The following is a 55,892-nucleotide window of genomic DNA, read 5'->3' as shown; positions in this document are numbered from 1 at the left end:
CGGCCATCTCTATTATACGATTGGAGATTCTTTTGTTACATCCCTTAAAGGTTTATTTTCACACAGGCATAGCCTGTGGTTTTAAAAGCATTAATAAAAATGTAAAGAAGGAGGTATGATCTCCTCCTTTAATGAAGTATCAGATTGTTACAGTGATTGAGTTGCTTCTAAATAGAAAGGTATTAATTGGTCAAATGTTTGTTTTACTTCTTTCACTAACGCATTCCCATCTAATTGAATTGCATCTTCTTTAGCTATATGTTTTCCAATCAAGAATTCTGCTTTTTTTACGTCACGGACTCCTTCTAGATGATCTTCTGATAATTCCATAATAGGAAAAGCATCTTTTTTCATATGATCCATTGATACAACAAAAGAATCCGGCAATTCTTGCAGGGACTCAATTTTGTTTAAAAATCTCCCTGCAATCTTATCTTTACCTGGTAATTCGTAAATAAACGCTAACCAAATGAAAAGATGGTCATCAAAAAGTCCTAATTGAAAATGGGGATGTTTTTTATATCCTCGCTTATTATTTGCGATGGCCAGCCATGTATCATTTGGCGGATTTACTGATCTTCTAGCATGTTTAGCAATGTGTAGAAACATTTCATGACCAGTTGCGACAGCAAGATGTTCAGTTAATTCATTACCAATTTCTTTGAATTTTGGCTGGATTCTTTGCTGGATAGCATTCATCCGATCTTCAAGACCTTCGATGTAAAATGTCTCAAAGTCTTTCTTTTCAAAACCTTTTATTGTCATATAAAAGCTCCTTTCAAATTATCACTACATCCGTTAATGATTTAAATAATAAGTGCATCTTAACTATATCATACGAATCTTTTATTTCGTATTCAAGTGCAAGACATAATGCATAATTTATTTAAGTTTGCTAATATGTATAAAAGGAATGTGTCGAATAGGAGGGATAAAGATGGAGAAAAAACATAGAAATGAGCTATATACTATAGCAAAACAATGGGTTTTAGATGCTGGTAGGATGATTCGTGAAAGTTTAGATAAACCGTTAACCATAGAAACAAAATCAAATCCAAACGACTTAGTGACAGAAATGGATCAAAAAACGGAACAATTTTTTGCTAAAAAAATTAAATCATACTTTCCAGATCACAAGATACTGTCTGAAGAAGGCTTTGGTGATGAGCTTGCGTCATTAGATGGAACGGTCTGGATCATTGATCCAATTGATGGAACGATGAATTTTGTTCATCAAAAACGTAACTTTGCTATATCATTAGCGATTTACCACGACGGTATTGGTCAAATCGGGCTTATTTATAATGTAATGGAAGACGTGCTGTATCATGTGAAAACAGGTGAGGGAGCATATCGTAATGATACAAAACTTCAGTTATTGAAAGAGGACATTACACTTGAGCGAACGATTCTACTGATTAATAGTATCTGGAGTGGTGAAAATCGACGAATTAATCATCTAAAAATTCAACAACTGGTACGTAAGGTCAGAGGCACACGCTCATATGGTTCAGCAGCATTGGAATTTGCGGGGATTGCAGAAGGTAGTCTAGATGCTTACATATCAATGAAGTTACATCCTTGGGATTTTGCTGCGGGTGTACTACTTGTTAATGAAGTAGGGGGAACAACATCTCAAATTGATGGAAAACCATTAAATTTCCTAACAGAAAATACGATTTTTTCAGGAAATAAACAGGTAGCTAACCCTATAATTGATGAATATATTGAATTGAAATAACTGTTAGTACACGGATTTATGGTCATAGAATTCCAAAGAGCACGTCAACTGTTTTTGTTAGGTTAAATGGTCGACGTGCTTTTTTGTGTCCTCTATATATTTTATTTATAGTAAACATGTAATGTCCTAAATCAGGAAATAAATGGGTCATCTTGCTTTTTCTCTTTGTATAAGCGAAAATTTCCTGTAGCATGCCTTTTTTTAGTGTTTTCCCCAATACGTTCAGAGCAGGTTGGGCATAAATATAAGTGTTTTCTTCTGTTTCTAAGTTTTTTAGCTAATGGAGAATCTGAACGAATATCATCAATTGTGTCGCAAATCGGACATTTCACTTTCATTTTGTCACCTCAATTTTTTTGTTGATAACCTTCCTGCTATTCATAGTGTATCACAGTAATGTAAATAGCAAAAAGGTATCTTAAATAAAACATTGGTTTGAATTGTAACCTTGAGGGAAATAGTATAAAAGAAATTGAATTGCATGATGTAGAAAAACAATTGGAAAGGAAGATCGCTAGTGCGTAAACGCTATTTATTTTCACTTGTCGTCGGTATAGGCGCATTAACTTACTTTTTTCAAAATGAACGTGCAAAAACGACTATGAAAAATTGGATACAAATGTTTCAAATGGAGGAGTCATTTCCAATTGAAGAAGCGGGTCTACCTGAAACGGATGCTATCGAAAATGCCAAAATGGTTGATGAAGGATCTCAATTTGGTGTAAACTATTATAACCATCTAAAAGAAAGAGAATAGGCTTTTACCTATTCTCCATTTTTATTCAGATGATGATTCGATTGCTTCTCTTGCACATCCTCTAATTCTTTTTCTTCTTGCTCTGACACGCCTTCTTCAGCAGTGTTTGGTTCATTTTTATGCTTATTTAATGGTGGTGTCTCGGGCATGTATCTACCTACAACCGCAGAAAGTTCTTCAATAATTTGTTGAACCGGATCTCCGTCTTGAAATCCTTGTGCCATGTTTCTGATGCGTTGTGTACCATCCGCATCTGCCACAACAACAGCTGTCTTACCGTATGGGTCATCATGCAATGCTTCAGTTACCGCATATTTAATTGTTCCTACTCTTGATCGATCCAAATCTTTATCAACATCTATCCCAACAACTGCGTATGGTCCTGCAATGATAGCAGTTGCTTCGTTAACATTAGGAACGCTATTTGCTACATGTGCTAAATGCTTGGCAATCTCTTGATTGGTTGCCGTTTCTTTTTCTTCAGTAGGATCGGAATTCTCAACTTGCAAAACATGATCGTTTGATCCTTGTTCTGCTAATGGTTTTTCTTCGTTTGATTGACAGCCTGTTAATAATAGAAGAGAAAACATAAAAGCCAGTGTTTTTTTCAAAATCTGTCCCTCCATCCGTTTTGTTTTGTCGTTAGCTTTTGTCATATATAAAAACTTATACAGTGTTTAGCTATTAGGTAAAAAATCCAAATAAAACTTGAATAATCTTCATGTATCATCTTGCATTTTTACGCTATTAACGCTAAGATAGATGAAAGAAGTTGTTTAACGGAGGGGATTAACTTGATACCTGAAGTGGCTGTGAATAATACAGAAAAAGCCTATGCCCTTCTTAAGGCTGATGCAGATAAAATTTTGAGATTAATCAAAGTGCAAATGGACAATCTAACCATGCCGCAATGTCCTTTATATGAAGAAGTGTTAGATACACAGATGTTTGGCTTATCAAGAGAAATTGATTTTGCAGTTCGGTTGCATCTAGTGACCGAAGAAGAAGGAAAACAACTCTTGGAAAGTTTGGAAAGACAACTGAATTTACTACATGAAGCTTCACAACGGACGTAATGTGTCGATCATAAATAAAGCCTTTGCCTAAACTCGATATGGCAAGGTTTTTTTATTTCAAACTAATATTTTAAGGGGAAAAAAGATGAAACAAAAATGGAAAACGTTTGATTTTACCCTCATGTTTACACCAATTATACTCTCGTTGTTTGGTATAATGATGATTTATAGTGCTAGTATGGTTATTGCAGTAAAGCAAGGATATCCTGCCAATTATTATATGATGAAACAAATCGTATCCTTTTCTATAGGATTTGTTCTTTTCACATTCTGCTGCTTTTTTAATTATCGACATTATCAATCGTTAATGAAAATAGTTATTGGAATATTATTCATTATGTTGATTGCTGTATTATTTGAAGATCCTGTTAAAGGGGCTAGATCCTGGCTTAATATTGGTGGATTCTCTGTTCAACCTGCCGAGTTTGTAAAGCTAGGTCTGATTATGTACTTGGCTTCTGTCTATGCTAAAAAGCAGAATTACATATCCAATTTTGGTACGGCAGTATTACCTCCACTTGTGATGACAGGGCTATTATTAGGTCTGATTATGTTTCAGCCAGACTATGGAACAGCAGCGATTATTTTTCTTATTGTTTGTAGTGTTATCTTTAGTTCAGGGATTCGTTGGCGTCACCTATCTATTCTAATCACTGCGGGGATTATTTTTCTGGTTGTTGCTTCCCTTACGCTAATGAATAGTCGTTTGACTCGTGTTACTGGAGCATACGAACCGTTTTCAGATGCAGAAGATAGCGGATATCAATTAATTCAATCTTATCTTGCCATTGGCACAGGTGGATTAGACGGTGTCGGTTTAGGACAAAGTATTCAAAAATTGGGCTATTTAACAGAGGCACATAATGATTTCATCATGGCTGTCATTGCTGAAGAACTAGGCTTTATTGGTGTTGCTGTTGTTCTCTCTCTAATAGCTCTAATCGTCTTGCGAGGCTTATATATCGCAAGAAAATGCCAGGATACATTTGGTTCTTTGTTGGCTATTGGCATTTCTTCTATGGTGGGTATACAAACCTTTATTAATTTGGGTTCTATTAGTGGCTTATTGCCAATTACGGGTGTAACGCTTCCTTTTATTAGTTATGGAGGTTCCTCTTTATTAGTTTTAATGGCAGCAATGGGGATTTTAAATAATGTTGCAAGACATGTGAAAAAAGCTAATTTAGAACCAAGAGATCAACATGAACAAACCACGAATAAACCTTTAAATAAAACTGCAAATAGTTCGGGTATACAACAAAAGAGGTGGCAAGGACAAGCTTAGTTTAGTATTAAATTACTGTTTGTTTAATTGTTTATTTTAACATAAGCGATCGCATCACATTGTGTTTATAAATACAATGTGATGCGATTTAAGACGAAGCTTTCATGTTTTTATTAACATGGAAGCTTCCTTTTTGTATGCATCCTATTTGTATGAGAAATGATAAAAAGATTAGCGTCGTCTTAAATACGTTGGGATTACGAAATTAGATACTATTCTTTTGATATTTTTTGAATTAATTTTTTCCGAGTAAACCCTTAGAAATATTTTAAACAATACTATATAATAAGTAATTGAATGTTTGTTTGAAACTACAAGAATGGATGTGACATACATGGATAAGTTGGAGTCAACTAGAACGAAGATGTTATCTTCAACTGCTGACAAAGATAAAAACAGTTTAGCAAAAGATTTAAAATATCTATTAAAAACAGGTATTATTCAATCAAACGTAATGACAGCTTTTGCTGGATTTTGGATAGCCCTTTATGAGAATCAATGGCAGCTAGGTAATTATTGGCCATCATTACTTTTTATGTTAGCTGGGACTGCTTTGGTTATTGCAGGTGGCTGTGTAATAAACAATTATTATGATCGTGATATTGACCCTATCATGACCCGAACAAAATTACGTCCTACAGTGACAGGTAGTATTTCGTTGCCTGTAATTTTATGGATGGGTATTATATTAACTATTGTTGGCGTAGGCTTATTATTACTAACTTCTTTGCAAGCTGCTTTATTAGGTTTGTTTGGATGGTTTGCCTATGTTGTACTTTACACGATGTGGTCTAAGCGTCGATATACATTAAATACAGCGATTGGAAGTTTGTCAGGTGCTGTCCCACCGTTAATTGGTTGGGCCGCTGTGGATCCTAATTTATCATTAACCGCTTTTGCACTGTTTGCAATTATGTTTATATGGCAAACACCGCATTTCCTAGCACTAGCGATAAAAAAAACAGATGAATATAAAGCAGCTAACATACCAATGTTACCTGTTGTTCGTGGTTTTGACGTGACAAAACGCCAAATAGTCTTTTATATAATTTGTTTGCTACCACTACCTTTATTTTTGCTGAAGTTAGGTTGGGCAGTTATTATTCTAGCTACTATTTTAAATATTGGTTGGCTTGTCATGGCGATTAAAGGATATAAAAAACAAGACATTTACAAATGGTCTAATAAATTGTTTCTTTATTCCTTATTTTATTTAATGATATTATTTATAGGAATGATTTTAATTACCCTACCATCAGTCATTTTTTAGTTGTTTTGTAAAGAGAGAGGAAGAGTTTATGCCATTTTTACCGACTTTAAGTACTGGATTAATTGTACTAAGCGCCATTTTAGTAGCCATTGGATGGATATTTGCTGTTAAGAGAAAATATAAAACACATAAAAAAGTTATGCTATCAGCAGCGGTTAGTGCACTAGCATTTTTTGTCATATATGCTTCTCGAACAGTTTTTGTTGGAAATACTAGTTTTGGTGGACCAGAAAATTTAGAGATTTATTATACGCTATTTTTAATCTTTCATATTATCTTGGCAACAACGGGTGCTGTATTTGGTATCGTAACACTGGTATTAGCCTTTAAACGTCGTATTAAAAAACATCGAAAAATTGGACCAATCACAAGTATCATTTGGTTTTTTACAGCAATTACTGGGGTTTTGGTTTATTTGTTACTCTATATTTTCTTTGACGGTGGAGAAACGACAAGTATGATAAAGGCAATATTAGGTCTGTAAGAAAAAAGAGTTATCTAATTAATTATAGATAACTCTTTTTCTACATAAAAATATGTTTAATAGAGGAGTGAGTTCTTATGAAACTAACAGGGGATCAATTAAAAGTAACGCAGCTTACTGAAAAGCACGTTCGTTTATTATTGCGCCACCGTTTGGATTTTTTTCGAGAATTTAATATTCCTTATGAAAAAAGTTGGCCTTCAAATGCCATCTCGATTGCACTTCCTCTTTACTATGATCAATTATTAAAAAAAGAGCAAAGTAATCTCTTCGGCCCTTGTATGATTCAATTATTGCTAACGAATCAAATTATAGGGGAATTCAACCTAAAACAAATAGATCATTGCATCGAGATTGGATATCATATTTTTCCGCGCCACCGGAACAATGGTTATGCTACTGAAGCATTAAAACTGGTATGTAAATATATTGATCAGATAAAGGAAATAGATCTAATTAGAGCATATTGTTATAAAAATAATAAAATTTCTTTACATATCTTGAAAAAAATTGGTTTTCAAATCAAAATAATAGAGGATGTCATTACACTGGAGAGGGGAAAGGAAGCATGAGTGATTATGTAATTAAAGCACTGCAAGAAAATGATTTTGACGACGCATTAAAATTAAATGAATATGCTTTTGGATACACCTTATCGGAAGAGGATAAAGAAAAAAGAAAGCAAATCATGGCACAACATCAAACGGTATTCGGTTCTTTTGCCGAACAGCAATTAGCTGCTAAAGTTCATATCTGGCCACTTCAACTCTTTTTAGGAGACAAAGTCATTGAGTTTGGTGGTATAGCTGGTGTAGCAACATGGCCCGAATTTAGAAGAAAAGGTCATGTAAATAAATTATTGCAGGAATCCTTTAAAGAAATGAAAGATACCGGATTAACTTTGTCGATGTTACATCCTTTTTTGATCAGGTTTTACCGACAATTTGGGTACGAACTCACACATTATACCTACAATTATCAGCTCACTTCAGAGGATATTCCAAATTATAAGCCTAGTGGGTATTGTAGAAGGGTGAATTTTACTGCAGCTAGTAATATTTTAGCTGACCTTTATCAAAAAGAAGCAACTAAATACGGGTTGATGATGAATCGAAGCAATTGGTGGTGGAAGGAACGCAGGATAAACAAGCAAGATACTATTTGCATTTCCTATGACCAAGCAGGCAATCCAAATGGTTACTTAATAAGCACGGTAAAGAATAAAGAATTACAGATAAAAGAGTTTATTCATCATTCACTGGATGCTTTTCAAACGTTGTTACGTTGGATTAAAAATCATGACTCCATGATTGATACGATAAAGATTGACAGTCAGCCAAACGAGTTATTCGCTTTTTTTCTAGATAATCCACGAATTCCTTTAAAAAAACAAGCGTATTTTATGACTCGAATCGTTGATTTTGAAAACTTCATAAAACAATATCCATATATAGTAACCCCCGAGAGAATAGTGATACAATTTGCTATTACAGATAAATTTGCGCCATGGAATACCGGTACGTGGAATGTAATCTTTGAAGAAAAAAACTGTATTAATGTAGCTAAGAACGAACAAGAAGAACAGATAGACATCCGTTTAAAAGCAAATATTCAAACCGTAACAGCTTTGTTACTCGGTAGCGAATCTCTAGACGTGTTAAGAAATTTTTCAGCTATTGATATAGAAGAATATACAAAGAACTGGAACGAAATTAGTGAAGTAAAGAAACCACACTTACTGGACTTTTTCTAAATAGTTAAAAATACCCCGTATCATAAACAGAATGACGTGTCATCTGTTTATGATACGGGGTATTTGCATTGTTAAATTTGCTAAATTTTGAAGTTCCACTTAATAATCCCAGCTTCTTTTGCAGAATTAAAGCCAATAACAAGTAATGGTCCGATGATAAATCCAAGTAGTCCAATTAATTGCAACCCGATATACATAGCGATTAACGTCGCTAGCGGTGATAAACCAATATGGTGTCCCATCACTTTTGGTTCTACTGTTCTTCGAATAGCAAGTAATATAATCGCTAGTATCGCTAGTTGCGTCCCCATAACGACGTCTCCAGTAATGAACATGTAAATAGACCAGGGCGCCAATATGGCAATAGATCCAATAATAGGAATGAAATCAATTAACCATATAATGAGTGACATAATGAATGCATATTGGGGTACAATTAGCAATAACCCAATTAAAGTGACAATAAAGATAATAATACTAACTAGAAATTGTGCTTTTAAAAAACCTAATACAACATAAGATAATCGTGCATTCATAAATTGAACTTTTTCAGCCGTTTTTTCTGTTAAATATTGATAGAACTTTGCTTTTAAAATTGGTAATTCGATCATAAACAAAAATAAAGCAATGAGATACACTAATAAGCTTACAAGATATTGAGGCACAGCTGCCACAATACCAGCAATGTCTTCTACTTGAAATTGGTCGTTGATTAGTGTAGAAACATTTTGTATGTTGTCCTTCATGCGCTCTTTTATTTGCTCTGTGAAGTCTTCTGGTAAATTCTCACTTACATTCTCAAAACTTGTTTGCCATTCACCAATTTTTGCATTAATTTGATTAATATATTGTGGAATATTCTCTACAAAATTCACAATATGCGTAATGGCACTTATTACTACATACGTACCTAGTAACCCCGCGACAATGATAAACAGCAAAAAAACAATTGTGACTGACAATTTTCGGTTTAACTTAAATCGATATTGTAACCATCGTATCAACGGATTTAAAAATAAAGCAGTAAAAAAAGCTAAAATTAACGGTACAGAAACGGGTAAAATAAAATATCCAATTAAAATTAAACTAATTGCTAACAGAATTAACAACCAATGACGTTTAGTAAGGTATCGAAACAATTATGTATAGTTCTCCTTTCAAGTAGAAAAGATGGTTTTGGATTTCATCATCTTATGTATATACAAAATATAGCATGTCGGTAAACATTTGAATAGTATAAACCTTTACTATTATACCATGAATCGTTATTTTCCATTAATTCTCATCAAGAACTAAGTATTTGATGTAAAATTTTTAATTGAATGGACATAATAGTTTATAATGAATGGTTTTCATTCATTGTATATTATTATGTTTTATTGAGGTGAAAAATTAATGAGAGCTGTTAATCAAATTATGTCGAAAGACCTTACTTTTTGTCAACCAAATGATACCTTAATTGATTGTGCAAAAAAGATGGCAGAAAAAAATGTCGGGGCTATTCCAATTTGTCAAGATAGTTACGATTTAATAGGTATGGTAACCGATCGAGATTTAGTACTAAGAGGGTATGCAAAAGATAAACCAGGTACGACACAAATCAGTGAAGTGATGAGTGGACACTTAGTCTCTGTAGCCCCCGATGCAAGTGTTCAACAAGCATCCAAAATTATGGCTGAACATCAAATACGTCGTTTACCTGTTGTAAAAGGAAATAAGCTAGTAGGAATTGTGGCATTAGGCGACTTAGCTTTAGAACAACGATCAAATGTAGCTGCAGGGCACGCATTAGAAGACATTTCTGAACAAAGTGAATTGCATTAATCACAAAAAAACAACAAGTAATCACCACTCCTATAATAAAAGACACTAATTTCTTTACGCGTTAATCTAGCTATACCCAATCAATTAGATCAAATAAAAGTATGGACTTCATTGCAATGGAGTCTGTACTTTTGTTGTTTTAAAGTTATTATTTGTAGGTAAGAAGCACATCATTTTTTTCTTGTTCATATAGTGTAATAAGGATGATGTTTTATATTTGGGGTGAATTTTATGACAAATAAACAAGGTCGACAAGAAATAGAGACATTTAAAAAGTTTGTGCAACAAAACCCTGGTATGATAAAAGAGGTTCGAAATGGCGGTAAAAAGTGGCAGGATTTTTACGAACAATGGGTATTGTTAGGTGAAGATGATCCTAGTTGGGATAAATATAAGCAAGTGGATGGAGGAACGATTAGCGAGACAAACCCTTCGAGTGGTAAAAAGCAAGGACAGGGGTGGATGAAGCAGATGACCGAATTGATGGAAAAGGTAGATATGGAGAAAGTAGAGGGGCACATCGGACAGTTAAATGGAGCCATTACCAATATTCAATCATTAATTAGTCAATTTCAAGATATGAAAAAACAGGCTCCTTCAACCAACAAGCCTGTAAACAATAACAGACCACCGTTTCATTTTTATGGTGACTAGGAGGGATGGGGATGGAACCAACCATCTATCAAAAAATAAAAGCAGAGCCAGCATTACTTCGCTTTCTTAGAAACCAACCGAATTGGTATCGAACATTAGCACGAAATCCAGAAGCATTTGAAGATTTACAAAAACAAGCGAAACAGTATCAGGGAAGAACTATTCCACAACGCGTCGAAAAAATTTCTGAACAAATGCAGTTACTAGGTATGTTTCTTCACATGGCAAGTACAATGAAAGATTAAGTGCTTGCACTTTTTTTTTATCACTTTTACTGATATGATAAACATAATGGAGGTGGGAGTAATGTTGGCAACACAGGAAATTGTCGATATCATTGATGATTCAGAACGAATTGGTCAGATGATTATTCATTCTGATGTTATGCAAGCATACTTAGTTGCGAAAAGTGAGTTAGCAAATGATCAAGAAGCACAACGACTCATAAAGCAGTTTAATCATACAAAAGAACAATATGAAGAGGTGCAGCGGTTTGGTCGTTATCACCCCGATTATAGTAAAATAATGAAAGAAATTAGGCAAACGAAGCGTGAAATGGATATGAATGAAAAAGTAGCTACTTTTAAAGTTGCCGAGCGTAATATACAAACGTTACTTGATGAGATAAGCACCTCGATTGCACATAGTGTTAGTGAACAAGTTAAAGTTCCTAAAGAGGGCGCGTTATTTACAGACAGTGGTTGTGGCTGCGGTTCCGGTGGAAGTTGTGGATGCCAAGCATCTTAGTCTTCCTTCCTTGGGTTGTGCAAACTAATTGGTAAGCGAGGACATGATATGCGTACAAACAGACAAGGTTTAATTATTTGGTTTCAACATATGAAAAACATAAAACAGATTAAGCGTTACGGTCATTTAATTTATGTATCGAAAAATATGAAATATGCTGTTGTTTATGTTAATCAAGATGAGATAGAAGATAAATTAATGAAATTAGAGAAACTTCCATTTGTTTCAAGAGTAGATAAATCATTCAAACCTTCTATCAAAACAGAATTTGAAAATGCAAAGAAAGATAAAGCAAAAGAATATGATTATAAGATGGGGATTTAAGTTTCTTGAAAAACTTTGTTGTTACAAAAATTATACGTAAAAAAAGCCTGCAGATGTAAACACTGCAGGCCCTTTTTAGTTTCTACTACAAAAGAAACTAAAAAGGCAAAGGGAGAGGAGAAACCGGAGGAAGAACTTATGGGGAAACGTAAGCCTTCTCCGTCTTCAAGAAATAACCAAAGCAAACTTTAGCTACTTCAGTAAATTAGTATGGACGCTGAATGTTAATTCTATACCTGCGAATAAATATTTCTCAATGGTGAAATTTATGGTAGCATTGTAATCGAATATAACAAAAAAGGGGTGGTACTTGTGCGAATAATAGCAGGTACATATAAAGGGCATCGTATTCAAGCTGTACCAAGCAATGCAACACGCCCGACGACAGATAAAGTTAAGGAAGCTTTATTTCAAATGATTGGCCCTTTTTTTGAGGGAGGACAATTTCTTGACTTATTTGCTGGGAGTGGTGGTTTGGGATTAGAAGCGCTTAGTCGAGGAATGCACCGTGGTATATTTGTAGATCAACAATCAAAAGCTATTCAAACCATTCATGCAAATATTAAATCTTTACATCTTAAAGATCGCACAGAGGTATATCGAACAGATGCATTTCGAGCATTAAAGGCTGCTGGTAAGCGACAATTAGAGTTTGATTATATCTTTCTTGACCCGCCATACACTAAAATTGCTTACAAAAAAATATTGGAGCATATCGAAAGTAATGGTCTATGCCATCGAGACACATTAATTGTTTGTGAGCATGATGCAAAGGAACATTTAGCCGATACATATAGTCGATTTAGACGAATTCGTTCCGAAGTTTATAGTAACAGTATTGCGGTTTCCATTTATAAAATAGGAGATGATGACAGTGAATAGATTAGCAATATGCCCTGGAAGTTTTGATCCGATAACATTTGGTCACTTGGATATTATTCAGCGAGCTGCGAATGTTTTTGATCATGTGATTGTAGCTGTTTTTAATAATCAATCAAAGTCACCGTTGTTTTCTGTAGATGAGAGAATAGAATTGCTAAAAGCAACTACAGCTTCAATTCCAAATGTTTCGGTTGATTCACACAGCGGTCTATTAATGGATTATGCTAGAGAGAAACAAGCCCAAGCTATTGTGCGCGGTCTCAGAGCAGTAAGTGACTTTGAGTATGAATTGCAGATCACATCAATGAATCGTAAATTAAATGAAGATGTGGAAACATTTTTCATCATGACAAATAACCAATATTCATTCTTGAGCTCTAGCATGGTGAAAGAAGTAGCAAAATATAAAGGAAACGTATCAGATCTAGTACCTAGTGTTGTGGAAGATGCTTTAAAAGAAAAATTTAAACTAAGCGACAATTAAACGATTCGTTTCACTTTAGGAGTGTTTTCGACTAGATAGTAATAATAGAGCGAAAGCAACTCCTAAAGATACAATAGTAATCATTGGCCCAAAATGTATCAATGTTTGATAAATATTTAGATTATTTTGCGTAGTTAATGGAGAAAACACCGAAGTAAATTGTGTTCCTGTTGTCGTTTTTTCTGGATGATATAGGTATGGAAATAACAAAATCGTCAGTCCACTAGCAAATAACCCATGCAATAAGCGAGCAAAAAAATATGGGAAAAAGCGGATGTCTGTTTCTGCTAATATACTTGCAACTTGTGCTTGAACGGAAAGACCGTTAAAAGCAAAAACGAAACTAACAATAATTGCTTGAGCTAAAAGCCCGGTATTCGTTGTATCTGCAATTAATTGTGCGCCAAGCGTAATCTCGAATAATCCAGAAAACATAGGTAAAGCCAATTCAGTAGGCAAATGAAACAACTGTAAAATTACTCCTAGTCCGTTGGATAAAAAAGCAGCGATACCTACTTGCGCGAATAACATGGAAATAACCGAAAATAGAATAATAAACCCACCGATCATTAATAACGTTTGTACGGAATTGATAATAGCATCGCCAAGTATTTTTCCAAACGGTCGTCTATCATTTAAACGTGTTTCGTGTAACTCTTCAAAAGCTTTTGCAAAAGAAAGGTAATTGCGCGGTTCATGACCGGCATCTTTGTTTTTTCCATAAAATCGCATGCAAATCCCAACAAGTGCGTTACTGACATAATGGACAACAGCTAATAAAAAACCAAGGGAAGCATCATGAAAGAAACCTACTGAAACAGCAGCGACAATAAATAAAGGATTTGATGCATTTGTGAATGACACTAAACGCTCAGCTTCGATTTTAGTTAATTGCTTTTCTTGACGTAATCGAGCGGTAAGTTTAGCTCCTGAAGGGTAACCACTTGCCATACCCATCGCCCAAACAAAGCTCCCTGCTCCTGGTACATTGAATAATGGCCGCATGATTGGTTCAAATAATACACCAATAAATCGTACTACTCCAAAGCTGATAAGTAATTCAGCTGTTATAAAAAATGGTAATAATGACGGAAAAACCGTCCCCCACCACATATCCACCCCTCTTAGACTTGCTTGCAAGGTGTGATTAGGAAAAGTAATTAATCCAATTGCTACAGTTAATGAGCCAATTGCTAAAAGTGCTGATTTTAGTTTTGATTTCAAAGATATCCTCCTAGCTACATCACTATTCTGTACTTATATTTTGAAAAATAGTAAACTAAATATAGTTTTCGTTTTTGGACTTTCTATATTTAATATACGTGGACAGGTCTTTTTTTTATGCTAACCAAATTAGAAAAAGCTTATATAAATATAGAGTGTAAAGAGGGAAGAGGGGAATTTAATTATGAAATGGAATAAGAAAAGAATTTCATTGTATGTATTATTATTACTAGTTATGATGTTCGTTACATTGTATCCACTACCTTACTACATATATCAGCCTGGAACGGCAGATGCTTTAAATCCTGTCGTCCAGGTTGCTGATGGCTACGAGAGTCAAGGAGATATGCATTTAGTAACTGTTCGAGGAGGACAAGCAACAACCGCACGCTATCTATGGGCGATGGTGCGTCCTTATCAAGAAATCGAACCACTATCAAAAGTTTTTCCTGAAGGAATATCACAAGAAGAATACTTTCAAGCACAATTACAAATGATGGAGTCTTCGCAAGAAGCGGCAACAGTAGTAGCCTATCAAGCAGCAGGTAAAGATATCAATATTTCGTATGAAGGTGTTTATGTTGTTTCAGTGGTAGATGGCATGCCGGCAGAAGAGAAACTGCAGATAGGGGATAGAATTACTGCGGTCAATGGACAAGAAGTGGAAGATGCGGAAGCATTAATTGATACGGTCGATCAAAATAATAATAAAGACGAAATTACACTAACGATTGTGAGAGAGGAAGAGGAATTAAAGGTGGATATTGCCTTAGCTCCTTTCCCTGATAATCCAGATCAAGTTGGTATCGGTATTCAATTAGTCACTGATCGTGAAGTTACTGTTAACCCAGATTTGAAGTTCTCAAGCGGGGATATTGGTGGTCCAAGTGCTGGACTAATGTTTTCTTTAGAGATCTATGATCAATTAACAGAAAAAGATTTAACAAATGGCCATCAAATAGCTGGTACAGGTGAGATAAGTTATGATGGAGACGTATTAAAAATTGGCGGGATTGATAAAAAAGTCGTAGCAGCAGATAAAGAAGGATGTGAAGTCTTTTTTGCACCAAATGAAGATGGCGCAGCCGATTCTAATTATCAAGTTGCGCTAAAGACCGCGAAAGAGATTGGTACATCGATGGAAATCGTTCCAGTAGATACGTTCGAAGATGCACTAAATTACTTGGAAAATTTGGATTAAGAAGGTAGGAGCAAAGCAATATGCATAGCTAAAGATTATAAACGTACTAAGATTAGTGGGTAAGATCATTGAGGGATGATTTTACCCACTATTTCTCTTCTTAGGGGTATAGTTGTCTCTCTGTATCAAATATAAACTCATCCACGATAAGGTGGTTCAAATTCTTGCTTTCGCATGTTTTTTCTTATGTGTGGTGCAAGGATAGCATAATAAGCGTTTGATACGCGTTCCTCTACTTCCATCATAAGTGAATCAGGTTTGCTGAACTGGGTGAAAATAGGAACCGTTCGCTCTTTTTTTGTATGATTTAAATAAGCTCTACCTTGTTCTGATAGTCCAAGTAGCCTGATATAAGGAAAGGGTTGTTGCTGTAATTGGTTCATCGTTTTTTTAGATGTATTTGTTAATAGATGGGTAAACATACGTTGTAATCTGGTTTGTGTGTAGCGTTTTGATTTTAGGTTATCCATCCAATTTTGAAAAGAAGTTGCATTTTTGGCTGTTTTTATTAATCGATTTTCCAATCCTTCATCAACCCCATGAATTTCAGCCAGACCCTGTGTATCCATCGTTAATACACGATATTGCAACAAGGAAAAATAATCTTCCCAATGATGCCAAGTTCCTGCTGTTTCATGATAATTTTTTAATCGATCGGCCGTACGCTCTGGCATTGTCTCCTGTATTTGTTGCGAAATGATGGCTTCGTTCAACAACTGATGCCGAATACTAGTTGCACTAGCGTAAGGAGTCGTTAAATGCTTATCATGATAATCACTTTGTTTTCTTTTGATCGTGAAAGGTTGTATGATTGGATTAATTGATTTGATTGCCTTTATGTAACTAAATCCTAATATGTTATTTGGTTTTGTTAAATCGAGTGTCTCGTTAAAATCAATATTTATGGATTGATAAGCATATTCACTAGCCTTTGGGTAGGAGACCCCCAACGATAGTTGCTCCTTTAGTGTTTGATAAAACAATGTTTCATTGTTCTTATACGAATGATAAGTATGAAGAAAAGGTGCAATAGTGCCCAGTTCACTGCCAAAACAAACACTTGATACTTGTAGTTCATTTAGTAGAGTGATTGCTCCTTCTGCGAATAAATCACTGTGTTGTACCGTACTACTATAGGGAAGCTCGATTACGATATCAGTTCCTTGATCAATTGCCATTTTCGCTCGTGAAAACTTATCGACAATAGCAGGCTCTCCTCTTTGCAGGAAATTGCCACTCATAACTGCAATTATGCAATCAGCACCTGCAGTTTGTTTGGCTTTATGTAAATGATAGTCATGCCCATTATGAAAAGGATTATATTCGACAATAACGCCACAAGCTTGCATAGTTCTCACTCCTTCTGGGTAGTATTGTATCATAGTTGAAATAATACGCGCTGTAAAGAAAATATATTGACAAAACTTAAAATTCCTTTTACAATAAACGTTGTGCCTTGAGGTGATAGAAATGAAAATTTCCATTCAAAAAATAATTCGTTTCGATGATTATCCATTTGATGAATCAGTGGATATATCTGAAATTGAAAATTGGAATAATGATATTCGGCGAATTGGATCTGTTCATGTAACAGGTCATGCAAATGCACAAGGAAATCAAATTACTTGTTATCTAACCATTACCGGTACAATGATTTTACCATGTGCTCGAACGTTAATTGATGTAACGTATCCATTTGAAGTAGATGCAGTAGAAGTATTTTCGACTGATCCATATTATCAGGAAGAAGATGAATCAGAAATTCATCCAATTGATGGAGAAGTGCTTGACTTAGATCCATATATCAAGGAAAATGTACTATTGGAGATTCCTTTTCGTGTCTATGCGAGTCAAGAAGAAATTGATCAATTTGCATTAACTTCTGGAGAAGGTTGGGAAATTGTTTCTGAGCAGGAAACAGAAGAACCGACAATGGATCCACGTATGCAAAAATTACAAGATTTGTTGAATGAAAAGGAAGATAAAGAAAATCAATAAGGCTAGATTGCTATATAAACATTTTTGCCTTATGTGCTGATAAAGTGAGTATAAGATTTTCGTTTTTGCTATAAAGGAGGTGTAAGACATGGCAGTACCTAAGAGAAGAACATCTAAAAAAGTTAAAAATCAACGTCGTACGCATAAAAAACTATTTGTACCAGGTATGGTAGAATGTTCAAATTGTGGTGAACTTACAAGACCTCACCATGTTTGCAAAGCTTGTGGACATTATGATGGAAAAGAAGTTATTGCAAAATAATATGTAAAAAAAGATGGCAGATGTTTCTGGCATCTTTTTTAATGACTTTTAATTCTAGTACTCCTATTGTTTGCATATAGTAATAGCAAATGTAGTAGGAGGGGGAATGAAATGAATGTAACTAGACAAGACGCGTGGTCTGCGGAAGAGGATACACTGCTTGCTGAAACAGTTTTACGTTATATTCGTGATGGAAAAACACAGCTAGAAGCATTTAAAGAAGTGGGTAAGCGTGTTTCTAGAACACCGGCAGCATGTGGATTTAGATGGAATGCATCGGTGAGAAAGCAATACCAGGAGGCAATTGACTTAGCGAAAAAAGAGAGAAAAAAAATACCTCAACAATTGATGGCAGACTTCACCCGTCCCAATAATTCTTATTCATTAGAAACTGCCATCTCTATTTTAGAAAATATGAAAGGGAATTATCATTTTCTAAATAGTCAAGAATTAAATCGAACTGATCAATTAGAGCGAGCATTAGAGGAAAACGAGCGTTTAAAACAAAAGCTAGCAAAGTATCAAACCGTTCTGAAAGAAGTAGAACAAGTAAATCAGTTGATTAAGCAATTAAAAGAATAAGATGGTACAAAGGATGCCCAACGATGAACGCTTGATTGGGATATCCTTTTTATTTTTGTCTAGACGAAGTGAAGATCGATAGTATATCCTAAAGTATGTGATCAATTGTAAGGGATGGATTTATAAAATGAAAATTGGCATTATAGGTGGTGGAGCAATTGGCTTATTGCTCACTTCTATGTTAGAACAATCCAATCATCAAATAACGTTATATGTGAGAAGAGAAAAACAAAAGCAACAAATTAATCGAGAGGGCATTACCGTTATGCCTCGACAAACAAAACATTTGGTGCAGGCAGAAACCATAGATAATATTACGCAAATGGAATTATATATCGTTTGTGTTAAACAATATCATCTAGCAGATATCATGGACAAGTTACGGTCGTATAATGGTGCAACTCTCTATTTGCAAAATGGAATGAGCCATGTTGATAGCTTATTAAAAGGTAATGATAAACAAACGATTCTTTTAGGAACTTGTGAACATGGAGCGAGACGTGAATCGGATCATATGGTGACGCATACAGGTGATGGAACATTAAATATAGCTTTGCTAAAAGGCAAAAAGAATACGTTTCTCCATGTGATAGATACTTTGCAGCAAACCTCTAGTCCAATTGTAATCAATGAAAATTGGAATGAGGTACTAATCAATAAATTAATTATTAATGCTGTAATTAACCCAATCACAGCATTATTCCAAGTGAAAAATGGGGCGCTTTTAAGTAATTCATACTTGTATTCATTGACTAAAGCAGTATGTAAAGAAGTATGTACGGTCCTTGAGGAAAAAGAAGAAAACCACTGGCCACGTATTTTGGATATTATTGATCGTACAAAAGCAAACGATTCTTCGATGAAAGTAGACATAAGTAAATACCAACGCACAGAAATAGATGGTATTTTAGGATATATATTAGATCATGCAACACAAGAGGTCTCATATGTGAGATTTTTGTACCTTTCCATTAAAGCATTAGAAGAGAAAGGGAGTAACTAGAATGACAAAGGTGATCGGGACACTGTTAGCATTAATGGTTACTTTCCCTATCTTTGCAACGATTAGTATATACTATATGATCAAATGGACGACGGGTAATAAAAAACGTGCATTGCATCGCAGTATAACGTATACAACCATATTTTATATTCTTTCTGTTATGATGATGTTACAGACTTTGTTTGGATCTGGCTATTTAGGACTAATTATTATTTTATTATTATTTGGTTTAATGACAACTGTTATTGTTCAATGGAAATTAACAGAAACAATTATATTTAAACGAGCTTGGAAAATTTTTTGGCGAGCCACTTTTTTGATTTTTTTCTTAGGTCATTTTATTTTAGGTACAGTAGGTATTATTATTACAATGATTAATGGATAGAACTATACAAATTAGCATAGAAGGAGCAGGTAGTTGTGCATATCTTTCCAGTAACGACATCGCAGCAGACTTTATTGCGAGATTATTATCAACAAAATCAATTAATTATGAACAAATTTGAATATAACCCTTTTGATAAGGAGGCAATGATCCAGCGTCTAGAGAACATAAAAGAACGAACGTACAACCGGGAACAATTGGTGGATGTGCTAATCCAATTAAATAAGCGGTGGGGTGCGGAGCAACAAACGTTTCACAATATTGAATTATTACATAATTCAAATAGTGTTGTCGTTATTGGCGGACAGCAAGCGGGCTTGTTATCTGGTCCACTTTATACCATCCATAAAATCATTTCTATTTTGACCTTTGCCAAACAACAATCACAACGACTTGGTGTTCCAGTTATTCCAGTGTTTTGGATAGCGGGTGAAGATCATGATTTTGATGAAATCAATCATATTATGATACCAAATAACGGGAAACTGAAGAAACACCGATTTGATCCTCATGCGAATCATAAAAATTCTGTCTCTTCTATGAAGTTTGACCATGACGAAATGGTCAATTGGGTCAACAAGTTATTTCAATCAATGGAGGAAACGACTTATTCTAAATCATTATATAGCCTCATTATTAAACGATTAAAGCAATCATCTACATATGTTGATTTTTTTGCACAATTAATACAATCCTTATTTAAGGAAGAAGGAGTAGTGTTAATTGATTCTGGTGATCCAGCTGTTAGACAATTGGAATCTTCAGCGTTTCAGGAAATGATCACGAAACAACCTTCTATTAGTCGTGGTGTATTTCAACAGTTGCAAAAAGTGAAACAAACTGGTTATTCTGTTTCAGTTGATGTAGAAGAAAATGATGGCCATCTATTCTATCACGTAAATGGGGATCGAATTTTACTGATGAAACAAGATGATGGAACTTGGGAAGGAAAAAATCAAGAATGTAAATTGACTACAGATGAGTTATTAACAATTGCGGAACAAACACCAGAAAGATTAAGCAACAATGTTGTAACAAGACCTGTGATGCAAGAATGGTTGTTTCCAACGCTAGCGTTTATAGCTGGTCCTGGTGAATTAGGGTATTGGTCTATCTTAAGACCAGCCTTTCAAGCATTAGATTTAACAATGCCGCCAGTTTGTCCTCGTATTTCCATTACACTACTTGACCGTAAAAGTGAGAAGTTTAGTGACCAATATGGTATCTCAATAGAAGAAGTGATCAATCATGGGGTAGAATATCAAAAAATAAACTGGCTAAGAAATCAACAAACCCCCCCATTAGATCAGTTGGTGGAGCAGATTACTGAAGCGATGACACGAATTCATCAGCCGTTACGGGATGTTGCAGCTGCTCACAGTCCAGACTTAAAACAGATCTCTGAGAAAAACTTAGCCTATATTCATCAACATGTTACGTATTTGCAAAAAGCGATCGAGAAGGAGAGTATGGCGAAACATCAACGTATAATACGAAATTTTGATGCCATGCAACTTCTCTTACGACCAGACAATGGTCTTCAAGAACGATGTTGGAATATTGTCTCTTTTCTTAATCAATATGGTTTTGAATGGTTAAATCAATTAATTCAATATGAATACTCGTTTTCCGGGGAACATTATGTAGCTAAATTATAATCCACCACTTTTCTCCACGAAACACGCTATGTCTTAGACGTAGCGTGTTTTTTACTTTTAAGTAGTATATTAAATCCTTAATTTATGGGACTGAGCGCAATTTAAGTTTTATTATTTGATGTGGGTAAGTGGATAGCTAATCGTTTATAATGCTGAATTCGTTTATTTAAACACATAGGTAAAGAAGTAATTATAAAATTTTAAAAATAAGTGGTGGAAAGTGGGGTGATGTGGTAATATGGAAAAAAAGGTGGTCGATCATTATGTTCATGGGTGAATACAAACATAATATTGATGCCAAAGGTCGAATCATTGTACCTGCGAAATTTCGCGAAGGGCTAGGTGATACCTTTGTCGTCACACGTGGATTGGACCAATGTTTATTTGCATATCCCATGGATGAATGGCACTTGATCGAAGATAAATTAAAAAAACTCCCTTTAACTAAAAAAGATGCACGCGCATTTACTCGGTTTTTCTTTTCTGGAGCTGTTGAATGCGAAGTGGACAAACAGGGGAGAATAAATATACCTGCTGCGCTCCGTAGTTATGCTGATTTGGATAAAGCATGTGCAGTTATTGGTGTCTCTAATAGAGTGGAGTTTTGGTCTGAAACAATTTGGAATAGTTATGTGGATGATTCATCAGACTCTTTTGCTGAGATTGCAGAAAATATGATGGATATTGATTTTTAACTCCCAACAGAATTGAATATTAATGAAGTCTGAATTGAAAGAAGGTGTAACCAATGTTTGAGCATAAAAGTGTACTATATCAAGAAACAGTTGACGGATTACAAATTAAAGAAGATGGCATCTATGTCGATGGTACACTTGGTGCAGGCGGGCATTCGGAAGCTATTTTACAAAAACTTAGTGAAAATGGCAGGCTAATTGCTTTTGATCAAGATGAGCATGCATTAGAAGCGGCTCAACAAAGATTAAAACCTTTTCAAGACCGTATTACATATGTGCATTCCAATTTTCGATTTTTAAAAGATAGATTAGAAGAGCTAGAGATTGATCAAGTCGATGGTTTACTATTTGATCTAGGGGTATCTTCTCCACAATTAGATCATGTAGAGCGAGGATTCAGTTATCAGTATGATGCACGTCTAGATATGCGAATGGATCAATCACAAACTACTTCGGCTTATGAGATCGTAAATAAATGGTCCTATGAGGCTTTGGTCAGAATATTTTTCCAATATGGAGAGGAGAAATTTTCCAAACAAATTGCGCGGAAAATTGAACAAATAAGGGAAGAGCGGCCAATAGCTACTACCTTTGAATTAGTAGATATCATTAAACAAGGAATCCCTGCAGCTGCAAGGCGAAAAGGCGGTCATCCAGCTAAAAGGGTTTTTCAAGCTATTCGTATCGCTGTTAATGATGAACTACGAGCCTTCTTTGATGTTCTAGAACAAGCAGCCAAGCTAGTAAAGGTCGGAGGAAGAGTAGCTGTTATTACTTTTCATTCATTAGAAGATCGTATGTGTAAATTGGCCTTCAAAAAATGGAGTACAGCATTGCCTGTTCCAAAGAATATTCCAATTATCCCGGAAACTAGCCAACCACCATTTAAATTAATTACGAGAAAACCTATTATAGCGAATGAAGATGAAATTGAAGAAAATCGTCGAGCAAGATCAGCTAAACTTCGAATTGTAGAGAAAGTAAAGCCATGGGATGAAGCATTTACATACAAAGAAGGGCGGGAAGAGAAATGAGTGCAAGTGAAGCAAGGAGATGGCAAACCTCAGTTTCTGAGCAACCAAGCAGAAATCAGCGTTCTGCACCACAAAAACAAGTTAAAGTACAGGAAAAGCAATGGGTTACCCCTGGCGAAAAATTCTTATATATAATGTTTGGAGTTGCTCTCATTGGTACTTTAATTTACGTTGTACACTTTAGCGCCAATTTAGATGCATTAAACCGTAATGTGGAAAGCGTCGAAAGTAAGATATCGGAGCAACAAACCAAAAATGAAAACCTCTCTTATCAAGTGAAAGAATTAAGTAACCCTGATCGAATTCTTCGAATTGCTAAAGAAAATGGTTTAAAAATTCAAAATACACAAGTGAAACAGACAGCCAAAATTACAGAATAATGTTCGCTAGAGGATGGGATCTACATTGAAAAAGAATAGAACGGCACAAATGATGACTAACATTTTAACCGTTATATTTGTTGTGATATTTTTGGTCTTAGCTGGACGTTTCTTATACATACAAGCAACCGGCGAAGTAGAAGGTGTTAATTTAGATAAGTTGGCAGATAGTCGGCGTACGAGCAGTTACACCATAAAAGCCAATAGAGGCTCTATCTTTGATCGCAATAATATGGCTTTGGCGCAAAACAGAGCGACATATAGTTTGTATGCTATTGTAGATCCAACATTTTCACCAAACCCAGAAAAAGTGTTGAGACACGTGCCAAAAGAAGATGTACAAAAAACAGCAAAGGCATTGGCCACCGTTTTAGATGTAGATGCTGCCAAATTAGCGGAAGCCATGCAAAAGGGTATTGATGAAGGCAAATTTCAAGTGGAATTTGGAACGGTAGGTAGTCAATTAAGTCAACAAGTAAAGAATGATATTGATGCATTAGAATTACCTGGTATTCAATTTAATGAAGAGGCGAAACGCTATTATCCGAATGGAACATTTGCATCCCAGGTAATAGGTTTGGCTCAAAGAGATGAGGAAGGCATGATTTCTGGTTTAACAGGGATTGAAGCACAACTTGATGATCAGTTACAAGGTGAAGACGGATCTATTTCTTATCAACGCGATAAGTATGGTACAAAGTTACTTCATCCTGAAGAGATCATTCAACAAGCAAAAGACGGTAATAATGTTTATCTAACGATTGATCAAAAAATCCAAACGTTTTTAGAAGATGCTATGTCACAAGTAGTGAAAGATTACAATCCGGAACGAATTACAGCTACGGTAGTGAATCCGAAGACTGGTGAGATCCTCGCAATGAGTAATCGCCCGAGTTATAACCCAAATGATCTTGGGGATGTAGAAAACTGGTACAATGATGTGGTGTCTACACCGATAGAACCAGGTTCAACCATGAAATCTTTCACGGTAGCAACTGCGATTGAAGAGGGCGTGTTTAACCCAGATGAAATGTATCAATCTGGTAGATACAAAATTGATCAAATTGAACGTCCAGTTACAGATTATAACCAATCATGGGGAACGATTTCCTATTTGGAAGGAGTACAGCGTTCTTCCAATGTAGCTATGTCAAAATTAGTTTGGGAAAAAATCGGTCCTGATACCTTTTTGAAATACTTAAAAGCTTTCCACTTTGGTCAAAAAACAGGCATTGATTTACCACGGGAAGAAGCAGGAAAAATATTGTTTGACTACCCGATTGAACAATTAACAGCAAGTTATGGACAAGGAACGACGGTTACTCCGATTCAGTTAATTCAAGCTGCCACAGCGATTGCAAATGACGGGAAAATGATGAAACCATATACCATTGCGAAAATTGAAGATGCAGCATCTGGAGAAGTGATTAAAGAAACAAAACCAGAAGTTGTTGGTAAACCAATTTCCAAAGAAACTGCTGACCAAGTATTGGATATATTAGAAACTGTAGTAACGTCTGAACACGGAACTGCTCACAATATTTATAACTTGCCAGATTACTCGATTGCTGGTAAGACAGGAACGGCGCAAATTCCTGGTGAAAATGGTAAATATATGATTGGTCATGAAAATTATATTTTTTCCTTTTTAGGGATGGCACCAAAAGAAGATCCAGAGTTATTAATGTATGTTACAGTTAAACAACCTGAATTAGAACCAACTGAATCCGGTTCTGCTCCAGTATCTTATATTTTTAAAAACGTTATGGAAAACAGTTTGCATTACTTGGATATTCAACCTGATAAAGAGAAAGAAGCAAAAGCAGCCCCGACTGTGTTTCCAGCAGTAACGAATCAATCTCCTACAAAAGTTAAAGAGAAATTAGAGAATAATGGTTTGCAAGTAACAGTCATAGGTGACGGTGATACGGTACAAAAAAGTAATTTTGCTCAGGGGGATCAGGTCGTTGCTAGTGACCATGTATTGCTCATAACCGATCATCCGACAATGCCTTCTATCCATGAATGGTCCCAGCGTGATGTCCTTGAATTGGCCGAACTACTCGATTTAGATTTAGAAACGATGGGAAATGGATACGTTACAAAACAAAGTGTGAAAAAAGGTACTGAGATAAAAGAAGGAACGTATATTATGGTAGACTTTTCATTGCCGAATCAAGATACAGAGAATGAAAAGGAAAAAGAAGCTACGGATGAATCAAGTGAAGATAGTGATGGATAAGAATGCAGTGTTCTATTCAATTATCGCAAACATATACTAGATACAAGTTTACTAGCGTGTAAGGAGCTGAAAAATGAAACGAGTATCTAATGTTACAATGCGAAAAAGAATAGTCACTGTGTTTCTTTTTGCGATACTTTTATTTGTAGCCATTCTCCTCCGATTAGGTTATGTTCAATTTGTTATTGGAAATGAACTATCTAACAAAGCAGAAGCTTCATGGAGTAGGGATATTGTTTTTGAAGCTGAACGTGGAAAAATAGTGGACAAGAATGGGCTTGTGTTAGCAGAAAATGTCTCAGCACCAACGGTTATGGTTGTGCCAAGACAGATTACTGATGTGGACAGAACAGCTACATTGCTAAGTAAGATCTTAGATATTAGTAAAAAAGACATGACCGAGGAGCTTACGAAAAATTCAAGTATTGTTCGGTTTTCTAAAGGTAGAAAAATTTCTGAAGAGCAAGCGGATGCTGTTCAAGCGTTAGGGCTAGATGGGGTTTATATAGCGCAAGATTCAAAGCGTTATTACCCAAACGGAAATTATCTCTCTCATGTCTTAGGTTTCAGTGGAATAGATAATCAAGGATTAATGGGATTAGAACTGTATTATGATGATAAATTAAGTGGCTCAAATGGTAGTCTTTCATTTTACTCAGATGCAAAAGGCAAACGACTTCCTAACTTAGCTGATACTTATCAACCACCTAAAGATGGAAATGATTTGGAATTAACAATCGATGAACGACTTCAAACTATTGTTGAACGTGAATTGGATTTGGCTGAAGCGACCTATAACCCAGATGGAGCTTTAGCATTAGCGGTTGATCCAGATACAGGTGGGATTCTGGCAATGGCTTCAAGACCGAATTTTGATCCTGACAATTATCAAGCCGTAGATGCTAGTGTTTATAACAGGAATTTGCCTATTTGGAGTACCTATGAACCTGGATCTACGTTTAAAATTATTACATTAGCTGCAGCTTTGGAAGAAGAAGTAGTTGATCTAGAGGAAGATGAATTTTATGATGATGGTTCCATGGAAGTAGACGGAACAACATTACATTGTTGGAAAAGAGGTGGCCATGGTCAGCAAACCTATTTAGAAGTTGTCCAAAATTCATGTAACCCAGGTTTCATTTCACTTGGGCAAAAATTAGGAAAAGAAAAACTATACAGCTATATTGACGATTTTGGTTTTGGAGAAAAAACAGGAATAGACTTATATGGAGAAGAAAATGGGATTTTATTCAATCTAGACAAAGTTGGTCCTGTAGAATTAGCAACTACCTCTTTCGGACAAGGGGTTTCTGTTACGCCTATTCAGCAAGTAATGGCAGTTTCTGCGGCTGTAAATGGTGGATATCTATATAAACCATATCTAGCATCAAAATGGCTGGATCCAGTTAATGGAGATGTAGTGGAACAATATGAGCCTAAATTACAGCGGCAAGTGATATCAAATGAAACGTCGAAGCAAATTCGTGAAGCCCTAGAGAGCGTTGTGGCAAAAGGAACAGGAAGAAACGCATATGTAGAAGGATATCGTGTGGGCGGAAAAACGGGAACTGCTCAAAAAGTAGGTGAAGATGGCGGATATATGGAGAATAATCATATTGTTTCTTTTATTGGATTTGCCCCAGCTAATGATCCAGAAGTGGTTGTCTATGTTGCAATTGATAATCCGAAAAATACAGTCCAATTTGGTGGGGTTGTTGCTGCTCCAATTGTAGGTAGTATTATCAAAGATGGTTTGCGAGCAATGGGTGTAAAACCTGTGAAAGATGGTTTAGGGAAAGACTATCAGTGGCCGGAAGAACCTCCAGTAGAAGTCCCTAATCTAATTGGTATGACAAAGAATGATTTACAAGAAAATATGTTTAATTTAAGCATTGAAGCATCAGGAGATGGAGATGTCATTGTTGATCAGTCCCCTGAGCCTGGTACAAAGGTTGAGCCAGGTGATACAATTCGTTTATATTTCGCAGAAGAAAATTAACGAATAATACCCATGCTGAACCCTCTTTTTTTTGATACAATAGTAAAGTATGTTCAAATAATCTCGTTTCAGTTATGATACGTGAAGAGGTTCTAGATGTCTTTTTTTGAACAAGATTGAATATGATAAAGAACAGGATGAGTACGTGTGAAACAATTAGAAGAACTAGTAAAACTTATTCCGCAAATAGCAGAAGATAACACAATTCCATCTGTAGAAATAACAGGTATAACCGTTGATTCTAGACAAGTAAAGCCCGGATATTTGTTCTTTTGCATTGTGGGATACACCGTAGATGGACATGATTTTGTAGAACAAGCGATAGCGAACGGAGCTTCTGCAATTGTAGCAGAAAAGCCATTACCAGATTGTGCTGTTCCAGTCATTTATGCGCGAGATGTTGTTAAAACATTGGCGATTGTAGCAAATGCCTTCTATGATTCCCCCACACAACAGTTAAGTCTGATTGGGGTGACAGGAACAAACGGTAAAACAACCGTCACTAATCTAATAAATGAAATGTTACAAGCAAACAACCATATTACGGGTACAATAGGAACGATTCAAATGACGATAGCCAATCAATCTTACCGTGTGGCCAATACAACACCCGAAGCTTCATTCTTGCAACATAGTTTTGATCAGATGGTAAAAGAAAAAGTAGATACCGCTGTAATGGAAGTTTCTTCACATGCGCTTGAACTTGGTCGTGTAAATGGCTGTGACTTTGATATTGCAGTGTTTACGAATTTGTCTCAAGATCATTTGAATTATCATGGAACAATGGAAAATTATTTCTTAGCAAAGAGTCGGTTATTTCAACAATTAGGTAATAGCTATGCGAAAGAAAAACCTAAATATGCGGTAATAAATGCGGATGATGATTATAGTACTCGATTAATACACCAAACCGTTCAACCAACTCTTACATATGGCATTATTGAGGAAGCTGATGTGCGCGCCGAAAATATTGTGTTGAACGAAAATGGTTGCGACTTTTGTTTGCAAACATATAAAGGTTCCATTGATATACACAGCAAATTAATGGGTAAATTTAGTATTTATAATATGTTAGCTGCTGCAACTGCTGCATTGCTAAGAGATATACCGTTAGCTATTATAAAAAAAGTGTTAGAAACAACAAATGGTGTAAGTGGACGGTTTGAACCGGTGAATCGTGGACAGTCTTACGGTGTCATTGTTGATTATGCACACACGCCGGATTCATTGCAAAATGTATTACAAACAATAAAGGAATTTGCCAAAGGAAAGGTTTATGTCATCGTTGGATGTGGTGGTGACCGTGATAAAACGAAACGTCCTTTTATGGCAGAGATTGCATGCAAGTATGCAGATCAAGCTATTTTCACTTCTGATAATCCGCGTACGGAAAATCCAGGTTCTATTCTAGAAGATATGATAGTTGGTTTAAACCATACCAACTATCAGTTAGAAGTAGACCGCAGAAAAGCCATTGAAAAAACCATTGCATTAGCAGATGAAAGTGATATGATATTAATTGCTGGGAAAGGGCATGAAACGTATCAAATTGTTGGCAAAGAAATGGTGCCGTTTGACGATAGGGAAATTGCTGCTAATGCAATCATGGAAAATAGTTAATCATGTTATATCATTTTTCATTGTTATAAAGATGAAAGATGATATAACTCGTAACTTCCAATCCATTATATTTTTACGATGCAACTAACAATGAAGGAGTTTGTCTCATGTTATTTACAACACAAGCTATGCTTCAACTTTTTCCAAATACTCATGGTGCTACTGCAGATGAAATATCGATTAAGCACGTAGCTACGGATACTCGCGTCTCGATGAATCATGCTTTGTTTGTGCCAATAAAAGGTGAGAACTTTAATGGACATGATTATTTACGTCAAGCTATTGAACAGGGAGCTGTAGCTGCGCTTTGGAACAAAAATGAGAATATCCCTGCGTACGTACCGACAGATTTCCCTATATTTTTAGTGGATAATACGTTAACTGCATTGCAACAATTAGCTGCTTATTATCGTGAACTTGTTGATCCACATGTTATTGGCGTAACGGGCTCAAATGGTAAAACAACAACGAAAGATATTATTGCTAGTGTGTTAGCTGGTAAATTCAAGACCCATCGAACGCAAGGTAATTTAAATAACCATATTGGTGTACCATTAACAATTTTGAGTATGCCAAATGATACAGAAGTTCTTGTGGTGGAAATGGGCATGAACCATTTTGGAGAAATAGAAGTTTTATCAAAAATTGCCCAACCTAATCATGCAGTAATTACAAATATAGGAGAATCACATATAGAGTTTTTAGGATCAAGAGCAGGAATTGCAAAAGCGAAAGCCGAAATATTATCAGGATTAGACCAAGAGGGTAAATTAATTTTTGATGGGGATGAACCGCTACTTTACCCATATCAAAATACAGTTGCTAATATCTCTATCGGATTTAATGAAACAAATGCGATAGTGATCAAAGATGTAGTAATCTCCAGTAGTTCTTCTACTTTCTATTATAATCAGGAACAATATTCCATTCCCTTGTTAGGAAAACACCATGTTAAGAATGCTAGCTTTGCTATTGCCATTGCAAAAGAACTTGGTGTAAAACCACAAATGATACGAGAAAAATTAGCAACTATTGAATTAACGGGTATGCGATTTGAAACAGCAAAAGGACGCAATGGGGCAACAATTATTGATGATACCTACAATGCATCCCCGACGTCAATGCGTGCTGCCATAGAAGTAGTAAAAGAATTAAAAGCCTATGATAAAAAGATTTTAGTACTTGGGGACATGTTTGAATTAGGGGAGAATACTAAAGCTTATCATCGTGAAATTGCAGAGGAAATCACTAAGGATATTCACTATCTTTGTACCATTGGTGAATCTGCTTTGGAGATTCATAAAGCAGCTGAGCAACGATTACCGGCATTAAAATCAAATCACTTTGCTACAAAAAATGATCTAATTCAGTATCTTCAACCACTTCTCACACCATCAACCGTAGTTTTGTTAAAAGCCTCGAGAGGGATGAAACTGGAAGAAGTAAGTAAGCAACTAGTCTAAATAAAAAACATAGGACGGTTTATAATAGAACAAGGAGGAGAGTATCTTGAACGAATATGTTTTAATAATAACAATGAGCATTGCATTTTTAATCACCGTCCTCTTATCTCCGATTTTTATTCCATTTTTACGTAAGTTGAAATTTGGTCAAAGCATTCGGGAAGAAGGACCACAATCACACATGAAAAAAACTGGCACACCAACCATGGGCGGTGTCATGATCGTAGTAAGTATTATCATAACCACGTTAATAATGACAGCAAAATTTGAGCAAACGAATTGGTTTTATTCACCAAGTTTTCTTTTAATATTCGTGTTGTTTAGTTATGGATTTTTAGGATTTTTAGATGACTTTATAAAAGTAGCTTTAAAACGAAATCTTGGGCTTACTTCTAAGCAGAAAATGTTTGGTCAGGTACTTATCGCTATTATATTTTATGTCATTTTACACATGAATGATTTTCCCACTTATATAGCTATTCCAGGAACAGGTTTGCAATTTGACTTAGGCCTTGGGTATGGTGTTTTAGTTGTATTAATGATCGTTGGTGCTTCTAATGCAGTTAACTTAACGGATGGGTTGGATGGATTGTTAGCTGGGACAGCAGCCATTGCGTTTGGCGTATTTGGCATTCTTGCCTGGTATGGTGTGCCACAGTTTGAGGTAACTATCTTTTCCTTAGCGGTAGTTGGAGCCCTTTTAGGCTTTTTAGTTTTTAATGCACATCCTGCCAAAGTGTTTATGGGAGATACAGGGTCATTAGCTTTAGGCGCTGCAATAGCTGCAATAGCTATTCTAACCAAATTAGAAATCTTACTAGTGATTATCGGAGGCGTATTTGTGTTAGAAACATTATCCGTAATCATTCAAGTTATCTCCTTCAAGACTACAGGAAAACGCGTGTTTCGTATGAGTCCGCTTCATCACCACTATGAGTTAAAAGGTTGGTCTGAATGGCGCGTAGTTACAACATTTTGGTTAGTGGGCTTGTTGTTTGCGGCACTTGCGGTTTACATAGAGGTGTGGGTCTCATGAATGAAATACAACATTTTCCATATGATGCTCCGTTAGTGTTAGGTTTAGCGAAAAGTGGAACGGCCGCTTGTGAATTATTGATAGAAAATGGATTTGATGTGAAAGCAAATGATTTGAAAGCAAAAGTAGATGACCCTTCAATCGTGAAGTTACAACGTTTAGGTGTGGAAGTCGTAACCGGAGGACACCCACTTTCTTTGTTAGATAATGTTGATGTGATCATAAAAAATCCTGGTATTAACTATGAAAATACATTGATACAAGAAGCGATCAAACGAGATATACCCATTCTCACGGAGATTGAGCTAATACACTATCTAACAAATAATCCAGTTATCGGTATTACAGGATCAAATGGTAAAACCACCACAACAACTTTAGTGCATCAAATGTTAATAGAAAGTAACAAGGCAACTCAAGTTGCAGGAAATATTGGAAAAGTTGCTTCAGAAACGGCTAGTAAATTAAAGACAGATGAAACACTTGTTGTTGAGTTATCATCTTTCCAATTAATGGGAATCCAACAATTTCAGCCTAAAATTTCTGTGTTCTTAAATCTATTTCAAGCACATTTGGATTACCATCATACATTTGAAAATTACAAAAATGCAAAAGCAAATATCTTTAAAAATCAACAAGAAAATGATTATTTGGTTTATAATGCGGACGATCCTGTAGTATCGGATCTTGTTGCCTACTCCAATGCCGCAAAAATTCCATTTAGCACACAGGTGAATTTACCAAATGGTGCTTGGTGCGATGATAAGAATATCTATTTTAAAAAGGATCCAATTGTGGCGCGCGAAGATATTGCACTTGTTGGTAATCATAATCTAGAAAATATTCTTGCAGCCTCAAGTGCCGCTCTTCTTGCTGGAGCTACTTTCGATGGTGTTCGTCATGTGTTAACTACATTTACTGGCGTTAAACATCGTTTGCAGTACGTTCGCACGTTTCAAGAACGTCTATTTTATAATGACTCCAAAGCTACCAATATTTTAGCTACATCAAAAGCCTTATCTGCCTTTGATCGTCCGGTTATTTTATTAGCTGGTGGTTTAGATCGCGGAAATGATTTTGATGACTTAATTCCGTACCTTCAAGATGTAAAGGCTATGGTGGTGTTTGGTGAAACAGCAAATAAACTACATTTAACAGGAAAAACCGCAGGAGTAGCATCTATTTTACATGTGGAAACAATGAAACAAGCAGTGGAAGAGGCTTATCGAATGTCTAATGAAAACGACGTTATCTTGTTATCGCCAGCATGCGCGAGTTGGGACCAATACCGAACTTTTGAAGAAAGAGGAGACATGTTCACAGAAGCTGTGCATACATTAAAGTAAGGCTTGTACTTAAGCCTTACTTTTTTTTACTTGTTACAATTTCTGTAACAAATAGAGGGAGGCTAATGTGGAGAATAAAAAGACGACGCAACTCAAACCGGATATATTTCTCATAATAATTATTTTTTCATTACTGATGATAGGGATTGTCATGGTTTACAGCGCTTCATCCATTTGGGCAACTTACAAATTTGAAGATGCGTTTTATTTTGCAAAGCGGCAACTGCTTTTTGCTGGTATAGGTGTGTTAGCGATGTTTATCGTTGCGCAAATTCCATATCTAACATGGCGTAAATATGCTAAACCAATTTTAATTATTTGTTTTATTTTACTTATAGCTGTGCTTATACCTGGAGTTGGACTGGTGCGAGGCGGGGCTAGAAGTTGGATTGGTGTTGGCGCATTCAGTATTCAACCAGCTGAATTTATGAAATTAGGGTTAATTATCTTTCTTGCTAAATATCTAGCTGAAAAACAACGCTATATCCAATCGTTAAAGCATGGTTTCTTACCCTTATTACTTTTAATATTTACTAGTTTTGGTTTAATTATGTTACAACCAGATCTAGGTACTGGGATGGTCGTTATCCTCACTTGTTTTATTTTGTTATTTGTTGCTGGTGCCAAAATAAACCACTTTGTAGGTTTAGGCCTTCTTGGTGTGTTGGGATTTGCTGGCCTTATCATCTCCGCACCTTATCGAATTAATCGAATAACGGCATTCTTGAATCCTTGGGAAGATCCCTTAGGAAATGGATTTCAAATTATTCAATCTTTGTACGCCATAGGGCCTGGTGGACTTTTAGGTATGGGTTTAGGAAATAGTTTGCAAAAGTTTTTTTATTTACCAGAACCTCATAATGATTTTATCTTCGCTATTGTCGCAGAAGAGCTAGGTTTCATCGGTGGTAGTTTGTTGATAATGCTATTCTTTTTATTATTATGGAGAGGCGTTCGAATTGGATTAGGAGCTCCTGATAAGTTCGGAATGTTGTTAGGCTTAGGAATCACTTCTATGATCTCACTTCAAGTTATTATTAACATTAGCGTAGTTATCGGTTTAATACCTGTAACTGGTATCACGTTACCTTTTTTAAGTTATGGTGGCTCTTCGCTAACGTTAATTCTTGCATCTGTTGGTATATTAATTAATATAAGTCGTTTTTCACATATGAATTAGCATGTACAGGAATAGGTTCCAAACGAAAAACAAGAGCAAGGGTCTAATCAAAATGGAACGCTTTGCTCTTGTTTTTCGTTTTTTACATGTGTTTTAAAATAAACTTTCTATTACTTCTGTCGTTGGATTTACCGTATACCATCCTCTTGTTGCGGTGTGACTACTACCATTGTTCTCTACAATATCATAGATATGAACAACATAATTCCCATCTTCATCAGTATGATCGACTTCAACAATAGTTTCATTACCTATCTCATTTTTTAATTTTGCACGAACTTTATCTACAGCTTGCGACTCGGTCAGTTGTTTATTTTGATCAGGAGTATCACTTGGATCATTACTAGCTTTGTCTTCTTCAGATTCATCACTATTTGCTTCAGTGCTATCTTCTTCTGAATTATTGTTATTCATATCGTCGTCATTGGTATCAGATGAATCCGAGCCTTCGTTTGTTAAATCACTTTGATCATTATCAGTACTACTATTGTTCTCATTTATTGATGAGTCATTTGTACTTCCAGATTCTTTGTTTTGCGTATCTGCTATATCCTTACTGCATGCTACCAAAATCAACAAAAAAGCTACTCCTATCAAAAAGCATATACGTTTCATTTTCTCCCACCTAACGTAAGTTCTAGATTGTTTTTCTTTGTTAAACGCAACGCAAAGTAACAAGTGTGTAAGTTTCTTTATCAATAATACCTATAAAATTGTATTGAATCAAATTATCTAATACAAAATGCACCTTTTGAATTAGACAAACATACGACGAACAATATAAAAATATGATATAATTCTAATGTAACAAAGTTTAAAATCAAAATTTAGGATTAGAAAATAGAAGATAGAAATTGGAAGATTATTTTATAGGTTAAGGGAAGATTAAGGAGATGGCTGAAAAAAAAGTTATTTCGATTGAAGATCGAATTCCAAAATTGAAAGAAGTAAGAAAAAAGAAAACAAATAGACGATTAATATTTTATTTATCGTTATTTTTTATTTTAATTAGTATCGTAGTATATTTACAGTCACCTCTTAGCCACATACAAGCCATAAAAATTGAAGGCAATGATTATATCAACTCAGATGAGTTAATCGCTTTAAGTGGCTTGTCAAAAGATAATAATTTCTGGGGTGTTTCGACTGGCAAAATAGAAGATAAAATTACCGAACATCAAGAGATTAAGAATGCAACTGTTAGCAGGAAACTCCCAAATACCATTGTAATAGCAGTGGAAGAGTTGAAAAAAGTAGCATATCTCAAAAGAGAAGGTAAATACTACCCTGTCTTAGAGAATGGCAACTTCTTAGAAACACCCACGACTGCTTGGAGAAGTGATGCACCGCTACTTATGGATTTTACTAGTGATGCACCACTAGAAGCATTAGCTAGTGAATTACAAGCGTTACCTAGTTCAATTTCATCCTTAATTTCAGAGATTTATTGGAAACCAACGGATACAAATTCATATAAAGTAACAATATTTATGAATGATGGTTATGAAGTAAGATCTTCTATTCATAATTTTTCAAATTATATGAAGACCTATCCTTCGATTGTTAGTCAATTAGACAAAAAACAGTTAGGCATTATTACAATCGGAGAAGGTGGAGCAGTGTTTGATCCATATGAAAAAGAACAAAAGACTAAGGAGGAAGATCATGCGTCTTAAGGGGAAGCATATAATATGGTCTGTTGTTCTTTTAGTTATAGGCTTTTTTATTACTTTTAGTTACCAATACACATTTCATAATCCAAAAGTGATTCAATTATCAGAACAAGATTGGGAAAAAGGTTTTAACTATCGACAGCAATTAATTCAAATTGAAGAAAAAAACAGGAAGCTTCGTCACCAAATTGACGACTATCGTTCACAAATTAACCAATTAGAAAAAACCCTTGGGGAGCAGGAAGAAACAATAGGAGACTTTGTTGAACAAAAGAGAGAGTTACAAATGATTACTGGAGAATTACCAATAAAGGGCTCTGGTGTGGCTATAACATTGAGTGATGCAAATTATATTCCTTCTGAACAAAACGCGAACCAATATATTGTTCATGATCGCCATATACAGTTACTTGTTAATGAACTCTATAGTGCTGGTGCAAAAGCCATCGCAATCAATGGTCAACGAATCTTTAGCGATAGTTATGTAAATTGTGTGGGCCCGGTTATTTCGGTAGATGGCAATCAATACCCCGCCCCCTTTACAGTCGAAGCAATTGGTGATGAAGAGACATTGCGAACAAGTCTTGAATTAACAAATGGTGTGGTAGATTTGTTAGTTAATGATAATATTGAGGTTACATTAAAAAATGAAGATAATCTAACAATGGATGCGAAATTAAGCTAAGAAAGGTGACAAAACTTGCCGGTAAAAAGTAAAATTATCATTTCAATCATCTGTATTTTTATTGGTTTTACAATAGCTTTACAATTCAATACAGCGAGCAAATCGAATCAAAGAGAAACAAAAGACATGTGGGAAGTTCGTGCACAAATACAAGATGAACAAAAACAACAGCAACAGCTTTACCAGCAAATAAGTGATTTAGAACAAACACTACAAGAATATCAACAGAAGTCAGAACAAGAACAAATTTCTTCATTAAAAAAATCAATTAAACAGCTAAAAATACAAGCGGGATTGGCAGAAAGAACTAGTAAAGGTATTGAATTAACCATTGAACCTGTTTTTGTAGATTCACCTACAGGATCAGAATATCCAATGATTTCTCCGGAATTATTAAACCAACTTGTTAACGAATTGAACACGTATGGTGCAAAAGATATAGCCATTGAAAAAGAACGTATTGTTAGTACAAGTCCAATACGGTATGTCAATGGAGAAACTTATGTTAATAATCATGCTTTACCAGATCTTCCTATTACAATTTCTGTTTTGACTGATTCGCCCCAGCGGTTAATTGATTACATGGAAGTTAGTGACTTTAGAGATAATATAGCCATTGAAAATATGTCACTTACAATGAGTAAGAAAGCAGAAATGACACTTCCAGCTTATCAAGGAAATATTGACTTTGACTCCGTAAAAGTAAATGAAGAAACAGGTGAAGATTAATGTGGTTGCCAGCTATTTTTCTAGTTATTGGTATTACGCTAGGGTTTTTAACAGACTATACAATACCAGAGCCATTTGCTCCATACTTAGCCGTAACAATATTAGCATCATTAGATGCGCTTTTTGGTGGTATGCGTGCATATGTTGAACACACGTTTAAGCATGCTTTATTTCTATCTGGTTTCTTACTAAATACTTTTCTTGCAGGAATTTTAACATTTTTAGGAATTCAATTTGGATTGGATTTGTACTTGGCGGCAGTGTTTGCCTTCGGTATAAGAATCTTTAAAAACCTTTCTTTAATTAGAGATTATTTATTTACCATCAAAAAGCAAGAAAAGTAATGATTTTCCTACAAAAAAATAAAGGAAAAAGGTCGCTATATGTTGAATATTGTAGTAAAGTCTATAGTAGAAATTTAAAAAAACATTCGATATTAATATAAATTATTATTATAATATAACTAATTATTCATTTCTGTAAATTTCGTGTTAAAATGTTAGTTACATCTACTAGATTTGTAGCATGAATATTGATACATATTAGTTTTACTCTTAATTCGTAGTGTAGGAGGTGCCTTACTTGTGAACAACAATGAAATTTTAGTCAGCTTAGATATAGGTACATCAAAAATAAAAGTTGTCATTGGTGAAGTATTAAATGATGCATTAAACATTATTGGCGTAGGTACAGCCAATTCAAACGGCATGAAGAAAGGTGCCATCGTTGACATTGATCAAACTGTTCATTCGATTCGCTCAGCAATTGAACAAGCAGAGCGAATGGTTGATATGCATATTGACAGGGTTATTGTCGGTATAAATGGAAACCACATACAACTTCAACCGTGTCATGGTGTAGTGGCTGTTTCTAGTGAAAATCGCGAAATAAATAATGAAGATGTAACAAGAGTGATCGACGCTGCTCAAGTAATTTCCATACCACCTGAGCGCGAAATAATTGATGTTGTTCCGAAACAATTTATTGTTGATGGCTTAGATGAGATTACGGATCCAAGAGGAATGATTGGTGTTCGTCTGGAAATGGAAGGAACAATTATAACATGTTCTAGAACTATGCTACATAACATTTTAAAATGTGTGGAAAGAGCAGGTCTGGAAGTAATTGATATTTGCTTACAACCATTGGCTTCAGGATCCATAGCTTTATCTAAAGACGAAAGAAACTTGGGTGTCGCCTTATTAGATGTTGGAGGAGGCAGTACCTCAGTTGCTGTATTTGAAAATGATCACCTTGCTTCAACTAGTGTGGTGCCATTAGGCGGGGACAACATAACAAAAGATATTTCAATCGGGCTAAGAACAACGTCAGAAGATGCAGAAGAGATTAAAGTTGACCACGGTCATGCCTTTTATGAATATGCTAGTGAAGAAGAAACATTCCAGGCTTCTATTATAGGTAGTGATCAAAAACAGACATTTAATCAATTAGAAATTTCTGATATGATTGAAGCTAGGTTGGAAGAAATTTATGCTTATGCAGCTCGCGAAATTAAAAAGATGGGTTATTCTGAATTACCTGGAGGTTTTGTTTTAACCGGTGGTTCTATGCGTATGCCAGGTGCCTTGGAATTAGCTCAAGACCTATTTGATGCTAATGTTCGCATTGCTATCCCTGATTATATAGGGGTAAGAGAACCACAATATACTTCAGGTGTGGGAATATTAAAATTTGCTTATCGTAATGCGAAAATTCAAGGCAAACAATTATCTGGTTCGGTTACATTTACCGATTATGCTGAACAAAAACCAGCTAAGCAAAAACGAGTTGTTAATAATAACAAAGAAAAGAAACCAGCGAAAAAGAAAGATTCTAGTATTGCTAATTTATTTAAATACTTTTTTGATTAATTAGGAGATAGAAATGTTCAAACATATCACTATACATAGTTGATTGGACAACCTTCATATCGTGAAATGAAATTACAACCACGAATCTAGTAAACTTGCAAATTAGGAGGAACAAAGATGTTAGAGTTTGATACGGAAATGGATCAACTTGCGACAATAAAAGTAATCGGTGTTGGCGGTGGCGGAAGTAACGCTGTAAATCGCATGATTGAACACGGCGTACAAGGCGTGGAATTTATTGCTGTAAATACAGATGCGCAAGCCTTAAATTTATCTAAAGCAGAAGTGAAAATCCAGATAGGAACAAAATTAACTAGAGGACTAGGTGCCGGAGCTAATCCTGAAGTAGGTAGAAAAGCTGCTGAAGAAAGCAAAGAACAATTAGAGGAAGTATTGCAAGGTGCTGATATGATTTTTGTTACTGCTGGTATGGGCGGCGGAACAGGCACCGGTGCTGCTCCTGTTATTGCACAAGTAGCAAAAGAAATTGGGGCTTTAACGGTTGGTGTTGTTACAAGACCTTTTACTTTTGAAGGTAGAAAACGTTCTACTCAAGCTGTTACTGGAATTGACGGTCTGAAATCAAGCGTAGATACATTAATTGTTATTCCAAATGATCGATTGTTAGAAATTATTGATAAGAACACACCAATGTTAGAAGCCTTCCGCGAAGCAGACAATGTGTTACGTCAAGGTGTACAAGGTATTTCAGATTTAATTGCGACTCCAGGACTAATTAACGTCGACTTTGCCGATGTGAAAACGATTATGTCCGACAAAGGTTCAGCTTTAATGGGTATTGGTGTAGCTACAGGAGAAAGTAGAGCATCAGAAGCTGCTAAAAAAGCAATTTCTTCTCCATTATTGGAAACATCCATTGATGGAGCACATGGTGTGTTAATGAATATCACTGGTGGCGCAAATTTGAGTTTATATGAAGTGCAAGAAGCAGCTGACATTGTGACGTCTGCTGCAGATCAAGAAGTTAACGTTATTTTTGGTTCTGTTATTAACGAGAATTTGAAAGATGAAATTATTGTAACGGTTATTGCTACAGGTTTTGATGAAGCGCAATTATCTTCTAGTCAAACTAGGAAGAAACCTTCAACACAAAAAACAACAAAAGCACCTGAGCAACGACGAGAAACAGTTAATCAAGAAACCCCAAGTCCGCAAGCACAAAGAGAAGAAGAGGATACATTAGATATTCCTACTTTCTTACGCAATAGAAATCGACGTAGATAACAAAATCCAAAAAGCTTTTACAGCTAAACAATAGCTGTGAAAGCTTTTTTTATTTGGCTATGTTAAAGGTCATTGTTGATATTTGTATAATTCGAACAAATGTTCTATAATGTAGTCATCAAACATAAGATGGTGATGACTTTGAGAGCAACCGATATCCTTAAAGCTATTCAAAAACTTAATCCAGCGGAAAAACACCGATTACAGGAGTATTTAATTGGTGCTCTTACTGCATCATCCTCAACAGGAACGGTACTGCAAGAAATCTCTGAACGTAAGAATAAGGAAGGCTATCGCTGTCCTAATTGTGAGTCAGAGCATATTGTACGATTTGGAAAATATTCTACTATCGTGGATGGTGAAGAGGTGAAAAAACAGCGTTATCGCTGTAAAGCTTGTAGTATGACGTTTACAGACCTCACCAATACGGCATTATACCGAACTCGTCACCTCAATCGTTGGCTTAAATTCATTGAATGTATGATTGAAGGTTATTCTCTTCGCAAATCAGCAGAGTTGATTGGTAACGTTACCCACGTCACCTTATTCTACTGGAGACATAAACTTTTAACCTCATTAAAGCAAATGGAAATATCGAATTTTCAAGGTATCGTTGAAATGGACGAGACCTATTTCCTGCACTCTGAAAAAGGACAAAGAAAGATTAAAGACAGAAAGCCTCGTAAACGAGGAGGTTCCGCTAAGAAACGTGGAATAAGTAATGAACAGGTATGTGTTTTGGTCGCAAGAGACCGAGACAAAGTGACTTTCTCGCAGACGTTAGGAATGGGTAGATTGACAAAGGAACAATTAGACAGAGCTATCGGGAATAAACTCTCAAATGAAAATGTGTTATGTACCGATGCTTGGCGTGCATTTAAAACCTATGCTAGTGAAAAAGGTATGCCTATTTATCAATTCAAGTCTGATGGGAAAGTTCGTACAAAGGGTCTCTATCACATCCAGAACGTCAATAACTACCATCGAAGACTCAAAGGATGGATACAGCGATTTAACGGTGTGGCGACCAAGTATTTAAACAATTACCTCGCTTGGTTTCAAGTGTTAGAGGGCATTCATCATCAGCGAAATGAAGTCACGATGAATGATATGATGATAAAAGGGAATTTAATTCCAAGTGTCGAAACATATGATACGCTTAGATTGTCCAAGTTTACGGTTTAAACTTTATTTTTATCAAAGAGCAGGTCTTTTTATATGGATACGAGGGGGATTATTAGTGTCTGGGAGAAAATATCATAGAGCATTTGGTGTATATGGAATATGTATAAAAGATAGAAAACTTTTGGTTATAAACAAGAACGGTGGTCCTTATATAAACCGATATGACCTCCCTGGAGGAAGTTTAGAAGAAGGGGAAGGCTTGTCCGTAGCAATGAAAAGAGAGTTCCTTGAAGAAACGGGTCTAGAGATTGAAATTGACGAAAACATTGGTGTCATTGATTTTAAACTTCCTTGGCTGTGGAGAGATTTTACGGATGTGCACCATATAGCAGTTTACTATTCAGTTAAAATGATAGGCGGAGAATTAAGTATACCAGAACAATTTGATGGACAGGACTCACTGGGGGCATTATGGGTATCGGAAAATGATGTTTCATTGGACAATGCTTCACCACTTGTCTTAAAAGCATTTGAATGGTTAAGTTCAAATAATTTAGGTATTGATACAAAAACTTATGAAGATTGGAAAGTCTTAAAATAAATATTTTGATGACTTCTAAAAGATAATAACTCCAAATAGAACTTCCACATAATTGGAAGTTCTGTTTTATCTATAAAAATCAACATTATACTTTAACAGAGCCTTTTATTTAATAAAAAATAAAGAAGAGAGATCGATGTTATTTTTGATACTGTAGTACTTTTGACAATTTCAAACGGAATTTCTAAAAAAATGCTTAGTCTGTCAGACAATAACTGACAGACATTGTATGTTGCATTCGATATACTAGTTTCATAAAACAGAAAAGGGAGGAGGCTAATAGACCATTATTTATTTAGATGCAGTTTGGCTACTGAATATTTTATTAGATTGGATGATCTTACTTTTAACAAGACATATGGCTAAGATCAGTGCAAGAAACTCTATGATCTTCTTTGGGGCGTGTGCAGCATCGTTACTAGTACCTTTGACGGTATTTTATCCTGAATCCATCTTGCTTCATCCGATAGGAAAATTGCTATTATCTATGGGTATTGTTCTAATAGGCTTTGGTCTACAGCGTCCAATCAAACTGTTACGATTGCTAGCCATTTTTTATTTTATAACTTTTACCTTAGGTGGTGCGTTAACAGCTATTCATTTTTTTCTGTCAAATCCAATGAATGTGTCAAAAACAGGTATTGTTACATGGAGTAGTGGATACGGGGATCCTATAAGCTGGTCCTTTGTTATTTTAGGCTTTCCCGTTGTATGGTGGTTTACTAAACAGCGTTTGGACAAGCATACGCTTTTGCAATTTCAGACAGAACAACTTATGCAAGTCATTATTCAATTAGATAACCAAATTGTACAAACCACTGGTTACGTCGATAGTGGTAATCAATTAATCGATCCTTTTTCCCGAAAAACAGTAGTAGTTTGTGATTTTACAGTCATCAAACAATTATTTAGTGAAGAAACCATTCAATTAATGAAAAAAGTAAAGGAAGATAATTCTTTTGAACAATTATACGACAAGATTCATTTACCGGTTAATCTTGTCCCGTATCAAGATGTATCAGGACAATCACAATTTATGCTAGTGTTTAGACCTGATAAGTTCACGATTTTTAATAATCAGACGCGCATTGATGCATCTAATGTGTTAATTGGCTTACAGTTTGGCCAATTAACACAAGATGAAATTTATCATTGCTTGCTACATCCAGCTTTATTTAATCAAACAAGTAAACAAATTTCATAGGAGGAAAAAGCATTGTTTAAAAAATGGATATTCCGATTGCAATTAACTTGGTACCGAATTCGCAGAAAATTAGGTCTGAAGCCAAAAGAAATATACTACATAGGAGGTAGCGAAGCCTTACCACCTCCATTATCAAAAGAAGAAGAACAAATACTTTTACAAAAGCTATCGACTGGAGATCAAGCAGCAAGAGCTATGTTAATTGAACGTAATCTAAGACTAGTTGTTTACATCGCACGAAAATTTGAAAACACTGGAATTAATATAGAAGATTTAATCAGCATAGGAACAATTGGTTTAATTAAAGCAATCAACACGTTTAATATAGACAAAAAAATTAAACTAGCAACTTATGCTTCTAGATGTATTGAAAATGAGATTCTGATGTATTTACGTAAAAATAATAAACTAAAATCTGAAGTTTCTTTTGATGAACCTTTAAACATTGATTGGGATGGGAATGAATTATTGTTATCGGATATATTGGGCACAGACGATGATATAACAATTAAAGACTTAGAAGCAGATGTCGATAAGAAATTATTAAAAAATGCTTTAGAACAACTTAATGAGCGTGAAAAACAAATTATGGAATTGCGTTTTGGGTTAGTTGGAAATGAGGAAAAAACTCAAAAAGATGTGGCAGATATGTTAGGTATATCCCAATCTTATATTTCGCGTTTAGAAAAGAAAATTATTCGGCGACTACAAAAAGAATTTAATAAGATGGTCTAAGTCGCGTCAGTACTAATTTTAACTATTTTAGAAACAGCTAGCGGGATATTTTTCCTGCATAAAAGATCTTTCCGGTGGTGATACTGTTCCATGAACAGCATCTCCAAACGGGAGGATAGATCATGACGAGACATAAAGTTGAAATTTGTGGTGTAGACACATCTACATTGCCGGTACTTAAGAACGAAGAAATGCGCGTACTATTTAAACAAATGCAAGAAGGCGATCGGAGTGCTCGAGAAAAATTAGTTAACGGAAATCTCCGTTTGGTATTGAGTATTATTCAACGCTTTCAAAATCGAGGAGAATATGGAGATGATTTATTTCAAGTTGGTTGCATTGGTTTAATGAAATCAATTGATAATTTTGATTTGGGGCAAAATGTAAAATTCTCTACCTACGCTGTCCCGATGATTATTGGTGAGATTCGTCGTTATTTACGTGATAATAATCCGATTCGTGTATCTCGTTCCTTGCGAGACACAGCTTATAAAGCCTTACAGGTAAGAGAGAAGTTAATGAGTAAATCACTAAAAGAACCTACAGCAATGGAGATTGCAGAAGAAATGGGCGTTCCTCATGCAGATATCGTTTTTGCTATGGATGCTATCCAAGACCCTGTTTCTTTGTTTGAGCCTATCTATAATGATGGTGGAGATCCTATCTTTGTTATGGACCAGTTAAGTGATGACAAAGATAAAGAAAACAATTGGCTAGATCAAATCTCGTTAAAAGAGGGTATGCATCGTCTAAATGAACGTGAAAAAATGATCTTAACAAAGCGGTTTTTCCACGGTAAAACACAAATGGAAGTTGCCGAAGAAATTGGAATCTCGCAAGCACAAGTTTCTCGTTTAGAAAAAGCAGCGATTGAAGAGATGAATAAAGAGATGTTTGAGTAATATTTTTAATAGTTAGAGGAAAGCAGATGCAAAGATAATTTTGCATCTGTTTTTTGATGTGTAAGTAGTACGAATTATAAAAACGCTTGAACATACATTCCTAAGCTAAGATGTCGCTATTTTCTTCACTTCTTATCCTTTAAAGAAGAATAATTGAAATTTCGAAAAAAAGTAGTAACCCTGCATATAATCAATAGTAAAGGTAGGTGTGAAAAATGGTAACATTGACAAATATGCAGGCGAAAGAAATAATTAAAGTTGAGACGGGTGAGCGAATTGGAACAATTACAGATCTAGAGATCGATGTAGACAATGGTCGTATCAGACAATTAATAGTGAGTAGTAAACCAAAGGGTATTCCCATGTTCTCCAAACAAGATGAACTAATTATTCCATGGAAAGATATCGTGACTGTAGGTTCGGATGTTATACTGGTTAAAGATAATGATAGATTATTATCTAGTTAATTTGTATTGTTTCCGCATTATGTGAGAATTTCAACGAAAATTATGATAAAATAGTTTAAAATGTGAGGGGAGAATGATTTGGAACCATTTATTCAAGATCATTCATCAATGCTTGAAATAGAAGCTTGGAAGAAGCAACAACATGATTTATATGTTGGTATAACAACAAGAGATGGAGGTATCAGCAAACCGCCATACGACTCTTTTAATTTGGGCCTCCATGTAAATGATTGTAAACAAGATGTATTAGTGAATCGTAGTCATCTAGCAACGCTACTTGGCTTTCCGTTAACCAACTGGGTGATGGGAGAGCAAACACACGGCACGTCTATTCATCTTGTTACTACCAATGACAAAGGAAAAGGTGCGACAGACCATTTAACGACCTTAGCTGGTGTTGACGGTTTAATTACAAAGGAAAATAACGTTTTACTAACAGCAATGTTTGCTGATTGTGTTCCACTCTACTTTTGGGACAAAGAAACGAATTGGATTGGGATTGCACATGCTGGTTGGCGCGGAACAGTGCAACAAATGGCTGGAAAAATGGTAGATGCCTTACAGCGTTCTGGAGCAAACATTGCTACATTACAGGTAGCAATTGGGCCCGCCATTTCTTATCAATATTATGAAATTGATCAGCGTGTTTATGATCAAATACCGTTGTCATTGCGTGATCAAGTGACTAGTAAAACAAATGAATCGCATTATTTCCTTGATTTATCAACATTGCATCGAGAGATCTTATTAGAAAAAGGTATCCATTCTGAACATATTTATCAAACTAATTATTGTACGTATCATGATGATAAATTCTTTTCACACCGTAGAGAAGGTGGAAAAACTGGTAGGATGTTAGGATTTATTGGGCGTAAATAATGTTTGAAAGAAAGTGAAGGAGTTAAATCAATTGAGTGTGCAAGCCAATTTGAACGAGGTAAATGCAAGAATTAATGAAGCATGTGAAAACGCAAATCGAAGTTCTGAAGAGATAACAATTATTGGTGTTACAAAGTATGTAAGTGTTGAACGTGCGCGAGAAGCAGTTACTGCTGGTATTCGTGAACTTGGTGAAAATCGAATGAAAGGTTTATTAGAAAAACAAGAAAGCTTAAGTTCAGAAGAAATAACTTGGCATTTTATCGGATCACTGCAAACCAAAAAGGTAAAACATATCATTGATCAAGTCGACTATATTCACTCACTTGATCGAATGTCATTAGCAAAAGAAATTAATAAACGAGCAAGCCAACCGATTCATTGTTTTATTCAGGTAAATGTAGCTGAAGAGGATTCCAAGCATGGACTTGCTTTATCAGAAGTGATAGACTTTGTGAAGAATTTAGAGAATTACCCAAATATACGAATTGTAGGGTTAATGACAATGGCACCATTTACACAAGATGAAACCATTCTTCGTCAAACATTTCGTCAATTAAGACAATTACGTGACCAAATTCAAGCGCTAACTTTAAGTTATGCTCCTTGTACGGAACTATCAATGGGTATGAGTAATGATTATGTCATTGCTATTGAAGAAGGAGCGACATACATTCGTTTAGGATCAAAACTAGTAGGGGAAAGCATATAAGAAAGAGGTGAAATAATGAGTTTTAAAAACAAATTCAAAAATCTTTTTACAGTTGAAGATGACTATGAGTATGAATATGAAGAGATGAATGAAGCTAGTGAACCTGCTACAGATAGCATGTCACGAAGTAATAAACATAATGCATCCAATAATCAAAATGTTGTTAGCTTAAAATCAGTGCAGTCAAGCGCAAAGGTGGTATTATGCGAGCCTAGATCTTATGACGAAACACAGGAAATAGCCGATCATATTGTGAATCGTCGTTCGGTCGTCATAAATCTACAGCGAGTTGACTTTCAACAAGCAAAACGAATTGTTGACTTTTTAGGTGGAACCGTCTATGCTGTGTCTGGAGAAATGCAAAAGTTAGGACCACATACCTTTCTCTGTACGCCGGATAATGTCGATGTATCTGGTAGTATTACACAGTTAATTAGCGAGGACGAAGATTACGAGCAGGGGTGGTAAGTTTTATGATATATGATTTTGTAATGTCATTAATTTCAATATATAGTTGGACATTAGTTATTTATATTTTAATGTCATGGTTTCCTGGGGCCAGAGAATCTTCTATCGGAAGATTTTTGGGTTCAATATGTGAACCTTATTTGGAGGTCTTTAGAAGGATTATTCCACCAATTGGTATGCTAGATATTTCACCAATTGTCGCTATTTTTGTTTTGAATTTCTTTATTCGAACTGGAGTAAATGTTCTTTTTAGTTGGATTGTTTGGTAAAGATGAAAGAGTTTGTAGGTGAGTAGATGGATATATACCAACACTTTCGAAAAGAAGAGCAACCGTTTATTGATCAAGTGTTGTCAACCCGTGATCAAGTAGATACGCAATTTGTAAGAAAGTATAGTGATTTTTTAGATCCACGAGAACAACAAATTTTCCAAAGTTTGATCGGTAATGACGAGCAATATGCACTTGAGTTTTTTGGCGGAATAGCTAACGCTGAGAGAAGACAAGCTGTGTTAGCTCCATTTTATGAACAAGTGGAAGAGGAAGATTTTCCGATCATTTTATTACAAGCTACATATCCTAAAAAATTCGTTACGATTGAACACCGTGATGTCCTAGGTTCCTTTTTATCACAAGGATTGCTAAGACGGAAATTAGGCGATATTGTCATAGATGACAACTATATACAAATTGCAGTAGCTTCCGATATTGCTCCTTTTGTTAAAATGAACTTCACATCAATAAAAAAAGCGTCGATACAATGGGTAGAGGTACCATTTGATCGTGCGATAACAAGTGAAGAACAATGGAATGAACGACAAACAACCGTTAGCTCGCTACGGCTAGATGTACTGATGAAACAAATTTACGGTGTATCTCGACAAAATGCAGCTCAGGCAATTGTGAAAGGTCACGTTAAAGTTAATTTTAAAGTTGTTGAAGATCAAGCATTTCGGGTGGAAACAGGCGATATGTTTTCATTTCGAGGTAAAGGACGTAGCAAATTACTTGAAATCGTTGGGCAATCCAAAAAAAATAAATGGATTGTTCGCTATCAAATATTAAATTAGAAAAATAAGCAGGAATTTTAACTTTTGTGTCGAATTTTACACATCAAGGTAAAAGGAAATAATACTTCATAAGGAGGTGGCCATTGTGCCATTATCACCATTAGATATCCATAACAAAGAATTTACCCGTGGATTTAGAGGTTATGACGAGGATGAAGTGAACGAATTTTTAGATCAAGTGATTAAAGACTATGAACTTGTTTTGCGTGAAAAAAAGGAATTAAAACAACAAGTTGACGATATGAGAGATCGTTTAGGTCATTTTTCAAACATTGAAGAAACTTTGAATAAATCCATTTTAATTGCACAAGAAACTGCGGAAGAAGTAAAAGGGAATGCAACAAAAGAATCAAAATTAATTATTAAAGAAGCAGAGAAAAATGCAGACCGTATCATTAACGAAGCATTACAGAAATCGCGTAAAATCTCGATTGAAGTAGAAGAATTGAAAAAACAGGCTAAAGTATTCCGTACACGATTAAAGATGTTAGTAGAAGCTCAGTTAGAAATGGTTGAGAATGACGACTGGGATGGACTATTGGATACAAACATGGATGAAGCGTATGAAGAAGAGGAATCCGAAACAAATAATTATTAAAGCTTGACGTTTTTGCGATTTTTACATATAATTCATTCACATGAACTTATCATAAATTTTATATGACAACTAGCAATGCAAGGGAGAGTAAATCTGGTTTACTGTCGTAGCGAATTAGGAATTGGTGAGAGCCTAATACAGTGTCTTGATTGAAGATCACCCTGAAGCTTCTCAATTGAACTGGGTAATAGATTGAGACGTTTTCATCACGTTACGATGCCGAGTGGATGAAAATAGTCTATTTTCATTTATCAAGGGTGGTACCGCGAGTCTTCTCGTCCCTTATGGGATGTAGAGGACTTTTTTATTTTCGTGAAAAAATTGGTTCTATACTAAGTGTGGTGGTATCCCTTGATTTCTCAAAGCTTCCCTCGAAGAAAAAATACACGCAACCCCTCTCTTTAATAATGGATATATTGAGGGTGTGAACAACACAATAAAAGTGACGAAATGCATATCTTAGGGCATTAAGCGTTTTGAGCGATTGAAAAAGAAGATACTGGGGCCTCAAGAGATAAGAAGCGTCTTATTATAAAAGTACCTTAGCAGAGGTAATATGCGAGACTCCTGCGGGAACAGCAAATGTTTTCGATGGGACGAGTAATCGCAGTCCCACGAGCCGAAGATCCACTTGGTTAAGTGGCTAGAAGTTAGACGAAAACCGTCACGTCCTGTGACAACGTCTAACTGACCCACGTCCTGTGTGCCCGAGGAAAGCGAGTATATTTACCCTGCGGTTCAGGAAGTATGATGAATAATGTAAGTGTAATAAAAGAGATGGTGGAGTAAAAATGACACCACCACATTTGACAGAGAACCAAAAAATTTAAAAAACAGTCAGTACAAGGAGGAAACTTTAAATGGAATACAAAGATACGTTATTAATGCCACAAACGGCTTTTCCTATGCGAGGAAATTTACCAAATAAAGAACCAAAGATGCAGGAAGAGTGGGAGCAAGAAAACTTATATGAAAATGTACAAAAACGTACAGCAGACAGACCATTATTTGTCTTGCATGATGGACCTCCATATGCCAATGGTGATATCCATATGGGGCATGCACTAAATAAGGTCTTAAAGGATTTTATTGTTAAATATAAATCTATGAGTGGATTTCATGCGCCATACGTTCCTGGTTGGGATACACACGGTTTACCAATTGAACAGGCATTAGCGAAGAAAAAAGTAAATCGTAAAAAAATGACGGTTGCAGAATTTAGACGTAAGTGTGCTGAGTATGCGTTAAAACAAATTGATAATCAACGTACACAGTTTAAACAACTGGGAGTTCGTGGTGATTGGGATAATCCATATATCACATTAAATAAAGCATACGAAGCTGCCCAAATTGAAGTATTTGGAGAAATGGCGAAAAAAGGCTATATCTACAAAGGATTAAAACCTGTTTATTGGTCTCCATCATCTGAATCAGCATTAGCGGAAGCAGAAATTGAATACCAAGATAAACGTTCAGCATCTATTTACGTTGCTTTTGATGTAAAAGAACCTGGCACACTATTAGCAGGAGATGAGAAGTTTATTATTTGGACCACAACGCCATGGACGATTCCGTCAAACTTAGCTATTGCTGTACATCCTGACTTAACTTACGCAGTAGTAAAAGCTAATGATCAAAAATATGTTGTTGCAGAAGATATGATTGCTCAAGTTGCTGAAGCATTGGAATGGGAAAACCATGAAATTGTGCAAACATTTAAGGGGAAAGAAGCAGAACGATTAGTTGCAAAACATCCATTCTATGATCGAGATTCGTTAGTTATCTTAGGAGACCACGTTACTACGGAAAGTGGTACTGGATTAGTTCATACTGCTCCTGGTCACGGGGAAGATGACTTTATCATTGGTAAACGTTACGGTTTAGACGTGCTTTGTCCAGTAGATGAAAAAGGGGTATTCACAGATGAAGCGCCAGGATTTGAAGGACTATTTTATGACGCAGCTAATAAAGAAATTACGCAAAAACTAGAAGAAGTTGGAGCGTTATTGAAACTTAACTTTATCACGCACTCTTATCCACACGATTGGCGTACCAAAAAACCGACAATTTTCCGTGCAACAAATCAATGGTTTGCTTCAATTAAAGATTTTAGGGAAGATATCTTAAGTGAGATTAATCGTATTAATTGGTTACCTAAGTGGGGTGAAACACGCCTTTACAACATGGTTCGTGACCGAGAAGACTGGTGTATTTCTCGTCAACGTACATGGGGAGTTCCAATCCCAGTATTCTATGGAGAAGATCGAACACCAATTATTACGGATGAAACAATCCAGCATGTTTCTAAATTGTTTAGAGAACATGGTTCGAATATTTGGTTCGAGTGGGAAGCAAATGATCTTTTACCTGAAGGGTTCACTTCAGAACATAGTCCGAATAATACATTCACAAAAGAGATGGATATTATGGATGTGTGGTTTGATTCTGGTTCTTCTCATCAAGGTGTGTTACACGAACGAGACGAATTACGTCGCCCAGCAGATGTCTATTTAGAAGGTTCCGATCAATACCGTGGTTGGTTTAATTCATCTATTTCTACTGGTGTTGCTGTAACTGGTAAAGCACCTTATGAAACAGTTATCAGTCATGGATTTGCGCTTGATGGTCAAGGACGAAAAATGAGTAAATCAGTAGGAAACACAGTTGTACCATCCAAAGTAATGAAACAGTATGGGGCAGATATTTTACGTTTATGGGTAGCATCTGTAGACTATCAAGCAGATGTACGTATTTCTGATGAAATCATTAAACAAACGTCTGAAGGGTACCGTAAGATTAGAAATACCTTCCGTTTCTTACTTGGCAATTTAGCTGATTTTGATCCAGGGAAAGATGCTTTAGCCGATGATCAATTGCAAGAAGTAGATCGCTATATGTTATTACGTCTACAACAATTAATTAAAAAAGTTACCAAAGCTTATGATAATTATGATTTCTCAACGGTTTATCATAGCATTCATAATTTCTGTACAATAGAATTAAGTGCTTTTTATCTTGATTTTGCTAAAGACATTTTATATATTGAAGCAGCAGATCATCCTAAACGTCGTAGTATTCAAACGGTTTATCATGAAGTTATTACAAGCTTAGTTAAACTTCTTACGCCAATTCTTACTCACACGATGGAAGAAACGTGGAGGTATATCCCTGGTGTAACAGAAAGCCATGTACAACTAACTGATATGCCAGTGGCACGAGATCTTGAGAATCAAGAACAGTTACAAGGAGAATGGGATATGTTCATGAAAGTGCGGAATGATGTATTAAAAGCTCTTGAAGAAGCTCGTGCAGAAAAAGTAATCGGTAAATCCTTAGAGGCAAAACTAATGCTTGCTCCAAATGATGCGAAAACAAAAGAAGTATTAGAAAATATCTCAGATTTACATCAGTTGTTTATTGTTTCAGAAGTGGTACTACAAGATGATGTCGCAAATGCCAAATCCTATGATTATGTCATGGTGAAAGTTGAAAAACATGAAGGAGAACGTTGTGAACGTTGTTGGGTAGCTTCAAATACCGTAGGGGAAGATCATGATCATCCAACGCTATGCAAGCGCTGTGCTACCATTGTAAAAAGAAACTATGAAAATTAAATAAAGTCTAACAACAATAAATGACGTTGGTGAGTAAAAAAAACTCACCAACGTCATTTTTAAATTCTTTGTGTCAATTGATCGTTTGATTTTCATTTCAACATTGTTAAAGTATGACAGACCGACGCTTGAACTGCAGAGGAAATCTACTTGGTGTCAGCAGGCACGGTTTTACTAACTTGGTAAAGAAGAACACTTTGCCAAGTGGATCTTTGCTATAAATTCAGCTGAGGCGCTGCCCTCGGTGAAAGGGAGCATAAACACAAAAATGATAAAACTACTTGTTAATCAACCTGCGTTTGTCATCTGTGCATCTCGTCTTGCTCTTAAGTCTTTCATAATATACTTCATCACAACCATACCAATCATTCCACAAGCCAAGATTAGTAGTGACATGACTTCTTTTGAAAAGAGTCCTCCTAATGTGACAAACAATGAACTAATCATCATCGAACCATTAAAGACTAATCCATAAACAGCCATATATGAACTTCTCTTATCATCGGTTGGAATACTAGCTAGAAAATCAGATTGAATCGGAACACGCATCAATTCACCAACTGTTGCAAGTATCATAAAGAAAAATAATAACCAAATGTTATCTAAATAACTAATACCAACATATCCAATGGTAAAAATAGCTATGGACCATAAGAATGTGCTACCTTCTTTCCATTTCGAAACAATCCTTGTAATAAACACTGTAAATAAAACAACTAAAATTGTATTTTCCGATTTCAAGAATCCAACCATTTCAACACCTGAGATAGAAAATCCAAAGATGTCTTGGGTTGGCATATCACTATTTAATCGAATGGCGATGTAATTTTCCATTTGATTTTCAATTGATTGGATCATGACACCAGCAAAAACGAACCATAAAAATAATTTATCAAAAGCGACATCTTTGTAACTGGATAACATGCTTTTTAGTACATTTTTCTCCACTGTTACCTCTACTTTTTCCATGGTTTCTTTAATAAAGAAAATAACTAAAATATTAGAACCAATACTAGTAATCGTCATGATGACCAATAATTCGAATAGAAAGTTTTCAAATGATAAGGCTCCAATAATGCCACCAACAGCAAATGCTAGGTTAAAACTCCAATACAATAACGAATACACGCCTTTTCTTTCTGATGGTTTTGTAATGTCAATGATCATAGCATCTGCGGCTGGCCCGTCTAAACCAAATGAACCAGTGATTAAGATGGCCATAACAAACGTTATCTCTGGTGAAACCCAGAACGGAGAGTTTGCAAACGTCATAATAAAAAAAGCTACCATTCGAATAATACCAGCAATCACCATTAATTTTTTTCGACCTACACGATCAGCGTAGTAGCCACCATATAATCCAACAAAAAGGCTAACAATGACATTAATCACAAGTAAAAGACCTGTAATGGTTGCACCAAAATATTCTGCGAAATAAATAGCGATAAAAGGAAAAATAGCGCCAGATACCATGTCAGATAAAAATATTTGTGCGATACGTATTTTAATGTTGCGATGATAGTTACGAAATGTCCCCATTTAGTTTCCCCCTTCATAGACACGATTATCTGTATAACAACTATCTAATCATAGCGGATTTTTTTGAATCATACTACCGACTATAGACGGAGTTCTGCTCCTCCTCCTAATGGATATAACAATTTTCTCTTTTTTACGCTTTTATGGTAAAATGCATAAAGAGTAAACACGATTGAAAGAACGGGGGAAACTTATGCGTTATTATGCTATCGCATTTGTCATCATTGTGATTGACCAATTTACCAAATGGTGGGTAGTCGCTAATATGGAATTGCGAGAAAGTATACCAGTCATTGAAAATTTCTTTTATATTACTTCTCATCGAAATACAGGTGCTGCATGGGGCATACTTGCAGGTCGAATGTCCTTTTTTTACATCATTACAATCATTGTGATTATCTTTGTTGCCTATTACATACAAAAATTTGCAAAAGACAGTATGTTAACAGGGATTTCGTTAGCCTTAATTTTAGGTGGGGCAATTGGTAATTTTATTGATCGTCTCTTTCGTAAAGAAGTGGTCGACTTTTTTGATATGTATATTGGAAACTACAATTATCCCATTTTTAACATTGCAGATTCTTCACTTGTAGTGGGAGTAATTTTAGTACTAATCGCAACATTTATGGATGAAAAGAAGAAGAAGGAGCGTAAACAAGCATGACATCAGAAGAAAGCCATGTGGTAAGTGAAGCGGAAAGTGGTACGCGTATTGATAAGTTGTTGACGACCATTTTACCTGACGTTTCACGTTCACAATTACAAATGTGGATTAAAGATGGTTACGTGTTAGTGGATGGTAACCAAGTAAAAAGCAATTATAAATGCGAAGAAGCGCAAATGATTACGTGGGAAGTGCCAGAACCAGCAACGATTGAGATCGAACCAGAGAATATCTCATTAGATATTGTCTATGAAGATAAAGACGTTATTGTTGTTAACAAACCCAGAGGGATGGTCGTTCATCCTTCCGCTGGACATTATGCTGGTACACTTGTTAATGCCTTGTTATATCATTGTAATGATTTATCGGGTATAAACGGCGAGATCCGACCTGGCATTGTGCATCGAATTGATCGAGATACAAGCGGACTATTGATGGTAGCTAAACATGACCAAGCTCATCAAAAATTAGCAGAACAGTTACAAGAAAAGAGGGTAAAACGATCTTATGAAGCGATCGTTCA

General features: G+C 35.6%; 61 protein-coding genes, 1 pseudogene and 1 other annotated feature (1 of these 63 cut by a window edge). Of the genes and pseudogenes, 54 read left to right on the top strand and 8 right to left on the bottom strand.

Features of this window, described 5'->3' with window-relative positions; all coding sequences use genetic code 11:
- Positions 1-147: 147 nt before the first annotated feature.
- Positions 148-765 carry a YktB family protein gene (locus DES48_RS03350; protein ID WP_113866791.1) on the bottom strand — a complete coding sequence of 206 codons (618 nt, stop codon included), beginning with the start codon at positions 763-765 and terminating at the stop codon, positions 148-150.
- A gap of 172 nt (positions 766-937) precedes the next feature.
- On the opposite strand from DES48_RS03350, the gene DES48_RS03345 reads away from it, so the two are divergent.
- Entirely contained in the window at positions 938-1,741 is an 804-nt protein-coding gene (locus tag DES48_RS03345) for an inositol monophosphatase family protein (RefSeq protein ID WP_079709328.1), read from the top strand.
- A 131-nt stretch (positions 1,742-1,872) separates the two neighbouring features.
- Here the strand turns inward: DES48_RS03345 and DES48_RS03340 are convergent, their stop codons facing one another.
- Complete coding sequence (locus tag DES48_RS03340; RefSeq protein ID WP_079709329.1) at positions 1,873-2,079, bottom strand: YlaI family protein; 207 nt, start codon at positions 2,077-2,079, stop codon at positions 1,873-1,875.
- A 179-nt stretch (positions 2,080-2,258) separates the two neighbouring features.
- On the opposite strand from DES48_RS03340, the gene DES48_RS03335 reads away from it, so the two are divergent.
- A complete protein-coding gene (locus DES48_RS03335; RefSeq protein ID WP_079709330.1) occupies positions 2,259-2,498 on the top strand; it encodes a hypothetical protein in 240 nt (79 codons plus the stop codon).
- 8 nt (positions 2,499-2,506) lie between these two features.
- Here DES48_RS03335 and DES48_RS03330 read toward each other — a convergent pair whose 3' ends face one another.
- The gene (locus tag DES48_RS03330; protein WP_245911266.1) at positions 2,507-3,109 is read right to left on the bottom strand and encodes a YhcN/YlaJ family sporulation lipoprotein; all 603 of its coding nucleotides are present in this window, start codon (positions 3,107-3,109) and stop codon (positions 2,507-2,509) included.
- A 183-nt stretch (positions 3,110-3,292) separates the two neighbouring features.
- Between DES48_RS03330 and DES48_RS03325 the strand changes: the two genes are divergently transcribed.
- The 6 genes from DES48_RS03325 (at position 3,293) to DES48_RS03300 (ending at position 8,366) form a co-directional block, all read left to right on the top strand.
- Entirely contained in the window at positions 3,293-3,574 is a 282-nt protein-coding gene (locus tag DES48_RS03325; RefSeq protein WP_079709331.1) for an Fpa/YlaN family protein, read from the top strand.
- An 85-nt stretch (positions 3,575-3,659) separates the two neighbouring features.
- Entirely contained in the window at positions 3,660-4,859 is a 1,200-nt protein-coding gene (gene ftsW / locus DES48_RS03320; protein WP_113866789.1) for a putative lipid II flippase FtsW, read from the top strand.
- 364 nt (positions 4,860-5,223) lie between these two features.
- On the top strand, positions 5,224-6,129 hold the full coding sequence (gene cyoE, locus DES48_RS03315) for a heme o synthase (protein WP_245911279.1): 906 nt from the start codon (positions 5,224-5,226) through the stop codon (positions 6,127-6,129).
- Between the two features lie 28 nt (positions 6,130-6,157).
- A complete protein-coding gene (locus DES48_RS03310) occupies positions 6,158-6,613 on the top strand; it encodes a DUF420 domain-containing protein (RefSeq protein ID WP_079709334.1) in 456 nt (151 codons plus the stop codon).
- Between the two features lie 77 nt (positions 6,614-6,690).
- A complete protein-coding gene (locus tag DES48_RS03305; protein WP_113866785.1) occupies positions 6,691-7,185 on the top strand; it encodes a GNAT family N-acetyltransferase in 495 nt (164 codons plus the stop codon).
- On the top strand, positions 7,182-8,366 hold the full coding sequence (locus DES48_RS03300) for a GNAT family N-acetyltransferase (RefSeq protein WP_113866783.1): 1,185 nt from the start codon (positions 7,182-7,184) through the stop codon (positions 8,364-8,366). The genes DES48_RS03305 and DES48_RS03300 overlap by 4 nt, the downstream gene beginning before the upstream one ends.
- Before the next feature lie 80 nt (positions 8,367-8,446).
- Here the strand turns inward: DES48_RS03300 and ytvI are convergent, their stop codons facing one another.
- Positions 8,447-9,505, bottom strand: a complete 1,059-nt coding sequence (ytvI, locus tag DES48_RS03295; RefSeq protein ID WP_113866781.1) for a sporulation integral membrane protein YtvI — start codon at positions 9,503-9,505, stop codon at positions 8,447-8,449.
- A gap of 256 nt (positions 9,506-9,761) precedes the next feature.
- Between ytvI and DES48_RS03290 the strand changes: the two genes are divergently transcribed.
- The 7 genes from DES48_RS03290 (at position 9,762) to coaD (ending at position 13,281) form a co-directional block, all read left to right on the top strand.
- The gene (locus tag DES48_RS03290) at positions 9,762-10,190 is read left to right on the top strand and encodes a CBS domain-containing protein (RefSeq protein WP_113866779.1); all 429 of its coding nucleotides are present in this window, start codon (positions 9,762-9,764) and stop codon (positions 10,188-10,190) included.
- A 231-nt stretch (positions 10,191-10,421) separates the two neighbouring features.
- Complete coding sequence (gene ylbD, locus DES48_RS03285; RefSeq protein ID WP_113866776.1) at positions 10,422-10,844, top strand: YlbD family protein; 423 nt, start codon at positions 10,422-10,424, stop codon at positions 10,842-10,844.
- Positions 10,845-10,855: 11 nt separating this feature from the next.
- Entirely contained in the window at positions 10,856-11,089 is a 234-nt protein-coding gene (locus DES48_RS03280) for a YlbE-like family protein (protein WP_079709340.1), read from the top strand.
- Positions 11,090-11,150: 61 nt separating this feature from the next.
- Positions 11,151-11,591 (top strand): YlbF/YmcA family competence regulator, encoded by a 441-nt coding sequence (locus DES48_RS03275; RefSeq protein ID WP_113866773.1) that lies wholly within the window; start codon positions 11,151-11,153, stop codon positions 11,589-11,591.
- Between the two features lie 48 nt (positions 11,592-11,639).
- Positions 11,640-11,915, top strand: a complete 276-nt coding sequence (locus tag DES48_RS03270) for a YlbG family protein (RefSeq protein WP_079709342.1) — start codon at positions 11,640-11,642, stop codon at positions 11,913-11,915.
- Between the two features lie 303 nt (positions 11,916-12,218).
- Entirely contained in the window at positions 12,219-12,797 is a 579-nt protein-coding gene (rsmD, locus tag DES48_RS03265; RefSeq protein WP_113866771.1) for a 16S rRNA (guanine(966)-N(2))-methyltransferase RsmD, read from the top strand.
- Positions 12,790-13,281: a pantetheine-phosphate adenylyltransferase gene (gene coaD, locus DES48_RS03260; protein ID WP_113866769.1), complete on the top strand. Its 492-nt coding sequence runs from the start codon at positions 12,790-12,792 to the stop codon at positions 13,279-13,281. Before rsmD ends, coaD begins: the two co-directional genes overlap by 8 nt.
- A 15-nt stretch (positions 13,282-13,296) precedes the next feature.
- Here coaD and ylbJ read toward each other — a convergent pair whose 3' ends face one another.
- Positions 13,297-14,505 (bottom strand): sporulation integral membrane protein YlbJ, encoded by a 1,209-nt coding sequence (ylbJ, locus tag DES48_RS03255; RefSeq protein ID WP_113866767.1) that lies wholly within the window; start codon positions 14,503-14,505, stop codon positions 13,297-13,299.
- 184 nt (positions 14,506-14,689) lie between these two features.
- Between ylbJ and DES48_RS03250 the strand changes: the two genes are divergently transcribed.
- Positions 14,690-15,706 (top strand): SepM family pheromone-processing serine protease, encoded by a 1,017-nt coding sequence (locus DES48_RS03250; RefSeq protein WP_113866766.1) that lies wholly within the window; start codon positions 14,690-14,692, stop codon positions 15,704-15,706.
- A 137-nt stretch (positions 15,707-15,843) separates the two neighbouring features.
- Here the strand turns inward: DES48_RS03250 and DES48_RS03245 are convergent, their stop codons facing one another.
- The gene (locus DES48_RS03245; protein ID WP_113866764.1) at positions 15,844-17,055 is read right to left on the bottom strand and encodes a nucleotidyltransferase; all 1,212 of its coding nucleotides are present in this window, start codon (positions 17,053-17,055) and stop codon (positions 15,844-15,846) included.
- Between the two features lie 121 nt (positions 17,056-17,176).
- On the opposite strand from DES48_RS03245, the gene DES48_RS03240 reads away from it, so the two are divergent.
- From DES48_RS03240 to spoVE, 16 genes are all read left to right on the top strand, one after another.
- A complete protein-coding gene (locus DES48_RS03240; protein ID WP_113866762.1) occupies positions 17,177-17,704 on the top strand; it encodes a YceD family protein in 528 nt (175 codons plus the stop codon).
- A gap of 88 nt (positions 17,705-17,792) precedes the next feature.
- Complete coding sequence (rpmF, locus tag DES48_RS03235; protein WP_079709349.1) at positions 17,793-17,966, top strand: 50S ribosomal protein L32; 174 nt, start codon at positions 17,793-17,795, stop codon at positions 17,964-17,966.
- Between the two features lie 111 nt (positions 17,967-18,077).
- Positions 18,078-18,548: an RsfA family transcriptional regulator gene (locus tag DES48_RS03230; protein ID WP_113866760.1), complete on the top strand. Its 471-nt coding sequence runs from the start codon at positions 18,078-18,080 to the stop codon at positions 18,546-18,548.
- Positions 18,549-18,675: 127 nt separating this feature from the next.
- Positions 18,676-19,551, top strand: coding sequence for a 2-dehydropantoate 2-reductase (locus tag DES48_RS03225; RefSeq protein ID WP_113866759.1), 876 nt, complete (start codon positions 18,676-18,678; stop codon positions 19,549-19,551).
- A 1-nt stretch (position 19,552) separates the two neighbouring features.
- A complete protein-coding gene (locus tag DES48_RS03220) occupies positions 19,553-19,936 on the top strand; it encodes a DUF3397 domain-containing protein (protein WP_079709352.1) in 384 nt (127 codons plus the stop codon).
- 35 nt (positions 19,937-19,971) lie between these two features.
- Positions 19,972-21,594, top strand: coding sequence for a bacillithiol biosynthesis cysteine-adding enzyme BshC (gene bshC / locus DES48_RS03215; RefSeq protein WP_113866757.1), 1,623 nt, complete (start codon positions 19,972-19,974; stop codon positions 21,592-21,594).
- Between the two features lie 263 nt (positions 21,595-21,857).
- Positions 21,858-22,289, top strand: a complete 432-nt coding sequence (gene mraZ, locus DES48_RS03210; RefSeq protein ID WP_113866755.1) for a division/cell wall cluster transcriptional repressor MraZ — start codon at positions 21,858-21,860, stop codon at positions 22,287-22,289.
- A 53-nt stretch (positions 22,290-22,342) separates the two neighbouring features.
- Complete coding sequence (gene rsmH / locus DES48_RS03205) at positions 22,343-23,323, top strand: 16S rRNA (cytosine(1402)-N(4))-methyltransferase RsmH (protein WP_113866753.1); 981 nt, start codon at positions 22,343-22,345, stop codon at positions 23,321-23,323.
- A complete protein-coding gene (gene ftsL, locus DES48_RS03200) occupies positions 23,320-23,703 on the top strand; it encodes a cell division protein FtsL (RefSeq protein WP_113866751.1) in 384 nt (127 codons plus the stop codon). Before rsmH ends, ftsL begins: the two co-directional genes overlap by 4 nt.
- A 25-nt stretch (positions 23,704-23,728) precedes the next feature.
- Positions 23,729-25,945 (top strand): penicillin-binding transpeptidase domain-containing protein, encoded by a 2,217-nt coding sequence (locus DES48_RS03195; protein ID WP_425451846.1) that lies wholly within the window; start codon positions 23,729-23,731, stop codon positions 25,943-25,945.
- A 73-nt stretch (positions 25,946-26,018) separates the two neighbouring features.
- The gene (locus tag DES48_RS03190; RefSeq protein WP_113866749.1) at positions 26,019-27,944 is read left to right on the top strand and encodes a stage V sporulation protein D; all 1,926 of its coding nucleotides are present in this window, start codon (positions 26,019-26,021) and stop codon (positions 27,942-27,944) included.
- Between the two features lie 147 nt (positions 27,945-28,091).
- Positions 28,092-29,564 (top strand): UDP-N-acetylmuramoyl-L-alanyl-D-glutamate--2,6-diaminopimelate ligase, encoded by a 1,473-nt coding sequence (locus DES48_RS03185; protein WP_113866747.1) that lies wholly within the window; start codon positions 28,092-28,094, stop codon positions 29,562-29,564.
- Positions 29,565-29,671: 107 nt separating this feature from the next.
- Entirely contained in the window at positions 29,672-31,027 is a 1,356-nt protein-coding gene (locus DES48_RS03180; RefSeq protein WP_113866745.1) for a UDP-N-acetylmuramoyl-tripeptide--D-alanyl-D-alanine ligase, read from the top strand.
- 73 nt (positions 31,028-31,100) lie between these two features.
- Entirely contained in the window at positions 31,101-32,063 is a 963-nt protein-coding gene (gene mraY, locus DES48_RS03175) for a phospho-N-acetylmuramoyl-pentapeptide-transferase (RefSeq protein ID WP_370622735.1), read from the top strand.
- Positions 32,060-33,409 (top strand): UDP-N-acetylmuramoyl-L-alanine--D-glutamate ligase, encoded by a 1,350-nt coding sequence (gene murD, locus DES48_RS03170; protein ID WP_113866743.1) that lies wholly within the window; start codon positions 32,060-32,062, stop codon positions 33,407-33,409. Before mraY ends, murD begins: the two co-directional genes overlap by 4 nt.
- 67 nt (positions 33,410-33,476) lie before the next feature.
- Positions 33,477-34,589: a stage V sporulation protein E gene (gene spoVE / locus DES48_RS03165; RefSeq protein WP_079709363.1), complete on the top strand. Its 1,113-nt coding sequence runs from the start codon at positions 33,477-33,479 to the stop codon at positions 34,587-34,589.
- 93 nt (positions 34,590-34,682) lie between these two features.
- Here spoVE and DES48_RS03160 read toward each other — a convergent pair whose 3' ends face one another.
- Positions 34,683-35,204 carry a hypothetical protein gene (locus tag DES48_RS03160; RefSeq protein WP_147232377.1) on the bottom strand — a complete coding sequence of 174 codons (522 nt, stop codon included), beginning with the start codon at positions 35,202-35,204 and terminating at the stop codon, positions 34,683-34,685.
- A 278-nt stretch (positions 35,205-35,482) separates the two neighbouring features.
- Between DES48_RS03160 and DES48_RS03155 the strand changes: the two genes are divergently transcribed.
- The 20 genes and pseudogenes from DES48_RS03155 (at position 35,483) to ileS (ending at position 53,166) form a co-directional block, all read left to right on the top strand.
- The gene (locus DES48_RS03155) at positions 35,483-36,265 is read left to right on the top strand and encodes a cell division protein FtsQ/DivIB (protein WP_113866739.1); all 783 of its coding nucleotides are present in this window, start codon (positions 35,483-35,485) and stop codon (positions 36,263-36,265) included.
- Positions 36,255-36,947, top strand: a complete 693-nt coding sequence (locus tag DES48_RS03150) for a DUF881 domain-containing protein (RefSeq protein WP_245911264.1) — start codon at positions 36,255-36,257, stop codon at positions 36,945-36,947. The genes DES48_RS03155 and DES48_RS03150 overlap by 11 nt, the downstream gene beginning before the upstream one ends.
- Before the next feature lie 15 nt (positions 36,948-36,962).
- Positions 36,963-37,676: a DUF881 domain-containing protein gene (locus tag DES48_RS03145; RefSeq protein WP_113866737.1), complete on the top strand. Its 714-nt coding sequence runs from the start codon at positions 36,963-36,965 to the stop codon at positions 37,674-37,676.
- Positions 37,676-38,020 carry a small basic family protein gene (locus DES48_RS03140; protein WP_079709367.1) on the top strand — a complete coding sequence of 115 codons (345 nt, stop codon included), beginning with the start codon at positions 37,676-37,678 and terminating at the stop codon, positions 38,018-38,020. The genes DES48_RS03145 and DES48_RS03140 overlap by 1 nt, the downstream gene beginning before the upstream one ends.
- Before the next feature lie 240 nt (positions 38,021-38,260).
- Positions 38,261-39,547, top strand: a complete 1,287-nt coding sequence (ftsA, locus tag DES48_RS03135; protein ID WP_113866735.1) for a cell division protein FtsA — start codon at positions 38,261-38,263, stop codon at positions 39,545-39,547.
- Between the two features lie 117 nt (positions 39,548-39,664).
- A complete protein-coding gene (ftsZ, locus tag DES48_RS03130) occupies positions 39,665-40,792 on the top strand; it encodes a cell division protein FtsZ (RefSeq protein ID WP_113866733.1) in 1,128 nt (375 codons plus the stop codon).
- Between the two features lie 135 nt (positions 40,793-40,927).
- Positions 40,928-41,977: an IS1595 family transposase gene (locus DES48_RS03125; protein WP_113866731.1), complete on the top strand. Its 1,050-nt coding sequence runs from the start codon at positions 40,928-40,930 to the stop codon at positions 41,975-41,977.
- A 55-nt stretch (positions 41,978-42,032) separates the two neighbouring features.
- Positions 42,033-42,518 (top strand): NUDIX hydrolase, encoded by a 486-nt coding sequence (locus DES48_RS03120; protein ID WP_245911263.1) that lies wholly within the window; start codon positions 42,033-42,035, stop codon positions 42,516-42,518.
- A 286-nt stretch (positions 42,519-42,804) separates the two neighbouring features.
- Complete coding sequence (gene spoIIGA / locus DES48_RS03115; RefSeq protein ID WP_342769923.1) at positions 42,805-43,722, top strand: sigma-E processing peptidase SpoIIGA; 918 nt, start codon at positions 42,805-42,807, stop codon at positions 43,720-43,722.
- 27 nt (positions 43,723-43,749) lie between these two features.
- Positions 43,750-44,457, top strand: a complete 708-nt coding sequence (gene sigE / locus DES48_RS03110; protein WP_113866832.1) for an RNA polymerase sporulation sigma factor SigE — start codon at positions 43,750-43,752, stop codon at positions 44,455-44,457.
- A 122-nt stretch (positions 44,458-44,579) separates the two neighbouring features.
- Positions 44,580-45,359, top strand: coding sequence for an RNA polymerase sporulation sigma factor SigG (gene sigG, locus DES48_RS03105; RefSeq protein WP_079709372.1), 780 nt, complete (start codon positions 44,580-44,582; stop codon positions 45,357-45,359).
- 215 nt (positions 45,360-45,574) lie between these two features.
- Positions 45,575-45,826 (top strand): YlmC/YmxH family sporulation protein, encoded by a 252-nt coding sequence (locus DES48_RS03100; protein WP_113866729.1) that lies wholly within the window; start codon positions 45,575-45,577, stop codon positions 45,824-45,826.
- A gap of 78 nt (positions 45,827-45,904) precedes the next feature.
- Positions 45,905-46,705 carry a peptidoglycan editing factor PgeF gene (pgeF, locus tag DES48_RS03095; RefSeq protein WP_245911262.1) on the top strand — a complete coding sequence of 267 codons (801 nt, stop codon included), beginning with the start codon at positions 45,905-45,907 and terminating at the stop codon, positions 46,703-46,705.
- A gap of 31 nt (positions 46,706-46,736) precedes the next feature.
- Positions 46,737-47,417: a YggS family pyridoxal phosphate-dependent enzyme gene (locus DES48_RS03090; protein ID WP_113866727.1), complete on the top strand. Its 681-nt coding sequence runs from the start codon at positions 46,737-46,739 to the stop codon at positions 47,415-47,417.
- Between the two features lie 15 nt (positions 47,418-47,432).
- On the top strand, positions 47,433-47,885 hold the full coding sequence (locus DES48_RS03085) for a cell division protein SepF (protein ID WP_079709375.1): 453 nt from the start codon (positions 47,433-47,435) through the stop codon (positions 47,883-47,885).
- 5 nt (positions 47,886-47,890) lie between these two features.
- A complete protein-coding gene (locus DES48_RS03080) occupies positions 47,891-48,154 on the top strand; it encodes a YggT family protein (protein WP_113866725.1) in 264 nt (87 codons plus the stop codon).
- A 26-nt stretch (positions 48,155-48,180) separates the two neighbouring features.
- On the top strand, positions 48,181-48,954 hold the full coding sequence (locus DES48_RS03075) for a YlmH family RNA-binding protein (RefSeq protein WP_079709377.1): 774 nt from the start codon (positions 48,181-48,183) through the stop codon (positions 48,952-48,954).
- Positions 48,955-49,039: 85 nt separating this feature from the next.
- Entirely contained in the window at positions 49,040-49,552 is a 513-nt protein-coding gene (locus DES48_RS03070; RefSeq protein WP_079709378.1) for a DivIVA domain-containing protein, read from the top strand.
- A 66-nt stretch (positions 49,553-49,618) separates the two neighbouring features.
- Positions 49,619-49,838 (top strand) — a binding site (T-box leader).
- A 114-nt stretch (positions 49,839-49,952) separates the two neighbouring features.
- Positions 49,953-50,087: pseudogene (locus DES48_RS16565) on the top strand (transposase); the annotation flags it as partial.
- A 325-nt stretch (positions 50,088-50,412) separates the two neighbouring features.
- The gene (ileS, locus tag DES48_RS03060; protein ID WP_113866723.1) at positions 50,413-53,166 is read left to right on the top strand and encodes an isoleucine--tRNA ligase; all 2,754 of its coding nucleotides are present in this window, start codon (positions 50,413-50,415) and stop codon (positions 53,164-53,166) included.
- A gap of 288 nt (positions 53,167-53,454) precedes the next feature.
- Here ileS and DES48_RS03055 read toward each other — a convergent pair whose 3' ends face one another.
- Complete coding sequence (locus DES48_RS03055; RefSeq protein WP_113866721.1) at positions 53,455-54,705, bottom strand: MDR family MFS transporter; 1,251 nt, start codon at positions 54,703-54,705, stop codon at positions 53,455-53,457.
- Positions 54,706-54,898: 193 nt separating this feature from the next.
- Here DES48_RS03055 and lspA point away from each other — a divergent pair, with 193 nt between their 5' ends.
- Both lspA and DES48_RS03045 read left to right on the top strand, forming a co-directional pair.
- Positions 54,899-55,369 carry a signal peptidase II gene (gene lspA, locus DES48_RS03050; RefSeq protein ID WP_113866719.1) on the top strand — a complete coding sequence of 157 codons (471 nt, stop codon included), beginning with the start codon at positions 54,899-54,901 and terminating at the stop codon, positions 55,367-55,369.
- Positions 55,366-55,892: the 5' portion of an RluA family pseudouridine synthase gene (locus DES48_RS03045; protein ID WP_113866717.1), read on the top strand. 391 nt of this gene lie beyond the right edge of the window; 527 of the gene's 918 nt are visible here — the first part of the coding sequence; its start codon is at positions 55,366-55,368; its stop codon lies beyond the right edge, outside the window. Before lspA ends, DES48_RS03045 begins: the two co-directional genes overlap by 4 nt.

The organism is Paraliobacillus ryukyuensis, assembly GCF_003315295.1.
Classification (GTDB): domain Bacteria; phylum Bacillota; class Bacilli; order Bacillales; family Amphibacillaceae; genus Paraliobacillus; species Paraliobacillus ryukyuensis.
Note: the sequence above shows the minus strand (reverse complement) of the source record. Positions and strands in the feature narration are given on the sequence as shown.

Coding starts and splice junctions, on each gene's coding strand:
- DES48_RS03350 (WP_113866791.1), bottom strand. CDS start 765: ATGACAATAAAAGGTTTTGAAAAGAAAGACTTTGAGACATTTTACATC.
- DES48_RS03345 (WP_079709328.1), top strand. CDS start 938: ATGGAGAAAAAACATAGAAATGAGCTATATACTATAGCAAAACAATGG.
- DES48_RS03340 (WP_079709329.1), bottom strand. CDS start 2,079: ATGAAAGTGAAATGTCCGATTTGCGACACAATTGATGATATTCGTTCA.
- ftsW (WP_113866789.1), top strand. CDS start 3,660: ATGAAACAAAAATGGAAAACGTTTGATTTTACCCTCATGTTTACACCA.
- cyoE (WP_245911279.1), top strand. CDS start 5,224: ATGTTATCTTCAACTGCTGACAAAGATAAAAACAGTTTAGCAAAAGAT.
- DES48_RS03310 (WP_079709334.1), top strand. CDS start 6,158: ATGCCATTTTTACCGACTTTAAGTACTGGATTAATTGTACTAAGCGCC.
- DES48_RS03305 (WP_113866785.1), top strand. CDS start 6,691: ATGAAACTAACAGGGGATCAATTAAAAGTAACGCAGCTTACTGAAAAG.
- DES48_RS03300 (WP_113866783.1), top strand. CDS start 7,182: ATGAGTGATTATGTAATTAAAGCACTGCAAGAAAATGATTTTGACGAC.
- DES48_RS03290 (WP_113866779.1), top strand. CDS start 9,762: ATGAGAGCTGTTAATCAAATTATGTCGAAAGACCTTACTTTTTGTCAA.
- ylbD (WP_113866776.1), top strand. CDS start 10,422: ATGACAAATAAACAAGGTCGACAAGAAATAGAGACATTTAAAAAGTTT.
- DES48_RS03280 (WP_079709340.1), top strand. CDS start 10,856: ATGGAACCAACCATCTATCAAAAAATAAAAGCAGAGCCAGCATTACTT.
- DES48_RS03275 (WP_113866773.1), top strand. CDS start 11,151: ATGTTGGCAACACAGGAAATTGTCGATATCATTGATGATTCAGAACGA.
- DES48_RS03270 (WP_079709342.1), top strand. CDS start 11,640: ATGCGTACAAACAGACAAGGTTTAATTATTTGGTTTCAACATATGAAA.
- DES48_RS03250 (WP_113866766.1), top strand. CDS start 14,690: ATGAAATGGAATAAGAAAAGAATTTCATTGTATGTATTATTATTACTA.
- DES48_RS03245 (WP_113866764.1), bottom strand. CDS start 17,055: ATGCAAGCTTGTGGCGTTATTGTCGAATATAATCCTTTTCATAATGGG.
- DES48_RS03240 (WP_113866762.1), top strand. CDS start 17,177: ATGAAAATTTCCATTCAAAAAATAATTCGTTTCGATGATTATCCATTT.
- rpmF (WP_079709349.1), top strand. CDS start 17,793: ATGGCAGTACCTAAGAGAAGAACATCTAAAAAAGTTAAAAATCAACGT.
- DES48_RS03230 (WP_113866760.1), top strand. CDS start 18,078: ATGAATGTAACTAGACAAGACGCGTGGTCTGCGGAAGAGGATACACTG.
- DES48_RS03225 (WP_113866759.1), top strand. CDS start 18,676: ATGAAAATTGGCATTATAGGTGGTGGAGCAATTGGCTTATTGCTCACT.
- DES48_RS03220 (WP_079709352.1), top strand. CDS start 19,553: ATGACAAAGGTGATCGGGACACTGTTAGCATTAATGGTTACTTTCCCT.
- mraZ (WP_113866755.1), top strand. CDS start 21,858: ATGTTCATGGGTGAATACAAACATAATATTGATGCCAAAGGTCGAATC.
- rsmH (WP_113866753.1), top strand. CDS start 22,343: ATGTTTGAGCATAAAAGTGTACTATATCAAGAAACAGTTGACGGATTA.
- ftsL (WP_113866751.1), top strand. CDS start 23,320: ATGAGTGCAAGTGAAGCAAGGAGATGGCAAACCTCAGTTTCTGAGCAA.
- DES48_RS03190 (WP_113866749.1), top strand. CDS start 26,019: ATGAAACGAGTATCTAATGTTACAATGCGAAAAAGAATAGTCACTGTG.
- DES48_RS03180 (WP_113866745.1), top strand. CDS start 29,672: ATGTTATTTACAACACAAGCTATGCTTCAACTTTTTCCAAATACTCAT.
- mraY (WP_370622735.1), top strand. CDS start 31,101: ATGAGCATTGCATTTTTAATCACCGTCCTCTTATCTCCGATTTTTATT.
- murD (WP_113866743.1), top strand. CDS start 32,060: ATGAATGAAATACAACATTTTCCATATGATGCTCCGTTAGTGTTAGGT.
- DES48_RS03160 (WP_147232377.1), bottom strand. CDS start 35,204: ATGAAACGTATATGCTTTTTGATAGGAGTAGCTTTTTTGTTGATTTTG.
- DES48_RS03155 (WP_113866739.1), top strand. CDS start 35,483: ATGGCTGAAAAAAAAGTTATTTCGATTGAAGATCGAATTCCAAAATTG.
- DES48_RS03150 (WP_245911264.1), top strand. CDS start 36,255: ATGCGTCTTAAGGGGAAGCATATAATATGGTCTGTTGTTCTTTTAGTT.
- DES48_RS03140 (WP_079709367.1), top strand. CDS start 37,676: ATGTGGTTGCCAGCTATTTTTCTAGTTATTGGTATTACGCTAGGGTTT.
- ftsZ (WP_113866733.1), top strand. CDS start 39,665: ATGTTAGAGTTTGATACGGAAATGGATCAACTTGCGACAATAAAAGTA.
- DES48_RS03125 (WP_113866731.1), top strand. CDS start 40,928: ATGACTTTGAGAGCAACCGATATCCTTAAAGCTATTCAAAAACTTAAT.
- sigG (WP_079709372.1), top strand. CDS start 44,580: ATGACGAGACATAAAGTTGAAATTTGTGGTGTAGACACATCTACATTG.
- DES48_RS03100 (WP_113866729.1), top strand. CDS start 45,575: ATGGTAACATTGACAAATATGCAGGCGAAAGAAATAATTAAAGTTGAG.
- DES48_RS03085 (WP_079709375.1), top strand. CDS start 47,433: ATGAGTTTTAAAAACAAATTCAAAAATCTTTTTACAGTTGAAGATGAC.
- DES48_RS03080 (WP_113866725.1), top strand. CDS start 47,891: ATGATATATGATTTTGTAATGTCATTAATTTCAATATATAGTTGGACA.
- DES48_RS03075 (WP_079709377.1), top strand. CDS start 48,181: ATGGATATATACCAACACTTTCGAAAAGAAGAGCAACCGTTTATTGAT.
- ileS (WP_113866723.1), top strand. CDS start 50,413: ATGGAATACAAAGATACGTTATTAATGCCACAAACGGCTTTTCCTATG.
- DES48_RS03055 (WP_113866721.1), bottom strand. CDS start 54,705: ATGGGGACATTTCGTAACTATCATCGCAACATTAAAATACGTATCGCA.
- lspA (WP_113866719.1), top strand. CDS start 54,899: ATGCGTTATTATGCTATCGCATTTGTCATCATTGTGATTGACCAATTT.